The organism is Actinobacillus capsulatus DSM 19761 (assembly GCF_000374285.1).
Taxonomy (GTDB): domain Bacteria; phylum Pseudomonadota; class Gammaproteobacteria; order Enterobacterales; family Pasteurellaceae; genus Actinobacillus; species Actinobacillus capsulatus.
In genome coordinates this window covers 1-57671 of sequence record NZ_KB893935.1, presented here as the reverse complement: position 1 = coordinate 57671, position 57671 = coordinate 1, and the positions used below count along the sequence as shown (strand labels likewise).

Below are 57671 nucleotides of genomic sequence, written 5' to 3'. Positions count from 1 at the left end.
AGTTTGACATACGATTTGGCTAAATCGTCCAAAGCCAATCACCAATACGTTATTTTCCAGATCTTCGGCAATCTCAATATCCGTCATATTCGGTGCTTCTTGGGCGGATTTTCGCATCATTACACGTTGTACAAACAGCACAACCAACGGAGAAATCAGCATTGAAACAATTACCGCAGCGGTAAAAGTTGCCTGCTGATCTTGATTAAATAAACCGATTGCCGCCGCTGCCGAAAATAGTACAAACGCAAATTCACCGCCATGCGACATAATCGACATTCGCATCATTGATTCTCTATGGCTTAAACGGGTTAAGCGAGCGATAACATACACAACCAATGCTTTACCCAACACACATATCGCCACAATACTTAATAGCCATAGCAAATCATTAAAGACAAAATTTAAATCGAGCGACATGCCCACGCCCATAAAGAATAAACCGAGCAATAGACCACGAAACGGCTCAATATCCGCTTCTAATTGGTGGCGGAACGCCGATTCCGATAAAATCACACCGGCAACAAACGCCCCCATTGCCATCGAAAGCCCGCTAGCTTCCATCAACCAAGCCGCGCCTAATACTACTAGCAGTGCAGCGGCGGTCATCATCTCACGCACTTTAGCTTTCGAAATCATTCGAAACAGCGGATTCATCACCCATTTACTACCCACCACCAAAATAATAATGCCGACTATCGCGATACCAATCGAAGTGAAATTAAATGTCGGTTCAGCCTCCGCTTCCGGTGAGAGGAAAGCAATCGAAGCCAGCAATGGCACAATCGCTAAATCTTCAAACAATAGTGTTGAAACAATGCGCTGCCCTTTTAAGGTGCTGGCAATCCCTTTATCTTCCAAAACTTGCATTACGATAGCAGTAGAAGACAACGCAAAACCGGCACCGGCAATAAATGCCACCTCTGGTTTAAGCCCTAGAATGTGAATACCGGCGAAAGTAAGTAATGTCCCACAAGTTGCAACCTGCAAAAAGCCTCGTCCAAAAATGGCTTTGCGCATACTCCACAGCAACTCTGGGTGCATTTCCAAACCAATAATAAACAAGAACATAACCACACCAAGTTCGGCTAAATGCACAACCGCTTGGGGATCTTGGAATAAACCAAGTACGGACGGGCCAATGAGGCAGCCGGCGACTAAATAGCCTAATACGCTGCCTAAGCCGATACGTTTAAACAATGGAACAATCGTAATACTGGTTGCCAGTAAAACAACAATTTTCGCCAATTCTGGATTGGCAAGATGGGAAATACCTTCGGACATAATGATGTTGTGTATAAATTAAAATTATAATGTAAAAAGTTAGCCAATTTAGACCGCTTGTAACTGCGCTAAATAGTTTCTATGTTGTTTACTTTGGAACGGCACAATTTGCATTTCGCCGTTAACCCGAATAAGTTGATAGAACTGAGGGAAATTAAAACTGCTGGTTGCCAAGGCGGCATTTTCTTCTACCGAATGCAGTCGATTAATTTCTTTCACTTTTTCTTCTTTTGCACCGAAACAGTAGTAATAAGCTTCTAACATATTCTTTTCATCTAAAATATAAACGTTAAAGCTCTCATCCAGATTGTCTTCAAAAAAGAATTGTAAGAATCCTTCACTCGCAAATTCATCAATTTCACGTGGAAACGCCAAGTCATCACTTTCTGAGCTTGATTCGGCATTTGCAAAATTTTGGGTAAAATCGACCGCTTGCTCCTCTATCTGTTGAATAGCAACCTTTTGTTTTCCAAAAATAAATTGCCACGTTTTCCCCGCAACTTTCAACGTATTCAACGAATGTCGATGGGAAATCGTACCGGTTTGAATCGTAATACAATGATGTACAAGATCAGCGATAAACTCTCGCAACTCACTTCGAAAACGACGACTATAGCAAAATACATTGACCGATTGCGGTGGTGCCGAACTTCGATAGATCTTATTCGAAATGAGTTTTAACGCTTTTAAGATCGCATCATCCCCTTCAAATTGGAGCGTGCGAATTTCGTTCCACATATTACGATAAATAATACTGACGCTGCCGACCAAATTCTCTTGCGAAGAACCGAAATTGAATAAATCACTTGGCTGCACGCTACGGCGCATTTCCGCCAGTTTTTGGGTCGGATCATTCACCAAATTCACCGCCAAAATCAAACTACGAATCTCATTCGGGTGCAGCATATCCTGCTCGCTAATCACCGGCGCGGCCATAGGAAAAGAAAGTCTTAAATCCGTAATAAATTGACGCAGTTTTGGTAAATCTAAGCTACGGCTAACTAGGTGTAACTGAGTACTTGAAGTAATCACCCCGTTAAAATAGCCCCAAGCCACCGCCTTGATCAGATTCTTCGCATGGCGTACATAACGTAATTCCGAATTGTACGGGCTTCTTGGCGCTTGATTAATTAAATACCAACCGGACTGCAATGTAGAGCCTTCTCTTGCCTCAATAAAAGTGACAGCGCTTTCCGATAAATTTTTAGCAATATGCGGATTAATTAATGGCACTTTTCCCGGTAATACTTCAAACACCGAATACAACTTACGCATTAAAGTATCGACATCATTGGTTAAAATGCTTGGATCAATATGAAACTTGCGGGCAAAATGAATTAAATTACGATAGCTCTGTAACAACAAATCAACAATAATTTGTTGATGGCTAATCGCCTGTTTAATTTTCCAACTCTCACGATTATTCAGTAATTTAATTTCGTTCACATTCCATTGCCAACCATGTACCAGCTCTAGTAACGCTTGCTTACGCCAAGAATCTGACTTATCTCCTTCATTCGCTTTCATATAAAAGCACATTCTGACATGCCCTAAACGCACGAATTCTTTACGATTGGTTAAATAAACCGTGACTTGCTCCAGCATGGCTAAATAAGGGTCAAAATGATATTTTTCCGACGTTTGATTAAGCAACTTCTGCTTGAATACTTTTGAGATTAAAGCCGTTTCCGGATAAGTCTCCGCATAACTTTCCAATAGTAAAATTTTAAGTGCCGATTTATACGGGCAATCAATCCCTTTATATAATTGCCACAAGCTTGCACCGAAAAACTCCGCAGTCGAAAGCGAAGAAAAATCACCGAAATCAATCCATTCACCGTGATCAAAATCCGTTAGCTGCATACATTCTTGGTATTGTTTATCACTTAAGTGAAGCCATAACAAACGCTTACCGGATAAGCGAATTGCCGAACGATAAAATTCATCCAGCAAGAAAAAATGCTGTGCAGAGCCGCTATGTTCCGCATTCACATCATTACTGATTAAATTCGCTTTGAAATGGTTAGGATTCATTAAATAAAAATTGAGTTCCACCTCAAAGTGTTTTGCCCAATGTTTTATTTTAGTCAGTTTTTGTTCGATTAATTGGTATTCCACCGCGCTCAAGCGATCAGAATAACAAAGCCACAAGTCTAAATCAGATAGACTTGTTTGAGTAATGCTCCCAGTACTCCCCATTGAATATAAGGCATCAAATGCAGGATTCTGTGAAAAACATTCAATCGTCTCAGCATTCAGATTAACACTAGCTAAACACTGATTTTGAAAATCTGATAGCTGAAATTGCGCAATACCGTTCGGCGCATTTTTTACATAGGCGGGCAATTCAGGGCAATTGACATGAATTAAGAGGGGTAATAAAGAAAAAACGTACTGAAACTGCGGATTATTCGCAGCTAAAGCACGTTTAATTCGAAAATCATTTAAGGCATCAATACGAGGAATAGACCAACTTAATTGGTTAATGATTGAAGAAAAAGTATCCGACACACCAGACAATGGCTGATGTAAGTAAGCCGTCGATAGCCCCAACTCTTCCACGTTAAATCCCTTGTTATAAAAAATGTGATCAATTTAACATTTTGCTCAAAAAAGTAAAGTCAGTCGCCTTGTTTCGCAAAAATTCGCAAAAAACAGCTCGGATCAGACCGCTATCTTTTGCGAAAAGAGTTCAGACCAGTCCTAAAATCATGTAAAATACATAAGTTTTAGTAGCTTACTTTAGCGAACAAGTGTAAGCTGAACCTAATATCTTATACGAAATCAATTATGATGAAGGAAGCAAAATGAAAAGAGTCGTTATCACTGGTTTAGGCGTAATTTCTAGTATCGGTAACAATAAAAAAGAAGTTTTAGCCTCATTAAAAGAAGGTAAATCCGGCATTGAATTCGTTCCTGAATTTGCTGAAGTAGGCATGCGTAGCCAAGTTGCCGGAACAATCAAATTAAATCCGGCAGAATTAATTGACCGTAAAATTTACCGTTTTATGGGTGATGCTGCTGCTTACGCTTATCTTTCAATGAAAGAAGCGATCGAAGATTCAGGTTTAACTGAAGATCAAGTATCAAACGATCGTACCGGTTTAGTAATCGGTGCGGGTACTGGTTCAGCACACAGCCAATTAGTGGCTTGTGATGCGGTACGTGGTCCACGTGGCGTAAAAGCGGTTGGTCCTTATGCGGTAACTAAAACAATGGCATCAAGCGTGTCAGCATGTTTAGCAACACCATACAAAATCCGTGGTGTTAACTACTCAATTAGTTCTGCATGTGCAACTTCAGCTCACTGTATCGGTCATGCAATGGAATTAATCCAATTAGGTAAACAAGACGTTGTGTTTGCCGGCGGTGCGGAAGAACTTTCTTGGGAATGTGCAACTGAATTCGATGCGATGGGTGCGGTGTCAACCAAATATAACGATAACCCAACTAAAGCAAGCCGTGCTTACGACGCAAACCGCGACGGTTTCGTTATCGCAGGTGGCGGCGCGGTTGTTGTGGTTGAAGAATTAGAACACGCACTTGCTCGTGGCGCAAAAATCTACGCTGAAATCGTAGGTTACGGTGCGACTTCTGACGGTTATGATATGGTTGCGCCAAGCGGTGAAGGTGCGGAACGTTGTATGAAACAAGCGTTAGCAACAGTAAACGGTGAAGTGGAATACATTAACGTACACGGTACTTCTACACCGGTTGGTGATGTGAAAGAATTAGGTGCAATTAAAAACGTATTCGGTGATAAAAAACCTGCGATTTCATCAACAAAATCAATGACAGGTCACTCTTTAGGTGCAGCAGGCGCACACGAAGCAATCTACTCATTATTAATGTTAGATAACGGCTTTATCGCACCAAGCATTAATATCGAAACATTAGACGAACAAGCGGAAGGTTTAAATATCGTAACTGAGCGTCAAGACAAAGCGTTAACAACTGTAATGTCTAACAGCTTCGGTTTCGGTGGTACGAATGCTTGCTTAGTATTCCAAAAATACAACGGCTAATCACCTAACTATATAAAGTAAAAAAGTGCGTTTATACGCACTTTTTTCTTATCACAAGCGGTCAAATTCTTCAGATTTTTTGCAAAATTTTTAGGGAATTTGACCGCTTGTTTTATTTAGCTTTAGAAGATTTTTTTATGTTCTTCTTAGACTTTGCGCTTTCTACTTTTTTAGGTTCTGCACTATCATAAGCTTCTGGAGATACATTTAGTTCCTTAGCTTGTGGCGGAATCCCCCAACGGAAGCCATCACCAATCATACAAGCTTCAATAAGCGTACTTTCCTTTGGAGCGTCAACTTTATTCATTCCCACTTTATACACACATTGCGCATAAAATGATTTAGCTTCATCTTCACTTACCCCATTTTTATACCAACGAGGTTCTTGATGAGGCTGAACAACACAACCAGCTAAAGCACTAGAAATACCAACCATTAATAGAAGAGAAAATACTTTTTTCATACTGTACTCTATTATTGTTTTTTACCACCAAAACTCACACCTAAATTACTGTTATTCTCGAACTGAACAATGCCCGCAGCTTCTTTTGCGCCATCACCAAATAATGCCCCCTCATAACGACCTTGATCATTGCCAATCACACTTGCTTGGCCTGCAAATTTTGCACCTGATAAATCCCCTTTATGTAAGGTAATATCACGTCTTAGCTCATCGCCTTTAAATACAGAAAATTCTACTTTTCCATCTACAGTTTTATTGCTGAAATCTACATTCAGAGTTGTTTCACCGCCTTTTGCAAAGCCTTTATCATATCCACTGATCCAAACTGCATCACCTTTATAAGTTGCAATACCTGAGGTTGGAATATTTGTCGCTTCAGTACCTTGATAACGCAATTCTTTCCACGTTTGTGCATCATTACGCCATACACCATAAAATGAATCTGCATTATTAACACCAAGTAAAATTCCATCTGCTGTTTTAGCTCCAACTGTACCTTCCGGGCTTAATGTTAGGTTAATTTTGTCACCATCTGGTGTTTTAGCAGTACCTGCTCCACCACCACCGCTGCCACATGCTGTGATCGCTAATACCAAAGAAGCTAAAAAAGAAATTTTCAATGTTTGCATAAGAAATCCTTAACTTAAGTTAACCAAAAATATTGTCTACTACAATACCCCAAATACTCAATCAATGAGTATTTGTGAGAATATACAATTTTAATGATAGGCAAACAAGAGTAAAAATCTAAAAAAATATCGCTCATTGAGTAAAATTTGATGAGAAACAAAAATGAATAGATTCGTTGCAGCAGAAGTAGATCTTGCCATTGGGAAAAAGATCCAACAACGTAGAAAAGAACTCGGGTTTACTGCTGAAAACTTAGCGGAACAAATCGGTGTTTCACAGCAACAATTTTCACGCTATGAAAGAGGGGTAACCAAAATCAATGTTTCACATTTAGTGAATATTGCGGTGATCTTAGATACACCTATTAGTTGGTTTTTTAGTAATAGTAAGGCAGAAAATTTAACATTTTCAGATAAAGAACAATATGTCCCTATTCGACAAGATGCTTTAAAGCAACGTTTAGACTTTCATTGGGCAAGGCTTTCTAATGATCAAAAAAGAAATTTAATCAATTTCCTTGATTCAATTAATAATCCTTCAACCTCACAATCTTACTTTGCAAAAAAGCGGCAAAATTAAGCCGCTTGTTAAACAAAAAAGGCTCCAGATCGGAGCCTTTTTTACCACCTTAAATCAATTTACGCTTTGGTTAAATCTAGGTCTTTGGTTTCTTTTGATACGAATAACGCAATTAAGGTTAATACTGCATTTGCCGCAAGATAAATTCCTACGCCTAGAATGCCGTAAGTTGCGTTAATTTTAATTGCAAATGTCGCTGCGACAGTTGCACCGACAATTGATGCAAAGTTATAAGCAAGTGATGCGCCTGAATAACGAACTTCAGTCGGGAAAAGCTCCGGTAACAATGCTGCCATCGGACCGAAGGTGAATCCCATTAACGCCATACCTACAACAAGGAAAGCAAACACCGAATACGGTGTGCCGTTTGAAAGGAATAACGGCATTGCTAAGCCGAAAATAGCCATCACAAAGGTTACCCATAATAGGAAGTTACGGCGACCGACTTTATCGGCTAAAAGACCTGAAATACTGGTAAACGCACCAAAAACGATCGCACTTAATAGCAACAAACCGGTAAAGGTATTCGGCTCAATACCGAGTCCCATCGGGTGACCTGCTTCAGAAAGTTTTGCCGGTGTTCTTGAATAAACTTGCGCAAAGGCGGTCATAATGTAGAACAACACATAAGTTGCCGTCATAATGAAAGTCCCTAGAATAAGCGGTTTCATATGATATTTAAACACTGCTCTCACCGGTGCTTTTTGGGTTTTACCTTTTTCTTCCACTTCACGGAATACGTGGCTTTCGTGTAAAGTTAAACGCATCCATAATCCCACCATAACTAACACGACTGATGAAATAAACGGAATACGCCATGCCCATTCAACAAGCCCTTCTTTACCCCAGATATAACTGACAAGAAAGAACGCTCCGTTTGCTAAAAATAAACCGATTGGCGCACCTAATTGTGGAAAAGTACCGTACCAAGCTCGTTTACCATCCGGCGCATTTTCAGTTGCAACTAATGCTGCACCACCCCATTCTCCGCCAAGACCTAAACCTTGTCCGACACGGCATAAACAAAGCAACACGGTTGCCCAAATGCCAATATCTGCATACGTCGGTAATAGACCGATACAAACGGTTGAACCGCCCATTAATAGCAATGAAGCGACTAACGTCCTCTTACGACCGATTTTGTCACCAAAGTGACCAAAAAGCGCTGAGCCGATAGGACGAGCGAAAAAAGCGAGTGCTAAAGTGGAAAGAGAAAGTAACTCATCCGAAACCGGATCACCACTTTTAAAAAATTGCGTATTAAAAACTAATACCGCAGCTGCAGCATAAATATAGTAGTCAAAGAATTCGATTGCCGTTCCCACCATGGAAGCAATCGCCACTTTTTTAGGATCATTCCTTAAATTTTGTGCTGTGTTAGACATAAATATAAATCTCATTTAATTGTTATAAAATGGCAGGAATCCTAACAGTTTCAATATACTAGAGCAATAACTCAGCAACCGATTAAAATTAACTAAAATTTATAAAAAACTAGTAAACTAATAAAATTCAGCATAATCCACTAATTCCATATCAAGCTTATATAATTATGCTTTAGCCAGCGCATTTCGGCTTACAAAATTTTTATCATTTTTTTTACAAAATTAATTAATCATAAAAAAGCGATTGTTTCTCTTAAGAATTTAGGCATACAATGCCTAAAAACGTATTAAATTTTTTACAATAAAAGGAAAGAAAACATGACACAAACACAACAACTAGAACCTGTTTCAAACTGGCAGTCAAAACTAAAAGCAATAGGACCAGGAATTTTAATGGCATCCGCAGCGGTAGGCGGTTCACATATTGTTGCTTCAACCCAAGCCGGCGCAATTTACGGTTGGCAATTAGCATTAATTATTATTTTAGCGAATTTATTTAAATACCCGTTTTTCCGCTTTGGCGTGCAATATACGTTAAGTTCGAATAAAACCTTATTAGAAGGTTATCAAGAAAAAGACAAAATCTACTTATGGATTTTCTTTATCTTGAATGTGATTGCAGCAATGATCAATACGGCGGCGGTGGGTATCGTTACTGCGGCAATTTTAAAATTCTTATTCTCTGCCGTTGGTGTACAGTTCGATCTGAGTATTCCGGTTGCCAGTACGATTATTATCACTATCATTTGGGGAATCTTATTATTAGGCAAGTATCGCTTTTTAGATTCACTTTCTAAATGGATTATGATTGCACTGACCGTTTCCACGGTTACAGCGGTAATTGTGGCGGCATCAAAAGGCGGTATACAAGTTGCGCCTGATTTTATTGAACCAAACCCTTGGAATCTAGCTTCACTCGGTTTTATTGTGGCATTAATGGGATGGATGCCGGCACCGATTGAGATTTCTGCGATCAACTCAATGTGGGTAGTGGCGAAACGCCGTTTAAATAAAGTGAGCTATGACGACGGTATTTTTGATTTTAATGTCGGTTTTATCGGTACTGCAATTCTTGCCTTAGTATTCTTAGCGTTAGGCGCATTAGTTCAGTATGGTTCGGGCGAAACGGTTGAACAGGCAGGTGTAAAATATATTGCACAATTAATTAAAATGTACGCTTTCGCTATCGGTGATTGGTCTAAATTATTGATCGCATTAATTGCTTTTATGTGTATGTTCGGCACAACCATTACCGTAATTGACGGTTATTCACGAGCTAATAATGAAGCGTTACGTTTATTGCTAAACAAAAAAGAAAGCTCTACAGCGAGTTTAAGTATTTGGATGACAATTACAGCAGCGATCGGGGTACTTATTATTTCGGTATTTATGAGCGATGTCGCTAAAATGCTTTCTTTTGCGATGATCTGTTCATTCGTTTCAACACCGATTTTTGCTGCACTGAATCTCTCGCTTGTATTAAAAGGAGAACATAAAGTGAAAGGTGGGTTATTTTGGTTATCAATTGCAGGTTTAATCTATCTCTCAGCATTCACCTTACTCTTTATCGCTTATGAGTTAGGTATGCTGTCTTAATTTTCAAAAAGAGAAATATACAAGCGGTCTATTTTCCGACTTTTTTTGCAAAAAATAAGGAAAATAGACCGCTTATTTTTACTCGTATTATGCGTCTGATTCGCTATCACTCATTAGCGGAAAGCCACCGAGATCTTTTAAACGATTCACCATTGCGCAGAATAACTCTGTGGTTTTTTCCGTATCATACAAAGCTGAATGCGCCTGTTTACCGTCAAACGGAATTTTTGCCATCTGACAAGCTTTGACCAGCACGGTTTGTCCATACATAAATCCAGCAAGTGTTGCGGTATCAAACATTGCAAATGGATGAAACGGATCACGCTTCGCATTGATACGTTTAACCGCCGCTTGCACAAATGCCTGATCAAAGGTAGCGTTATGCGCCACAATTACCGCACGCTGACAGCCTTGATCTTTCATTGCACGGCGTACCATTTTAAACATTTCAGGAATCGCAATATTTTCCGGCACCGCACCACGCAACGGATTATCAATATCAATGCCGTTAAATTTCAGTGAGTCGGGATTGATATTCGCACCTTCAAACGGCTGAATATGAAAATGGCATTTTTGATCCGGCACTAAATAGCCGTTCTCATCCATTTTTACCGTGATAGCTGCCAGTTCTAACAAAGCGTCTGTTTGTGCATCCAATCCGGCGGTTTCCACATCAATAATTACCGGTAAATAACCACGAAAACGATTTTTTAATAAATTATAGTCCGTTACTTGTTCTGTCATTGTCTATTCACTACAGGTGTTTTACACCTATTTAAAGAAAAAGCGGTCGGATTTTAAAGAGAATTTGCAAATATCTCTTAAAATTTGACCGCTTGCACTATGAATAGCCGAAGGCTATTTATAGCAAATAAAATTAATTACCTAATGCAGCCTGTGCATTTTTATTTTCAATAAACTCAATTTTATAACCGTCTGGATCTTCGGCAAAAGCAATTACTGTTTTACCACCTAATACCGGGCCCGGCTCACGCGTAATTTTACCGCCTGCCGCACGCACGCTTTCAATCGTTGCATAAATATCGTCAACACCTAATGCGATATGACCGTACGCCGTACCTAATTCATAGCTTTCTACGCCCCAGTTATAAGTTAATTCAATAACCGCACTTTCGCTTTCGTCCGCATAGCCTAAAAATGCTAATGAATATTTATATTCAGGGTTTTCGCTGGTACGAAGTAAGCGCATACCTAACACTTCGGTATAGAATTTAATTGAACGCTCTAAATCACCTACGCGCAACATGGTATGTAAAATTCGCATAATTCATTCCTTATTTAAGTTAAAAAACTACATATATTATGGCATAATTTTACATTAAAATCATTTTTCAATTTTACTTATCTATCAATTTTAAGTTATGTCGCACAATCACGATTCTAAAAAAAAATATGATATTGCCACACACGCACTACTACCAATGATACTAATGCTGTTTGTACAAATGTTACTTAATCACTATTTTGCGCCACAAAATGCGATTTTTATCTCGCCGTATTTACTCGCCTTTTTCGTTGCAAATCTCATTGCATTTTTTGTATTATGGAAAGGAGAAATTTGCCCAGGACAAACGGGTAGATTGTTATTCGTACTAAAATTCTTCATCGTATTTGCGCTTGGCAATTTCGTTTATTCCATCGGCTTCACACCAAAACACAATCCGATGGCACTTGCCGGAGTGGCGTCATTGATGATCGGTATTTTTTATTGGTTATTTAGCGCACATGAAAAACCGATGAACACCTTAATTTACTGCGCTTTTGGTATTCTTGCGGTGGGAATGATTCAGTATTTGGCGATTTATTGGGTTGAACTGCCGTCTTTATTTAACGGTGTGCGCGCCAATAATTTTGCTCAGCTGTTACTTGGTATTCTGCTTGCCGGTTGGTATTTAATGCTGGCAAAAAGTCGCCTTGATGTTTTCTTTAAATTATTAATACAGCTTGCGCTAATCGTGTTGGTGCTAAATTATTTATGGAGTGCATTTGTGCTTTACCAGCAATTGCAAATGATACCGGATATGGCGTTATTGCCTTATGTGCTTTACTTTATCGTACAATTTGTCATTTTTGCTTTACTCGCTTGGTTATTACTTGGCAAAGGCGAAAAACAGATTAAAAACCCACTCGGTTGGACATTAGCTACCTTATTAGCGATGCTCTATCCATTTACCAATATGATCTAATGCTGAAACGTAGCTTACTTGTTATCGGTACTTTTGTTGCACTGCTGATTGTCGGCGGTGCGACACTGCTTTCAGGTAAGCAACTTGCTACGGTAACTAATTGGTTGCTACCGGACGGCTGGCAAATTCAAATGTCCACCGGCGGTATTCAAGCTAATTTGGAAAATGCAAATATAGCGAAATTTTCTCTCACTTATCAAAATTGTCCTTTAATTACGGTTGATAACCTTGCTGTACATTGGCACAACCAGCATAGTATCTCAATCAATAAAGCGATTCTTGATTATCAATGTTTAACTCAATTACCGGCCTCGGATGAATCATCATCTACGTTCTCTCTTACACCAATTCTAGCTTTGCTCCCCGATGGCGAAGCGGAAATTAAAGCGTTACATTGGCTAAATTTACCTAATGATTTGCATCCTCGTTTAGCGCAATTACTAACCACGCCGAGTTACAGCAAATTTGCATTTTTTCAGCAAAAATTGACCGCTTTAATCCGCCAACAAGCGGTCGAATTAACGACAGAATTTACCAATCAAACACTTTCCGGCAATTTAAGCTATCAACCGAGCGAACAGGAAAAACACAATTTACTGTTTTCCGCCCACGTGAATCCGAAAAATTTGTTCGCCATTCCATCACAATTTGAAGGCGATTATCACTGGATTCTACCGAAAGAAATCGTCGCAAATGAAGTAATTCGAGAAGGCAGCTCTCTACTCAGTTGGCAAACCGATGAACAAAATCAGTTAGTCGGCGATTGGGCTTTCGCTTCTGAAACCGCCCCGAAAAATCGCTTAAATTTTCCATTCCGTTTTGATTCACAAACCCTTGAAATTAAACAGGGTAAATTCTATTGGGATTGGCTGGAAGATTTTCCGCTACAAGGCTTTATTAATGCAAAACTCACGCCGAACAGTTTTGCGAATGGCGATTATTATCCGATTAAAACCTACTTACGTTTTAACTTGCTATCGCAAAGTAAAAATGCCGGTAAAGGAAATATTGTATTGGAAAGCCGTGACGGTGAATTACAAGCTGACAGTTTAAATATGCCATTTCAAATTACCGGTAATGTGAAATATGACAATTTCATTCTGTACAGTTCTTTACCGGTAGCATTTAGCGGTAAATTTGATCATCTGAGTTTTAAATTTCAGCCAAAATCGCTGTTACGTTTGGTGGGGAAACAACGATTACTGGCAATTCATGAATTACGTTTTCCGCTTGCCGGGATTCAGATTAATAAGCATGGTGTAAATGGTCGCTTACATGCAGTATTCAAAGGTGAAAGCCCTGATTTTAAAAACATCAATCTGCATTTAGACGGTTTTGCCAAAAACTTCAAAATGGGACAATTAGACTTTTTTGAAGACATTGTGGATAAAAATGCAGTACAAGATTTGTGGCAATGGCGAGTTTGGGGCGATACTAATATCCACACAATAGCCAGCAAACTTAACATCAGCGGGCAAGGAAATTGGCACAAAAATTTAGTACAACTCAACAAATTAAGTGGTGAATTAGGCAAAATTCACCAGCAAGGCGTGTATATTCCTAAAACCGGATTACGTTTACTAGAGCCAATTAAATTTGCTTATGAAACATGGCAACTTAACGGCGGACTTCAAATCCAATCGCCTGAAATTAGTTTTGATTACGGCGGGAAAATTCCATCGCCGTCCGCAAAATTACAAGTGAACGGTGAAATTGAAAACTTGAACCTAAAAGGCGAACTGCAAGCAGAACAAATTAAACCGCTTCAATTATTCGCCCGCCGTAAACTGACCAAAACCGCGAGCGAACTGATTGGGCGATTATACTGGAAAGAACAACCGGCAAAAGTGTTCCAACCGTTAATTCCGTTTCGTCAACATTGGCTAATCACCAGCGGCACTGTTCGAGGCGAAACCGCTTTCAGCGCCAGTGCAGAAAAAGGTATTATTGCCGGTGGGTATTTTGCCATTCGTAACGCTGCGCTTTCCATGCCGAACGGTGAAGCGAAAGCGATTGAATTTAACCTGCCCTACCGCTTACAGAACAACGAGTTTGACTTCGGTTTGAAACAGCCTATCGACTTAAAAATCGGGCAACTGAATATTGGCTTACCGATTGAGAATATTCGGGTAAAAGTATTCGGGCATTATCCTTATAGCCGTAAAAAACCGTTAATGCTCAAACAGCTTTCAATGAATTTATTAGATGGTGCGTTGAGTGTTGAGCAATTTGCTTTGCCACAGACTCAAATTGCTTATTTAAAGCTGGCAAATATCAATTTTGAACGTATCCTTGAATTGGTGCAATATCAGCAAATTGAGCTCAAAGGAAAAGCCAATGCTACCTTGCCGTTTTGGTTGGAAGGTAAACCTTGCTATGTATGTGACGGCTTACTGACCCAAGCTGTAGAATCCAATTTAAAAATTCAGCCCGAATTAATGAAAGCAATTTCACAAACCAGTGGCTATTCCGAGCGACTATTACTCTATTTACTCAATGATACGAAAATTACCGATTTACGTAGCCTGATTAATGTTGGACCGAATGGTGAAATGGCGCTAGATGCCAAATTAAAAATGCAACTTAATCAGCAAGAAAAAGCCAAAATTAACTTTAATTATCGTCATAAAGAGAATATCTTTAGCCTTTGGCATATGATCAATTCAGGTTCTTATGTCGAACAGAATCTTGAAAATGCTATTTACCAGCAACTAGATAAAAGAAAATGAGAAAAAGCCTACTTTTTGCAATTTTTTGCCTAAATTTGACCGCTTGCACCCCCAAAGTACAGCTTGAAACGCCGGCGGAAGGGATCACGATTAATATGAATGTGGTGGTGGATCACCGTATTGATGTGAAATTTGATGAAAAGTCTCGTGCCGTATTGCAAACCTCAGATAACAAAGCGGCTAAATCAGAAGCAGTGGTAGCAACACCGGCAGAATAACCCTCATAAAAAAATGCACGGAACATTCCGTGCATTGGTAATTAGAACGTCACCATTTGATGATGTTTAAATTGTTGGTAAATTTCCGCTAATTTTTGACCGCTTGGCAGCACTAAATCAGGGGTAAGATCATACATCGGCACAATTACAAACTCTCGATTTTTCATTTCAATATGTGGTACGGTTAAACGTTCGTTTTGAATCTGTTCATCGCCGTATAAGATAATATCCAAATCCAGCGTACGCTCGCCCCAGCGGCGAATTCGTACTCGTCCTTGAGCGTTTTCAATACTTTGTAATTTATCCAACAATTCAAGCGCCGTTAAATCGGTATCGAATTTTGCCACCGCATTCACATAATCCGGTTGATCTTGCGGCCCGACCGGCTTACTGCCGTAGAATGGACTAATTTCAAAATTAATTGCAAATGTTTTTAAAGATTCGACCGCTTGTTTAACCTGTGCAAGCGGGTTATCCAAATTAGAACCTAATGCGATATAAACCGTTTTCATCATAATGTCCGTTTCTGTCAATCTAGCTAAAAGAAAAGGCACAAGTTCTCACTTGCGCCATACTTTAGTTTATTCAGCCATGGCTTTCTTCGCCGGCTTTTTCTTTCTAAATGTCTTACGACGACGTTTTTTCTTTTCTTCGCCTGCAAAATTCGGCAAATTTCTGACCGCTTTAAGCATTTCCGCACGTTGTGCGTCATTGCTAAATTGATATTCATGCCACCACGCTGAAAGCTCAACAAGGTCACCACCTTCAATCTCAGCACGCATCACTAATAAATCAAAACCTGCACGGAATTTTACGTGTTCTAAGGTCTGTTGCGGACGTTTACCCGAACGTTTGGTCATTTGGAATTGTAACGCCCAAATATCACGAATCACAGACGTATGACGGCGATGTAATGCAATCGCTTTACAACTTTCAGCTAAGACATCGTTAGCTGCCAACATCATCGCATCATGGCTATTTAAACCGCCTTCGTTTTTAAGCACTTCCATTTTCTCACGTAATGGATACCAAAGAAGAGCTGCGAATAAAAATGCCGGATTCACACGTAAATTATCACGAATACGATTATCAGTTGAGCTAAGCGCTTTGCTTAACATTCGCTCCGCATTCGAGTCATTATGTTCGGTAAAAAACGGCACTAGCACAGGGAATAACTGCTCAAACAAGCCGTATTCACGCATTAATTGATAAGTTTTAAAGCCTTGTCCCGATTGCAGTAATTTTAATGATTCATCAAATAAACGTGCAGCCGGAATATTCTTCAATAAATGGGCTAATTCACGAATCGGCGCATCGGTCGGTTTGTCCAAGAACATATCCAATTTCGCCATAAAGCGAACTGCACGTAACATACGCACCGGATCTTCTTGATAGCGCACAACCGGATCACCGATTAAACGTAATTTCCCTGCTTTCAGATCCGCAATACCGTTAAAGAAATCAAAAACCAGGTTATGTTTCGGATCGTAATAGAGCGAGTTAACGGTAAAATCGCGACGTTGTGCGTCTTCACGTAGCGTGCCGTACACATTGTCACGTAACAGCATACCTTCTTCACTGACTTTTGAGATTTTATCGCTGCTATGATTGCTATGATCCGCTCGGAAAGTCGCCACTTCATAAATATCACGCCCGAATACAATATGTGCTAAACGAAAACGGCGACCGATTAAACGACATTGGCGACCAAAGACTTTCTGAATTTCTTCCGGTTTCGCATTGGTTGCAACGTCAAAATCTTTCGGCTTATGCCCTAACAATAAATCTCGAATACAGCCGCCGACTACGTAAGCTTCAAAACCCGCACGCTGTAATTTTTCAACGATAGCTAGTACATTTTTCGGAAAATCTTTCGGCGTAATATCATAATGACCGGCACTTATTGTAAATTTTTTGTGCAACAGATGAGAAGACACATTTGAATTACTTGATTTCTTTGCTTTTTTAAACTTATGCGGCTTGCTGTCATTCGCTTTCGAGTCAGAACATTTTGTTCGTGATTCTGCCGTTTTAACTGTCTTGCCCTGCTTACGTTCTTCCGATTCAAACTCTACAAGTGATTGCTTTTTAACGTTTTTTCGACGAGTAAATAACAATTTGATATAGTTAAAAATGATACACCTCTGAAATTAACAATCAAGAACGGATTAAATAAAAATAATGGACAATGTGAGATTGCCCATTATCAATTTCGATTATCCATTTCTAATTAAGCTTATAAGCCCATTTGCTTTTCACGGATTTCTGCAAGCGTTTTACAGTCAATACACATATCTGCTGTCGGGCGAGCTTCTAAACGGCGTAGACCAATTTCCACACCACAAGTTTCACAGTAACCGTACTCATCTTCAGCAATGCTATTTAGCGTTTGCTCAATTTTTTTAAGCAATTTACGCTCGCGGTCACGGTTTCTTAATTCAAGACTAAATTCTTCTTCCTGTGTTGCGCGATCCGCTGGATCGGCAAAGTTTGCAACTTCCTCTTGCATTTGGCTTTTGGTGCGCTCAGCTTCTTCCATAATTTGAACATGCCACGCACGAAGAATTTTTCGGAAATGCTCTTTTTGAGCATCGCTCATGTATTCTTCGTCTTTTTTAGGTTGGTAAGGTGTAACGCCTGCTAGAGCTAATAAACCTAATGAAGTGGTACCTGCCACTTGAGCCATAATTTCACTCCTTGTTGGATAGTGTTGCCCCTGTTTAGAATAATTTGATATAAAAAATTTTAGGGGATAATTCAAAAGGGCGTATAAATAACAAATGTAATCCCTTTTGGCAATCAGATTTTGTAAAAATTTTTATAATTTTTACCGCTTAGCAGACAATAAAAACGGCTAAAGATTCCTTAGCCATTTAAATAAGCCAGTTATTTCCGTTACCAGCTTTGCTGCCAAATTGCGATCCATTGTTTTACCGTTTCCAGAGACGGCTGAGTAAATGTAAGTTGTTTATATTCAGGTAACGCCTTAAATGCTGGGTCTACTTCTGTACTTACCACCGGTTTCATCACATTATGGTAAGAAATCACATTTTGCGCTTGAGCTTGGTGTAAAAATTGCAAAAATTGTTTGGCTAATGCTTTTTGTTTACTCACTTTGATAATTGCCGCAACTTCCGTTTGAATCAAATGCCCTTCTTCAAATTGCGCCGCAACATATTTATCAGCTTTCTCGTGCCATTGATGATAAAGCGGTGAAGTCGCATAGCTCATCACCAAATCAGACTCGCCTTTCAAAAAAGCGCCATAAGTTTCAGACCAACCCTTGCCTACGGTTACCGTATGTTTGGCTAACATTTTCCAAGCTTGCTCAGCTTTATCGCCATACACGCTGTTTAGCCAAAATAATAAACCTCGACCGACTGTACTGGTACGAGGATCTTGATAAATCACTTTTAAGTCTTGGCGTTCGACTAATTCTTTTAATGATTTCGGCGGCTGCACTAATTTCTCTTTATCATAGATAAAAGCATATTCGCTGTAATCATACGGAAAAAAGACTTTATTTTGCCAAGGAAAATCATTAATCGTTAATTCGTGTTCAGTGAAGAAACCTGACTTTTGCGCGTCTTCCATCGTAAAATTATCCAACCCGAGCATCACATCCGCTTTGGTTTTTTTGCCCTCTAAACGAATTCGATTGAACATTGTAATACCGTCTTCAAAGGGTAAAAATCTCACGTCACACTGACATTGTTTTTCGAATAATACTTCAAGTTTAGGTGCGGGTCCCCACTTTGAAGTGAAAGAATCATAAGTGTAAACCGTCAATACAGGTGTTTGCGCTACAGATTGTGCCGCAAAACAGCAAGCCGATAATGCCAAAAGTTTTTTCATTGTCGTGTATTCCTTCTAAAAATAAACTAGAAGGATTTGAGTAAACCAGCTACCTTTCTGCTCAGTCAGCCATTTTATCTATGGTAAACATAGCAAACGTCTCAAATCCCTACGCTGATACTAATCAGATCAGGTTCTATGGGTAGTTTCTCAGCTTTGTAAAGCACCCCAATGAGAACGAGGCAAATTGTAAGGTATGCATAAATATAATGCAAATCCAAAAAGCAAACGTTTGCCTTTTGTTATTTTAGAAGATACACTACAGTCCTAGTGCCAAGAAAGGAACTAGATAGATGCATATGCAAAACCTTACAACATACTTAAACACTCATTTAGCCAAACATCATTTCATTATGGTGCTTGGCTCTTTTTTTTGGCACTTCAACTCATTTGTAGATCTCTTTTTTAGAGATCTTTTTTTACCTAAAATTCAGCAAAATAAGTAGAGAGGAAAAGATTAATATGAGCCAATTAATTCGTACGCTCAAAAGTCATATTCGTGACGAAATCATTAAAAAAGGCGGTTGGGTGAATGCTCACGCCCATGCAGACCGAGCATTTACGATGACGCCGGAAAAAATTGCCATTTACCAAAATGCCAATCTACAACAAAAATGGGATTTAGTTGATGAAGTAAAACGCAATTCAACGGTTGATGATTACTACCGCCGTTTTTCACAAGCGATTGAATTAATGATTTCACAAGGGGTTACCGCATTCGGGACTTTTGTGGATATTGACGGCGTATGTGAAGATCGTGCAATTATTGCCGCTCACAAAGCACGTGAAGTGTATAAAAGCGATATTACCTTAAAATTTGCCAACCAAACCTTAAAAGGCGTAATTGAGCCAACTGCAAAAAAATGGTTTGATATCGGCTCTGAAATGGTAGATATGATTGGTGGCTTGCCATACCGTGACGAATTAGATTTCGGCAAAGGCTTGGAAGCAATGGATATTTTGATGGATAAAGCTAAATCACTCGGCAAGATGTTGCATGTACACGTGGACCAATTTAATACCCCGAAAGAAAAAGAAACCGAACAATTATGCGATAAAGCAATTGAGCACAATATGCAAGGTCGAGTGGTGGCAATCCACGGTATTTCAATCGGCGCACACCCGAAAGAATATCGTAAAATGCTTTACCAAAAAATGCGTGACTCACAAATGATGGTGATCGCTTGCCCAATGGCGTGGATTGACAGTGGTCGTAAAGAAGACTTACAGCCGTTCCACAATGCACTGACACCAGCGGATGAATTAATTCCGGAAGGTATTACCGTTGCAATCGGTACCGATAATATCTGTGACTATATGGTACCGTTATGTGAAGGCGATATGTGGCAAGAACTTAGCTTACTCTCTGCCGGCTGCCGTTTTACCAACTTAGAAGAAATGGCGAATATCGCTTCAATTAATGGTAGAAAAGTATTGGGCCTACTCTAATTTCCGACTATTCACTCATTTTTATACTTTTAAATACCAACAAGCGGTCAAATTTGCAAAAAAATCTGTAAATTCGACCGCTTGTTTCTTTTCCTCTCTCCAATTCTCGGCAATTTTCCGCTATAATTCCGAAGATTTTGTCTCCGCAATTTATCACAGCGGAAAACCTATTTTATAAATCTTAAGGATATTTTATGATGCGTTCTCATTATTGTGGTGTTTTAAACCGCTCGCACGTTGGTCAAACCGTAACATTAAGCGGTTGGGTTCACCGTGTGCGTAACCTCGGTCGTTTTATTTTTATGCAAATTCGTGACCGTGAAGGTATCGTGCAAGTTTTCTTTGACGAGAAAGACGAAGCGCTTTTCAAAATCGCTTCAAGCCTACGTTCGGAAGCGTGTGTGCAAATTCAAGGTGAGGTGATTGCACGCGATGAATCACAAATCAACAAAGAGATGGCGACCGGCGAAATCGAAGTGTTAGTTAAAAATGTGATTGTATATAACAATGCTGAAGTATTACCGCTTGATTTCAACCAAAACAACACAGAAGAGCAACGTTTAAAATATCGTTATCTTGATTTACGCCGTCCGGAAATGGCGGAGAAACTTAAAACCCGTGCGAAAATCACCAGCTTTGTACGCCGCTATATGGATGACAACGGCTTCCTTGATATCGAAACACCAATGTTAACCAAAGCGACACCTGAAGGTGCGCGTGACTACTTAGTGCCAAGCCGTGTGCACAACGGTAAATTCTATGCCTTACCGCAATCACCGCAGCTTTTCAAACAGTTGCTAATGATGTCAGGTTTTGACCGTTACTACCAAATCGTAAAATGTTTCCGTGATGAAGATTTACGTGCTGATCGTCAGCCGGAATTTACCCAAATCGATGTGGAAACCTCATTCTTAACCGCTGAAGAAGTGCGTGAATTAATGGAAAAAATGATCCACGGCTTATGGTTGGATCGCTTAAACGTAGATTTAGGTAAATTCCCAATCATGACATGGCAGGAAGCAATGCAACGTTTCGGTTCGGACAAACCGGATTTACGTAACCCATTAGAATTAGTGGACGTGGCGGACATTTTAAAAGACGTGGAATTTAAAGTATTTAACGAACCGGCAAATTCAGCAGACGGTCGTGTAACCGTACTTCGTGTACCAAATGGTGCAAGCCTTACTCGTAAACAAATTGACGAATATACGCAATTTGTCGGTATTTACGGTGCAAAAGGCTTAGCGTGGGCGAAAATCAATGATGTAAATGCCGGTATGGAAGGCATCCAAAGCCCGGTAGCAAAATTCTTAAACGAAGAGGTTTTCAAAGCATTAATTGAGCGTACTAACGCAACTAGCGGCGATATCCTATTCTTTGGCGCAGATAAATGGCAAGTGGTTACCGATTCAATGGGGGCTTTACGTCTGAAAGTTGGTCGTGATTTAGCATTAACCGATCTTTCAGCATGGAAACCGCTTTGGGTGATTGACTTCCCAATGTTTGAAAAAGATGATGAGGGTAACCTTTCAGCAATGCACCACCCGTTTACATCTCCAAAAAATTTAACGCCGGAAGAGTTAGCGACAAATCCGGTGAATGCGGTTGCAAATGCTTATGATATGGTTATCAACGGCTACGAAGTGGGCGGTGGTTCAGTACGTATTTACGATCCGAAAATGCAACAAACCGTATTCGGTATCTTAGGTATTAACGAAGAAGAGCAACAAGAAAAATTCGGCTTCTTATTAGACGCATTAAAATTCGGTACGCCACCGCACGCGGGGCTTGCATTCGGTTTAGACCGTTTAACCATGCTTATCACCGGTACGGAAAATATCCGTGATGTCATCGCATTCCCGAAAACAACGGCTGCTGCGTGTTTAATGACTGAAGCGCCAAGTTTTGCAAATCCGCAAGCATTGGAAGAGCTTGGTATTGAGGTCGTGAAAAAAGAGAAAGCGGAATAAGACAAGCGGTCAAAAATCGCTTATTTTTGCGAATGAAATATAAAAATCCTAACTCCATTTTAGTTGTGATTTATGCGCAAAATTCGGGTAGAGTCTTAATGCTGCAACGCCAAGACGATCCCGAATTTTGGCAATCGGTGACCGGTTCACTCGAACCGAATGAACAGCCGTTTGATACGGCGATTCGTGAAGTGAAAGAAGAAATCGGTATCGATATTTTAGCGGAAAAACTTGCGCTAACGGACTGCAACGAATCGGTGGAATTTGAGATTTTTCCACATTTTCGGTATAAATACGCGCCTGATGTGACACATTGCTCGGAACATTGGTTTTTACTTGCCTTAACGCAAGAACAACAACCGATATTAAGTGAACATTTAGCATTTAAATGGGTAAGCGTTGAGGAAGCCATCCGGCTAACAAAATCACCGAATAATGCGGCAGCAATTGCGAAATATTTAACTCCCCTCTTTAGAAAAGAAGGGGACTTTTTCAAAACATAAATTTAAAAGAAGGAAACAACAGAATGGCAGGTCATAGTAAGTGGGCTAACATTAAACACCGTAAGGCAGCACAAGATGCACAACGCGGTAAGATCTTTACTAAATTAATCCGTGAATTAGTTACTGCAGCTAAATTAGGCGGTGGTGATGTTTCTGCAAACCCTCGTTTACGTTCTGCAGTAGATAAAGCATTATCAAACAATATGACTCGTGATACGATCAATCGTGCAATTGAGCGTGGTGTAGGCGGCGGCGATGACACCAATATGGAAACCAAAATCTACGAAGGTTACGGCCCGGGTGGTACGGCGGTGATGGTTGAATGTTTAAGTGATAATGCAAACCGTACTATTTCACAAGTTCGTCCAAGCTTCACTAAATGTGGCGGCAACTTAGGTACAGAAGGTTCTGTTGGTTACTTATTCAGCAAAAAAGGTTTAATTTTAATTGCTTCCGGCGATGAAGACGCTTTAACCGAAGCGGCGATTGAAGCAGGTGCTGACGATATTCAACCACAAGAAGACGGCTCATTTGAAATCTATACCACTTGGGAAGATTTAGGTGATGTACGTGATGGCATTGAAAAAGCAGGTTTCAAAATTGAAAATGCGGAAGTTACGATGATTCCATCAACCACCGTTGAACTTGATGCAGAAACTGCACCGAAATTACTTGATTTGATTAACCGTCTCGAAGATTGTGATGATGTACAAAACGTATATCACAACGGTGAAATCAGTGATGAAGTTGCTGCATTACTATAAAGTATAATATATAAGTCAACCATTTAAGTTGGCTTCTTTTTTACTTAAATTGAACTAACTTCAATAAGTTGGTATCTAACGGATGCGTTTAAAACGTGTGTGTTTATCCCTAACATAAGGAATATAAAAATGAAATTAATCAAATTTGCTTCGGCGTTATCTTTAGCGACTCTTTTAGCAGCTTGTTCAGCAGCAGGCGATGTGGCTTCAACTGTAAGCGAAGGCGTATCAAACGCTGCTTCAGCAACAACTAATGCAGTAAAAGAAGGTGCAACAGCCGTATCTAACGGCGTTTCAAACACAGTAAATACTGTAAAAAATAAATTAACTGCGTCTTCTAAAACCGTGGTTTATCAATGCCAAAACAGCAAAACTGTGGTTGCAACTTATGATTTTGAAGGTGAAAAAGCAACCGGTTTAACTTTAACTGTGAATGATGTGGCGGTAAAAGAGTTAATGCGTGATGAGAAAAATAAAGACTTCGCTTCATTCGCCTCAAAAACGCACGTATGGAACTTAGATGAAACCTTCTCACTTTCAACCTTTAATAAAACCGAAGCGGGAATGTTATTCAAAAAAGGTAAAAATGCAGATGAAATCCTTGCAAAAAACTGCGAAGTTAATCAAACTGCAACTGCAAAGTTAAATAAATAACAGATTGATTCGTTTAGATAAGCGGGCGGATTTGTAAAATTTTTTGCAAATCTGCCCGCTTGTTTTCATTCATTGGACAAGTTATGCCGATTATTTTAGGAATTGACCCCGGTTCACGGGTTACCGGTTATGGTGTGATTCGTCAAACCGGACGCCATTTAGAATATTTAGGAAGCGGCGCAATTCGCACTTCCGTCGATGATCTACCGACTCGCTTAAAACGCATCTATGCAGGCGTGACCGAAATCATCACCCAATTCCAACCTGATATGTTTGCAATTGAACAAGTGTTTATGGCGAAAAATGCCGATTCCGCACTCAAACTCGGGCAAGCTCGTGGTACAGCGATTGTCGCAGCGGTAAATCACGATTTACCTGTGTTTGAATATGCCGCCCGTTTAGTCAAACAAACCGTAACCGGTATCGGCTCGGCGGATAAAATCCAAGTACAAGATATGGTCACCCGTATGCTTCAACTTTCGTCCAAACCACAAGCCGATGCTGCCGATGCCCTTGCGATTGCGATCACTCACGCTCACTCGATTCAACATTCTTTAGTGGTCGCAAAACAAAGTAATCAGAAAGTGAGTAGTGACAAGGAACAAATTCTCGCCTTGATGAAAACCCGTTACAGTCGTGGACGATTCCGCCTAAAAGGCTAATTGCAAAATTTTTGCCATTTTTGACCGCTTGTTGTCCCCATAAAAAAGCCTCTCTTTTCATTGAAAGAGCGGCTTTGTATTATTGCATTAAGCTTTATATAACGTTAAATCAATTTCTTGATCCGCAAAATGCGCTAATTCTTGTTGGTGAGTAATAAAAATTACCGAAGCACTCGGAAGCTGCTGCTTAATTAATTTAAACATTTGCGCCGCAGATTCCGCATCTAAGCTACTAGTTGCTTCATCTAAATAAATCACTTCCGGCTTATTCAATAAGATGCGCGCAAAAGCGATACGCTGCTGTTCTCCACCTGAAAACACATTATGCCAAGCATGAATTTCCGTTAAGCGGTTTAACCACGTACTCAGCCCGACTTGCTCCAATACGCTATTAATTTCCGTATTACTATAACAATTTTTATTCGGATAGCTTAATACGTCCGCTAATGTACCTTCGTTTAAATAACTGCGTTGCGGCACAAGCAAACTTTGTTTATTCGGTTGTTTATACTCTCCCTCATAATAATCCCAAATACCACTTAATACTCGCAATAAAGTCGATTTACCTAAACCACTCTTGCCCTTTAAGCGAATCCATTGGTTATGATCAATTGCCAGAGATAAATCACTAAACAAGCGGTTATTTTCCGGTGTGTAAACGGCAAGCTTTTGCGTATCCAATGCTTTATCACTGACAGCAATTTCCGTTTTAACACGCTTTTCCAATTCATCCATTTCTTGCTTTAATTGGGTTAAACGTTTAATCGCCGAACTCCATTCGGGTAAGCGAGAATAAGCAAAAATAAACCAGCTAAACGCATTAATCACTACACTAAAAGCACTGCGGATTTGCATAATGCCGCCAAAAGTGATCACTTTCATGACTAATAATGGAATGGAGAAAACCACCGGTAATAAATTCGACACACGATCGTAGCCGACGGTAAATAACCCTAACTGTAACTCTTTAGTCATCAGGCTACGCCAGTTGGTAACGATCGCTTTAAACTCATTGGCAAGCGTGATTTTTTCCGCTTCTTCCCCTTGGTAAAGTGCAATCTGTTCCGCATTATCTTGCTTGCGGATTAAGCTGGTACGGAAATTCGCCTCAAATATCTGTTGCTGATAATTTAAATCGTGCAGCTTACGACCGATTAAATGGGTAAATAACGTACCGAATATTGAATACACAACCGCAACCCAGACTAAATAGCCTTTCACCACAAACGTATGCCCGAATAGTGTAAATTCAGGGCTACCGGATAAATTCCATAACACCATAAAGAAGGCATATAATTGAATGATATTGAAGATAAACGATATCGTTAATTCAATGGTTAATTCGATAAATAAGCGAATATCTTCCGCAATACGTTGATCCGGATTATCCATTTTTTTACGATGTACCAAACGATAATAAATTTGCTTAGAAAACCACTGATTCAAAAACTGTTCCGTCATTGCCTGACGCCAACGAATAATCAGCAATTTACGTAACCAAGTACGATAGACATTCGCCAAGACAAAAACGGCAACATAAATAAAATATTCACCTAAAAGTGAATAAGCCTTTTCCACCTCAAGCCCTGCAAGCGTATCGTAGAACACTTTTGACCACTCGGTGATTTTAACGTTGATATAAGTAAAACCGGAACCAATACCGATGATAACAATCGCCATTAACCAGGCTTGCCCATTCGATCGGTTAACCCAATACGGCTGACATAATGCGTATAAATTTTTAAAAAATTGCGTCATGAAAATTCCTGAAAATTCCGAGAAAATACAAAAAAATAGGCGACGCCGCCCCGCCTATTCTAATTGGTACACAGCTATTTCTTCGGCGTCGTCACAAATAGCTTTTCACTATTTGGGTTATAAATATTTCCCGCCATTACTTTCACTTTTTCTAAGCTAATCTCATCAGTAAGCTGCTGCATATCCGAGAGATATTGCGGATTACCGAATTGCTCATCGCTTAAAATTAAACGTGAAAGCCATGTTCTTGGTTCATTCAAGCGACCTTTTTCCGCTTGTACGAACATCGCTTTAGCTTGTTTTACGTCATCTTCGCTAATTTGGCTCGGTAAATCGCTTAATACCAAGCGAGCTTGTTCCACCAATTTATCCGTGAGATCCGGATTTGCGACAAAACTTAATTCCGATTCAACTCGCTGCGTTTCAGGATTGAGTGTACTGTCGAAGCGTAAGCTATACACACCAAGTTGTTGATCACGTAACGTATTCTTCAACTTAGTGGTTGCAATATTGCGTACCAACGAAACTAACATCGCATCTTTACCTTGCCATTGATGCGGGGTAAAACTCCATAAACGGACATCGTCTTTCGGCTCTAGATTCATCGCAAATTCTGCTTGTGCTTTGCCGTCAACCGGTAAAGTTTGGGTCGAATTCAACCGCTTGTCACGAGGAAGATCCGCCAACAATTCAGCGACTAATTTCTTCACATCCGCTTCATTCATATCATTCATTAAATAGAATGTAGTCGGCGCACTCACCATTTTCGCCCATTGCTCATTCAGCTCTTTTTCGGTTAGTTGTGCTAATGAAGCCTTATTCGGCAAAGTATCGTCCACTTTTTCAAGATTAAAGCGTAATTTCGAGATCGCTTTTAAACGTTCGGTTTCATCGCTTTTCTCATTCTGCACATCAATCGTTCTGGCAATAGATTCTTTGGTTTCGTCTAAACCTTCTTTAACCTTAGTTTCCTTTTGGTAAGCGTAATAGAGACGAAGTAATTCCGCTAATTTGCCATTTTCCGCCGAACCGTCAAAACTTAGTTTAGTTGCGGTTTGCTTAATCGACAGATTAATTTTGTTAAGCTCTTTCCAACGTACCAGTTGCTCAATTTCCCAATCAAGCGGTGCGTTTTGCTCAATTAATTGCGAAGCGATTTGGCTTTGCCAAATACCTAAACCTTGCGCTTTAAAGCCGGCTGAACTTTGCGCCATAAATAAGGTGCGATCTTTAGCAAGAGGTGATTTAAGCCACACCACTTTATCACCATTTGAAAGCATCCAATATTTTACTTGTTGCGCATCAAAGCTTTGCTCACTGATGATTGTGCCTTTACCGGCTACTGTCTCTAATGACATTGGCACAATTTCTTTCTCTTTTTGCGGAGTGGCAATTTCCGATTTCTCTACTTGTGCTTGTAACTCATTCACGATCGCTTCCGTAATCGGGGCAATTTGTGTTTTACGAGGTGGTTGATAATTCACCAAGCGATCTTTCGCATTAAACCAATCTTGAATACGTTGGTTCACTTCTTCTACCGAGATTTTTTTTAACATCGGTTCGGTTAAATTGGCAATTTCCGGCTGAGTCAAAAACGGCTTATCAACTAACACCGTATCGACCATAACTTGCATCCATTTTTGGAAATCACGATCACCGTCATGCTTTTTCGCATTTTCGATTTGCGCAAAGATCGGTGCTTTTTGCTTATCCAATTCTTCCTGAGAAAGCGGGAAACGCTTAATGCGCTCAATCTCTTCGAAAATTTGTTTTAAACCAAGCTGATGTGCGGTCGGCTCAACGCTGGCGAAAATCGCAAGTGCAACACTGTTTCTACCGATATCCGATTTACGAGGAACCACTGCCGATACCCCTTGCGGCAATACATCCGCTTGATTACGTAAACGTTGAATTAACGAAGAAAGCGCAAGGCGATCTAATAAGCGTTGGTAACGGCCGTCTTCCGTCTGAGCTCGGCTCTTACTTTCATCAAAACGGAAAATATACGCAATTTGGCTTACCCCACTGCGAGGGTCTTGAATTTTGTTAATTAATAAACGCTCTTTTAAAGCCGGCTCAAGATAATCACGCTTAGGTAACGCTTTCGCTTTTACCTCGCCAAAATAGCGCTGAATCTCCGCTTTGGCTTTTTCCGGCTCAACATCGCCTACCACCAATAAGTTCATATTATTTGGCACATACCAGGTTTGATAGAACTGCTGTAACTGCGTTGCTGGCATTGATTGAATACTTTTTTGTGTACCAATAACTCGATGGCGAGCATAGCGAGAATCCGCTCTCACCGCAGCAGTACGTTGCTCGTTCATTGTTGCGCCAACGCCTAAACCTTGGCGCCATTCTTCCATAATGATTTTGCGCTCGTCATCCAGATCTTCTTGGGTGAAATTTGCGTGAAACACCATTTGGGATAACGCATCAAAACTTTGATCTAATCCTGAAGTTGCTGGAGGGGTTAATAAATAGGTTGTACTGTCAGTAGTTGTCACCGCATTATAGTTTTTGGCACGTACCCATTTTTGCTCATGTAAATAAGGCATTAAGCCGCTCGGGTGAGCATGCGTCCCTCTAAATACCAAATGTTCTACCATATGCGCCACACCAGCTTGATCATCATTTTCATCTACTCCGCCAGCATTTACACGTAAGCGAATTTCTAGATGCCCTTTTTCATCATGTAAAGGGAGAATCGTATATTTCAAACCGTTTTCTAATTGACCTTGAATCGGTTCACTTTTTTCCGCATAGCTTGCGCTTGATACCATAAATAGGACGAGCGCCGTTAAAATCACACGCATTTTTTTAACCTTCTAAAAATAAAAATCCTCTCGCTTAGAAAGCAAGAGGGCAAATAGGTTGCAAGCGGTCAAATTTTAGCAAAAATTTGCAAAATTTTCTGAAAATTTAACCGCTTGTTCACTACCAATTGTAGCTTACCCCAGCCCAGAAGTTACGCCCTTGTTTATAAACCGAACTTTTCTTACTGGATTTCGATAAAGATTTACGGTTTAACACATTATTCACATCAAGGGTAAATTCAAGGAATTGGGTTTGTGTGAGCGGCTGTTTATAGATAAAACGCCAATCGAGATTAAATTCATTCCCCATTTCTAAATCTTCATAAATATCTGCATTACCGACATAATCGCCACAAATCGCACGATTAGCACCCACTGTATATTGTCCATTACAGAGGAACGTTGTATCCACTTCACGTGTTTTACGACCTTTAGCAAAGCTAAAACGTTGATTCCAATTCAGATTAAGCGTTGGAAATTCGGTATTAACATTAAAGAAAGCACTCCACGGTGTGTTAAAGTCATTTGGTGGTAAGTCATCCGCATCAATTAATTTGCCATTGTAGATCGCTTTAGTTTTTAAACTTACATCCTTATCGTAAGTGCTGCTATTTGATTTGCTACGGCTAATTCGCACACCAAAATCCCAATGCAGTTTTGCATATTGCCATTCATAGCCTTTAATTGGCGCAACGCTTAATGTGAAAGTATCATTTTTACTTCTGCCGTTATTATTCATTACCCGATACATTGCACCGGAGAAATAACGGTTTGCGCTGGCAAATTGGTTTTTACTTTGACGATTTACCCATTTAAATGTCCAACGAGTATCCCAAACACGTTGCGCTAAACCAAGCACTTTTTCATCGCTGTAAGGTGTTTTTAATTTACGTGGTTGTAAATAGCGATTTGGCGCAGTACTTTGGCTATCCAATGTCCAATCACCCATTGTACCGTCATCATGAAGCTCTCTTACTTCTTTCTCGGCGGTTTCTAATCCCTGCCTTAAACGAGATGAAAGCAATGAGCCATTGTAATAACGGTTTGCACCTGCAAAAACAATCGTGCTCTGATCGTCAAATAAATCGTAAGAACCTGATAAGCGATAATCAATATTGGTATTATCTAAGAATCGGTTATAACTTAAACGAGAGCCCAGAGAGAGCTCTAATTGTTTCCATTTGAGCTGATCTTGCAAATAAAGCGCAAAATCATCATCTCTTACTTTTACTGTATGCTGATTATAATTTAAACGTTGGTATGCAAACTGATCACCATCAAAACAAGTCTCAGCGCCATTACAAATCACATTCGGTGCTTTGCGATAATAATAAGAATGATAACTGGTATCTCGACCTGACTTAGCTTTAGCAATTTCGGCAATCCAACCGAAACTTAATTTATGCTCCATTCCTGCAAAATCGAACGCATTGCCTTCATAATCTTGCTTGAGAGTATAAATTTCTTTTTCTAATGAACGTTTGCCATAACCGCCGTATTGTGAGTAGGTGCCATTACTTGTCCAGTAGAAATTATCGGATGACATATAACGGTGGTAGTCATTGACATCATATTCCGTGCGGTTACCGGTCTTTTTATAGCCGATGTAGGATTTTACTTTCGCCCAATCTAACGTTTTTTCCCATTCGAGATTAGCTTGTACACCGCCACCGATATTTTCAAACGCACCGTTTTCCGTGTTAGATTTAAACTGCTTCGCATAATTTGGCGAATACATCACAGTTGCACGCCATAAATCACCATTTTCAGGCAAATAAACCGCACGCAAAATATAGTTTTCATTAATACGGGATTGTTTTTTCTCAATCGGCGTATTCGGGCTCGCTAGATAACGCATATTCGCATGCGCATTTTTCATTGTGGATTGCAAACGATCATAAGAGAACATAATGGAAAAATTATCGCTTAGCTTTTCACTAGCATTTAGACCGAATTGATGCTTTACAAAGCGAGGCTGATAATCTAAACGACTTGCTCGTTCAAATGCATCTTCCTTACCTTCTTGAATATAAAATTTAGTCCAATCATCACGAGTAGTACGGTAATAAATTTTCCCTGTACGTCTTTCAAAACTTGGATCTTTTAATCTAGCATCAATCACACCGCCGGTAAAATTGCCGTATTTCGCAGAAACATTGCTATCAAAGACTTCAAGCGATTCTAATAAACTGGAATCAATCCACATTGACTGAGAAGAACCGTTTGGTAAATCGTAAGGGTTTGCACCCACGGCTTCGCCGTTACGCATCTTATTACCGATTGGGTTCATATTGTCATTGTTGGACATTCCGTCCAAAATGAAGTTATTGTTGTAATATTTTTCGCCGTGGAAAGAAACTTCATTTGGGCGGATTTCGCCTGCGTTAGTGGATAAATCTGCTTCATTTGAAAAACGAACATTTGGGTTTGATTTAAGCAAATCGGTAATGCCACCGTTTTTTGCAGCTTGGCGTTTAATTTGTTCAGCGGTAATTTTTTGTGTACCAACTTGCTGGCTGAATGATTGTCCAACAACAACCACTTCATCCAATTCAGCAACATCTTCTGCATAGGAGGAATGAGTTAATGCCAGCAAAATACTGGAATACAGTAAAGAATGTGAAAAATGTTTCATCATGTGTTCTCTAAAAAAAGCCAAAATTCGTGATTATTTTTTTCCTGCAAAAGCACCTTGCGCCGAAGAGGCTTTTTCTGTGCTATTTGTTTCAAAAGTACCGATCACTTCTTCCGCATTTTTGCCTACGAATACGCCTTTATAAGAACCTTCGGCATTGCTTGCAATCGCCCCGAATTTTGCTGAGCCACTAAAGCCTACTACGCCGTTCTCAACCCTGATCTTTCCTTCATTTAACGCTACATTTTCCGTTACTTTTTCTATACCTTTCGAATTAATCGTTTTTTGGAAAACCGAGCCGCTGACCTTGTCATTTTCCACTTTTAAGGTGAAGTCTCGTGTCATTACAGCAGGCACATTTTTCGCACTATAAGACGCTTTACCCGTATAGGTCGCATTTACAACCGCCGCACGCTCTGTAGTTAAATCACTCTCCTTCGCTAATACAATAAAAGCATTACTCGGCTGTAAGTTTTCATTATTGTAAGTCTCACGAATAACCGCATAACTTGAGTAAGCTTGGTTGTAATTGACTATGACACTACCTCTTGCCACTTCTTTATAGCAAGTTGACGTTTTTGCATTACTACAAGATGCCGGCGCATTTGAACCTTGTTTTTGTAATTTTGCTAATAATACTTCTCGTGCTTCACTATTACTATAATCATGCACAATCGAATCAAGGTTGTTATAAGATATTGCAGTAGTAATCGCTTTATTTGTCGCAATTTGCTTTTCTTGTGCGATTTTTTTCGTCTGCTCTTCGGCTTTTGTCACCTCTTTTTGAGTTAAATCAGCAAGCACCGACTGAATTTGATTAAAGGTGTTAGTTGCCTCTAATAACACGCTATTTGCCTGATTCGCAATGTTCATTACATTATTCGCTTCATCTACAGCAGTAGATAGTTGCGCACTTGCATTTGAGACCCGTGAAGCGGCATTTTTAGCTTCATTTTTAGCATTTTCGGCTGCCAATTTCGCTTTTTCTAATAAGCTATTGGCATCTTTTAATACTTGTTGTGCATCTGATGTCGAATTAGCCGATTGTGCTTTAACTAAAGCTAATTGAAGATCAACCAATGCCTTTTTTATTACTTCAAGGTGTTCTTGAGCTTGTAATTTATCTTCTAATAAATTTTGTACCGCCACTTGGCTTAAGCGTGTACTTTGATCAATTCCGGGCTGATCACTTCCTCCTGATGAACACGCCGTTACTACGATAGATAACAAAATTGTTGCTGCCGTATTTAATACTTGTTTATTTAAAATATTTTTCATTGAAAGTCCTTATATAAAATAAAGCTGTTAATTAAAAAGTTTTTTCCAGTATTATGTTGATACTTTTATCCGAGTAAGAATAAAGGCTTACAAAATTGCTACGTTGTTTTTTCCAGTGATAATTGAGCTTTGGGGTAATCCCCCATAAATGCCAATCTCTTTTCCAAACGGTTGCATTGATATGATAGATTCGGTCTTCACGCCGCCTGTCGAAATGAAAAACCGAACCGAGCGAAAGATTATCCTTATACTCTCGCTTAGAGGCTGAAAAGCTTAAACGAGAAGATATTCCCCAATGCCATTCTTGTCCCCAACCGATACGGGCTATTTTTAAGTCATAGCTGTAATGACGAACTTTAGTGCGTTCTTGAGCGTAATCCGCACCTAAATAAAAATAAGTACGAGGACTAGCGCGCCATAACATCGTTAGTGAAGCTAACTTACTCTTACCGTTTAAACTTGGGCTATTTGAATAGAAATTCCGAGCATACTCTGCAGCCGTTGAAAATTGCCAATTTGACGTTAGCCAACGATTAAATTCTATTCTGCTGCCATTACTGCGCTTATATCGATGACCACCATACCATTGCTGTTCATAAAACGGCAAAATCGCAAAGCGTTGCTGTGAGCCTTTATGTACATAGCCTAACGATAAGCGATTGGTAATATCATCGTAATCATGCTGATCCCAGTAACTTTTGCCGTATAAACTATTTTCGATATGCAAATAATGGGCATTCCATAAATTGATATCACGCTCTAAACCAAAGTAATAACCGATCCCCTGTGCTTTTTGCGGCAACATACTCTCGCCTTTTATAAAGGCGGTATTTTCAATATATCGTTCGCCTGAAACATTATTTACATTGTCTTCTCGCAAATAATTAGCGCTTAATGAAAGCTGCCACGTATTACGTTGTTCCAGCGCTTGTAAATAAAGATGAATCAATTGTTCAATATCAATGGGAAGTTGCGGCTCGCTCAAAGCTTTTTCAAACTGCTCTTTAGCCGCCTTGTCCTGTTGAGATTGAAATAACACGATGGCAAGCTGTATGCGAACGGGCGTAAGTTCCGGTTTTAGTGCCAATATGTCACGGTATAACTTGCTTGCCTTCGTATATTGTTGCTGTATTTTGGCAATTTGTGCCTGTGCAAAAAGAATTAAAACAGGATCGGTATCGGGAAATTGACGATAAATCGCCAATAAGTATTCAATAGAAGAAAGGTTACCTGTTTCTATTGCATGATTGAGTAATTGTTCGCTCAATACTTTATTACTGAATAAACCTTGAACGGAAAATTGAATATTTTCTGCCGTATCTATAACTAATTCAGGTAATTTTTTGGATTCTTTAAGTAATTTAGCAATTTCCATATTCTTTTCAGGTGTATTAATTTGCTGCTCTGCATAAGCAACACCAACGCGCGCTAAATAGAATAAAACTGCACATAAAAACGCTAATTTTTTAAGCATAGATTAAAGTCATTAAACGCATCATTCTGCGTTTATATTTACATTACAATGAAAACCTTACAATTTTTTGATACTAGCAATTTTGCAATCCCTATTCAATAAGAATTATTCGTAAATGCATTTAAATTTGATCCTTTTAAATAACTGTATAATTTACAACCCCCAAAATATATACATAAAAAATAAAAGGCTTATTATTTTTATTGATTAAATGCAATTCAAAGTTATTGAGTCATTAATAGAAAGCGGTGTAATTTGCAAAAATTTTTACAAATTACACCGCTTGTTTTTATTAAGAATTAAACTTTATGTCCCCCCAGTTATTCCGCTAATTCCGCACGTAATTTTTTCGTTACTTCAACCATAACTTGCAATTGTTCGATAGTTTCTTTCCAACCACGAGTTTTTAATCCGCAATCCGGATTCACCCATAAACGTTCTTTCGGAATGACCTTTAATGCTTTTCGTAATAAATGCTCGATTTCGCCGGCTGTCGGCACACGAGGGCTATGAATATCATAAACGCCTGGGCCGATATCATTCGGATATTTAAAATCAGAAAACGCCGTGAGTAATTCCATATCCGAGCGTGAGGTTTCAATCGTGATCACATCCGCATCAAGTCCTACAATCGCCGGTAAAATATCGTTAAATTCTGAATAACACATGTGAGTGTGAATCTGAGTATCGTCTTTTACGCCCATATAACTTAAACGGAACGCTTCTCCCGCCCATTGTAAATAGGCATCCCAATCTGCACGTTTAAGCGGTAAGCCTTCTCGAATTGCAGGTTCGTCAATCTGAATCACTTTAATACCGGCTTTTTCCAAATCTAATACTTCGTCAGAAAGTGCCACACCAATTTGCTTACATACGGTAGAACGAGGGATATCATTACGTACAAACGACCATTGTAAAATCGTCACCGGTCCGGTTAGCATCCCTTTCATCACTTTATCCGTCAAGCTTTGAGCATATTTCGACCAACGCACCGTCATCGGCTCAGGACGAGTGACGTCCCCATAAATTACCGGCGGTTTTACACAACGAGAACCGTAGCTTTGTACCCAACCGAATTTGGTGAAAACAAAGCCATCCAGTAACTCACCGAAATACTCCACCATATCGTTACGTTCCGCTTCGCCGTGAACCAGTACGTCTAAATCAAGTTCTTCCTGCTTACGTACCACAAATTCAATTTCTTTTTTCATTGCCGCTTCATAATCGGCAAGCGATAGTTCCCCTTTTTTGAATGCAGCACGGGCGTGACGAATTTCCAATGTTTGCGGGAAAGAACCGATATTAGTGGTTGGAAGAAGCGGTAAATTTAGCCATTTATTTTGCAATTTAATTCGCTCGGCAAACGGTGACTGGCGCTTATCCGCATTTGCAGGTAAATTCGCTAAACGTTGTGCCACTTCCGCTTTATGAATCATTTTACTGTTCACTCGTGCATCTGCCGCTATTTGGCTGTCATTGAGTTGCTCTGTAACCGCATCTCGCCCTGAATTTAACGCCTGTTTTAAAACCTGCAGCTCTGCCACTTTTTGTAAGGTAAAAGCTAACCAGCGATATAATTCAGGATTATTTTGCTGTAATTGCGTTTCTACCGCTAAATCATAAGGTGTATGCAATAGCGAACAGCTCGGTGCAATCCATAAACGCTGATTAAATTTCGCTTTTAACGGCTCCAACACATCCAATACACGATTTAAATTCGCTCGCCAAATATTACGCCCGTCAATCACACCGGCAGAAAGCACTTTCGGATAATCTTCAAATGCACTGAGTTGTTCCGGCGCACGTACCAGGTCAAAGTGTAAGCCGTCTACCGGCAACGCTTTTAATAAAGCAGCGTGTTCTGCCACCGAGCCAAAATAAGTTGCCAATAATAGCTTCGCATTCACTTTAGCTAACTGAGCATAAACTTCTTGATAAGCTGCAAGCCATTCTTGGGGTAAATCTAATGCCAATGCCGGTTCATCAATTTGAATCCACTCCACACCTTCAGCTGCGAGAGCGGTTAAAATCTCGAAATAAACCGGCACAAGCTGCTTGAGTAAATCAAAGCGATTAAAGGCTTCACCTTTTTCTTTACCCAACCATAAAAATGTTAATGGACCGACAATCACCGGTTTAACTTGATGTCCAGCAGCTTTCGCTTCACGAATTTGATTCACATAATGCGCTGGATTCGCCTTAAATTGAGTGTTTTTCTGAAATTCCGGCACAAGATAGTGGTAGTTAGTATCAAACCATTTGGTCATTTCAATTGCAAACTGCTCTTTATTACCACGTGCTAATTGGAAATATTGATCAAGGGTCAAATTTTGGCTATCAAAACCAAAACGAGCCGGTATCGCGCCGGTTGCTACTTGTAGATCTAAAATGTGGTCATAAAACGTAAAATCACCTACAGTAACAAAATCCGCATCAGCTTGTGCCTGGTGCTGCCAATTTTTTTCACGTAACGCTTTTGCCAGATCTAATAAATCTTGTTCGGCTAATTCTTTACGCCAGTAGCGTTCTTGTGCAAATTTTAATTCACGTTTTGCCCCTACACGTGGGAAACCTAAGATATGTAATGTTGTCATACTGCACTCCTGCGATTTATCTATTATTCGGCTAACTTAGCGATTAAATCAGCTAAGCTTGATGTTAAAAATAATGCAAGAATCGCAAACATTATGCAACTTCATAATTTTCAATTTAATCATGAATATTTTTAATAATTAGCCAAGTTATAGATTACGCATAAGGTATACCCTTTATGGTATGCTTAATTATACTCAAGACATTTTTTAGGGAGGAAAAATGAAACAATGGCTAGGACTTTTCGCCCTTTTAGCACTTAATACCGTTTATGCTGATGAATGCTTATATTCATTAATAGGGAAGAAACTAAAAAGCGTACAATATGATGTGGAACGACTTGAACAAGGAATCGTAAATGGTAATCAATATTTCAATCAAATTACCATCAATTATAATTGATTCTATGTTTCCGCCTATGAGTTAACATACGAAATTACTAGTGCGGAATACTGGCTAATTAGTAAAAAAATGCCAGATAAAACGAAAACCGTCTTCTTTTCTTTAGATGAAAATATGCAATGGGCAGATCATTACAGCTATTGGAGCTACTGGCAAAAAGAGATCGGCAAAGAAACAGTTTGTGCAAAAAACACTCAGTAAAAATAAAGCGGTCTAATTTATTCAATTATTTGCAAGACATCTTTGTTGCAAAAAAAGAATAAAATTAGACCGCTTATACATTTAATTAGCTATTATTGGCTAGCGCCGAATACTGCCCCCCAAGAAGTACCGCTGCCAATGTTAGACACATCTCTAATCATACCGCCAAGCTCTTTAGCATTTTCACCGTAGAATTTACCTTCTACATTTGCTTTCGTTGGGAAACTATTTGAATTTGCGGCACCGGCAAAGCTATCACCAGAAATATCTGCCGTAATATTCACTGCTTCAAGCGTATCAATATTTAAAGAACCATTTAGTTTTTTCGCACCGAAATCAACATTAAATTGTGACGTTCCTTTTAACCAATCATGCTCATCAAATTGCGCTGTATTACCGGCAATAATTGCATGACCATTATAAGTCGCTGTGCCGCTAGTTGGCATTGACGCTGTTGGAGAACCATTATAGAACATATAACTATCTACTTTAGGCCCATCACTATCAAGAACTCCAAAACGCACTGCGCTATATTTATCACAGCAAGCACTTAAAAGTCCCATATTTAACCAAGTACCAGCATAAATACCCGAACTTTTATAGCCAACGCGAATTTCTTTACCTTCTACATTTAAAAGCTCAGTATTTGAGTCATGTAATTCAACTCGTTTTTCAAAAACATCATCGCCTTGATTAGAGATAACAAGAACAGACCCTGTTGCAGAATTTGAAGGCATATTTCCTAATACCGGTGTATAGGTTCGATTATTATCATTAGAAGGATTGTTTGGCTGAGAAGGGGTATTTGGCTGAGGCATATTATCAGCTACCGGTGCATTTACAGCAGTATTTGATGAATCATTATTATCGCCGCCACCACTACTTCCACAAGCGCTTAATACAAACCCAGATAATATGGTTAAACTTAGTTTTGCAATTTTTTGCATATATACACTCCTAATATATCCTTATAAAGAAACTCATTAAAGCATATATAAGTTAAAATAAATAATCTAGAGTTATGTAAATTATTATTTTAATTTATTCAATATGGATTTCCTGCTCTACACAATAATAAAAAACACCATCCAAATAATAAAAAAACCATATAGGCAAATATAATTTTATTTAGTTCTATAAATTAAATCATTTATCTTTCAATTATAATGAAAAAAATTTACTTATTTAAAACAATAATTTATATTATACTCATCCTACTACTTAATTTTCTGAAGACTTTATTAATTGTAAATGAAACCCATCTTTCTTGAACTTCGCCATCTCAAAACATTACTCGCTTTAAAAGAAAGCGGCAGTGTTTCTCTTGCTGCAAAGCGTGTCCACTTGACACAATCAGCCCTTTCTCATCAAATAAAATTATTAGAAGATCAATATGAGCTCACATTATTTGAACGTAAAACACAACCTTTACGTTTTACGCCAGCTGGAGATCGTTTAGTAAAATTAGCCCATGAAATTTTACCTAAAGTTGCAGAAGCAGAGCTCGATCTTGCACGAGTAAAGCAAGGCGAAGTTGGGGAATTAAGAATTGCGGTCGAATGCCATACTTGTTTTGACTGGTTAATGCCAGCCATGGATACTTTCCGTCAAAGCTGGCCATTAGTCGAATTAGATATCGTATCTGGTTTCCATACTGATACCGTCGGTTTATTATTAACACATCGTGCAGATTGGGCAGTAGTTGCAGAGGCAGAACAAACGGAAGGGATCATTTATCGCCCACTCTTTTCGTATGAAATGGTAGGTATTTGTGCTAAAGATCATCCTTTAGCTCAAAAAGATATTTGGGAAGCAGAAGACTTTATTGATGAGACTTGGATTACTTATCCGGTTCCGGACGATATGTTAGATTTACTACGCAAAGTCTTACGTCCAGTAGGAATCAATCCAACCCGTAGAACTAGCGAATTGACCATTGCGATTATTCAATTAGTGGCAAGTAAGCGAGGAGTTGCAACCTTACCTTACTGGGCAGTCAAACCTTATTTAGATAGAGGTTATGTTGTCGCCAAGAAGATCACTCAGAAAGGCTTATACAGTAATCTTTACGGTGCATACCGAGAAACGGAGCAGAACTACGCTTATCTAAACGATTTCCATAATACGGTAAAATCTCAAAGTTTTGCGACGTTACCGGGATTAATGGTTTTAGAAGATTAAACGTTAATTGCACTGAATATGAAAACGGCCTGATTCTTATCAATCTGGCCGTTTCTTTTATTGCTAATTTATTATACTTTCACACGATATTTAGAATGCTGTTTTACCGCTTTACGAATTTGACGGATGTTAGTGCGACGGCGATTTTTCGTCACATCTACTTTGGTTTCGGTTTCCGCCGGTAGACCAACAAGCTCACGCAAATAGTTTACTTGCTCCAAGCCCATTTCTTCCCAACCACCGCGAGGTAAACCTTTTTCTAATTTGATATTACCGTAACGGATACGAATCAAACGGCTGACTTCAACACCTTGCGATTCCCATAAACGACGTACTTCACGGTTACGCCCTTCGGTTAAAGTTACATCAAACCATTGGTTTAAACCTGTGCCACCAACCGTTTTAATTTGCTTAAAGTTTGCCGGCCCGTCTTCTAACTGAACACCTTTACGTAAACGTTGCAACATTGCTTCATCAATAATATTACCAAACACACGCACGGAATATTCACGCTCTACTTCACGGCTCGGGTGCATTAAACGATTCGCTAATTCACCGTCTGTGGTAAACAGTAATAAACCTGAAGTATTGATATCCAAACGACCAACCGCAATCCAACGCGCACCAGTTAAACGAGGTAAGCGATCAAACACCGTTGCTCGACCTTCCGGATCAGAACGGGTACATAATTCGCCTTCCGGTTTGTAGTACATCAACACACGACAAATTTCTTTTTGTGCCGGAATTAGGCTGATTAAATTACCGTCAATCCGAATTTTAGTTGCACTGCTTACTTGCACACGATCGCCTAAGCTTGCGATTTTACCGTTAACGCTCACACGCCCTGCTGCAATAATCTCTTCCAACTCACGGCGAGATCCCTGACCTGCACGCGCTAGAATTTTCTGTAGCTTTTCACCGACTACTTTGGCTTTTTTCTCTGTAACTTCTACACTAGAAGCGGTCGGTTTTACTGATTTTTTTACTAATGGTTTAGACATTGGACGAGCACGTCTTTCCGATTGTTCATCAAATTTTTTAGATGATGAACGCTTATCTCCGCTACGTTTATCAAAACGCTTTTCGCCTTGCGAATGTTTAAAAGACGCTGAACGTTTATCAGTTTGTTTTTTTTGAAATACTGTCATTAAAATTCCTTAAATTGTCGCTCTCACGAGCGTCTGAAATATGGATTTCTCCACTTTTCCTATACACAATAGGAGAAAATGCGATTAGTTAAAAGGCGTGATATCGCCCGATCCTTCACGAATAATTCTAGGACTATCTTCGGTTAAATCAATCACAGTTGTCGGCTCTTGACCTAAATAACCGCCGTGGATAATTAAATCCACACGATGCTCCAAATGTTCTCGAATTTCATCCGGATCCGATTCGGTAATTTCCGTATCAGGTAACATTAGCGAGCAAGATAAAATCGGCTCGCCCAGCGCTGCAATTAAAGCCAAAGCAATTGCGTTATCCGGCACACGAATCCCAATTGTCTTACGCTTGGTCATTAATCTACGCGGTACATCTTTGGTTGCCGGTAAAATAAAGGTGTAAGGATTTGGGGTGTTATTTTTGATTAAACGATAAGATTGATTAGTGACTAATGCATAAGTAGAAAGCTCTGACAAATCACTACATACCAAGGTAAAATTGTGATTTTCAGGCAATTTCCGAATCGCAACAATGCGATCCATTGCGTGTTTTTCACCGATTGCACAGCCTAAAGCATAACCTGAATCTGTCGGATAAATAATAACGCCACCATTTTTAATAATTTCTACCGCTTGATTAATCAAACGCGCCTGAGGGTTATCAGGATGAATATAAAAAAATTGGCTCATAGCGTAATATCCTTCGAAAAAAATGTTGGTACATTATACACCAACATTCTTATATTCTCTAAAGAATTATACCGTTCTTATAATGCTGCTAATTGTTCTAACGATGGCGCAAAATAGTAACTACCTGAAACCGGCTTAGTAAAGCCTAACAAGCGGTCGGTTTTGCCATCTAATTCACCAAACATACTTTTAAGCTGTTGGTCGATATTGTATAAACGTTTCGCAAAAGCAATAAAATACAAACCATGCTCGCCACTTGCTAAACCATACGGCAAACTGTGGCGTAAAATTTTTAAACCTTTGCCATTTTCTTTTAAATCCACACGTCCTACGTGAGAATTTTCCGGCACATCATCAAGCTCAACGCTATCCGCTTTTGTTCTGCCGATCACTTGTTCTTGACGCTCCGTGTTCATCTTATGCCATTTTGCTAATTGATGAACATAACGTTGGCTCAATACATAACTACCGCCAGCATCTTCACCGTCTTCAATTAAAGCAACTTCACGCAATTTTTCATCGGTTTGCGGATTCTCAGTGCCATCAATAAAACCGGTTAGATCACGCTCTTCCATCCAACGAAAACCATGGGTTTCCTCCACAATTTCCGCCACCTCTTTTAATTGTTCCACTACCATCAACGCGATAGAAAAATTAATATCCGGACGATTTGATTGAATATGCACTAAAAAATCACGTTGGGTTGCCGGCGCATACTCTCGTTCCGCTTTACCTAGCGCAACAAAATTCTTTAATTCGGCAGCGGAATTAGTCTTTAGCTGGTTCCAAAGCGCTTTACCAAAAGCAAGGGTAAGCCCTAGCGCCTCCGCAGGAAACTGCTGTTGAAGTTCTTGAAACTTATGCAGAATGGTATGAATTCCAGGGCGAAACGTTTCAATATTTAAAATATTCGCTTCAATAAAAATGCCCGATTTACGATGCGTTAGTGTAATGCCGGATTGTGGAGTTGCCATAATGTATCCCATAGATAAGAAAATAGGTAAAAAATAATGGTTATTGTACAAAAGCGAGTAAATAAAATCAGCCGTTTTAGTCAAATTCCCAGTATTAAAAAATTACTTGACTTATTATTTTCACACTAGTTTAATAGTGCAAAAAAACTGAAGGATTAAACAAGGAATCGTGAAATGAATCTAAATACTCAGCAAACACAACTTCCCTACTATGCAGATACCACGGTCGCTTTTTACCACTTATGCGATAATAAGCCACATACACTTTTATTAGACTCAGCAGAAATTCACAGTAAAAACAGCCTAAAAAGTTTATTGTTCACCCAATCTGCATTACATATTTATTGCGATGCTCAAACCGTCACTTTTGAAGCGTTAACTGAAAACGGTAAAGCCGTACTTCCTCATATTCAAACTGCGCTTACGCAATTATCTCCTGCACCCAATTGCAAAGTTTCAGCGGAATTTAACCGCTTGTCGGCAACCTTTCCGCCAATTTCACAGAATTTGGATGAAGACAGCAAATTGAAAACTGCTACTATTTTTGATGGTTTACGTTGCGTGAGCCAACTTTTTGCGAATGAAGCGGATCCGATCTATTTAGGCGGTTTATTTAGCTACGATTTAGTCGCCCATTTTATTCCGATGGACGGTATTCAATTACAAGATGACGGCTTACGTTGCCACGATTACAGCTTCTATCTTGCCGAACAATTAGTATTTATTGATCACCAAAAACAAGAATCGGTGCTACATACTTTCTGTTTCGATAAAACCCAACAAAGCCGTTTACAGCAACAAGCGGTCGAATTTAGCCAAATTCTTGCAAAATATCAGCCTTGCGAATTACGCCTTCCGATTCAAACCGACAGCAGCGAAGTAAAAACTAATATTGAAGATGAAGACTTTAAGCAAATCGTTCAAAAGCTAAAACATCATATTCATATCGGTGATGTGTTCCAAATTGTGCCTTCACGCCGTTTTAGTTTGCCTTGTCCAAATATTTTAGCGGCTTATCGCCAGCTTAAAATTAATAATCCAAGCCCGTATATGTTCTTTATGCAAGGTGAAAACTTTACTTTATTCGGTGCTTCGCCCGAAAGTGCCTTGAAATATTCGCAAGCGACTCGTCAATTAGAAATCTATCCGATTGCCGGCTCTCGTCCGCGTGGTTTTGATGCCAACGGCAATATCGATCCGGAATTAGATTCACGCTTAGAATTGGAATTGCGTTTAGATCAAAAAGAATTAGCCGAGCATTTAATGCTAGTGGACCTGGCTCGCAATGATGTCGCCCGTGTCTGCCAAGCCGGTTCACGCCGAGTGGTGGATCTGATGCAAATCGATCGCTATTCACAAATTATGCACCTTGTTTCTCGTGTAGTCGGTACATTACGTAGCGATTTGGATGCGTTACACGCTTATCAGGCGTGTATGAATATGGGTACTCTAACCGGTGCACCTAAAATTAAAGCAATGCAGTTAATCTATCAAGTGGAACAACAAAAGCGTCACAGCTACGGAGGTGCGGTCGGTTACTTAACCTCACAAGGCGATTTAGATACCTGTATTGTGATCCGCTCTGCTTTCGTGCAAAACGGTATCGCTTATGTACAAGCCGGTTGCGGTGAAGTGCTAGATTCGGACCCTCAATCGGAAGCGGATGAAACGCGTCATAAAGCGAAAGCCGTATTAAAAGCAATCGCACAAGTGAATACCAAATAAGGACGAATAAGCTATGGCACATATTCTTTTTGTTGATAATTTTGATTCGTTTACCTACAACTTAGTTGATCAATTTCGTGAATTAGGTCATCAAGTGACGATTTTCCGTAATGATTACCCGTTAGAAGATTTTCTGAAAAAAGCGCACACCACCGAAAATTGTATCGTAGCACTGTCGCCCGGCCCCGGCACACCGGCAGAAGCCGGCAATATGTTAGCTATCATTAAACGACTCAAAGGCGTTGTACCGATGATTGGTATTTGTTTGGGACATCAAGCGATTATCGAAGCGTTAGGCGGACGTATCGTACATACCGGTACCGTTTTACACGGCAAAGTATCTAAAATTGAACACGATAACCAAGCAATGTTCCACGGCATCAATAACTTGATGCCGGTTGCCCGCTACCATTCATTGATGGGGGATAATCTGCCGGATGAATTAGAAATCAATGCTCGCTTTAATAATATCGTGATGGCAGTGCGCCACAAACAATTACCGATTTGCGGCTTTCAATTTCACCCAGAATCGATCCTGACCGTAGAAGGCACCAAATTATTAAAACAATCGGTCGAATGGCTGCTTTCCACACAACATTAAGCAAAAAAATTTAGAAAAATAACCGCTTATCGGCATACGAAAACAGGATAACACTATGCAACTCGACAACATTCTTAGCCAATTATTTGAGAACCAAGCACTCACAAAAGCAGAATCACAATACTTTTTTGAACAAGTGATTCAAGGTAACCTTTCTAACGAACAACTCGCCGGCGCATTAATTGCCTTAAAAGTACGAGGCGAGACAATCGAGGAAATCGCCGGAGCAGTTGAAGCGGCATTCGCAAACGCAACCGAATTTCCGACACCTGATTACGCCTTTGCCGATATTGTCGGAACTGGCGGTGACGGACAAAATACGATTAATATTTCCACCGCCAGTGCGATTGTGGCGGCAACCTTAGGTTACAAAGTCGCAAAACACGGCAGTCGCAGTGTGTCCAGTAAAACCGGTGCCAGTGATGTGCTCTCCGCATTAGGAATTAATGTCACGATTTCACCTCAAACCGCACGTCAAGCGTTAGATGAAACCAATCTCTGTTTCTTATTTGCACCGATTTATCACGCCGGTTTTAAACACGCCGTACCGGTACGCCAAGCACTTAAAACCCGTACCCTATTTAATATTTTAGGGCCGTTAGTTAATCCAGCACACGCTAAACGCCAATTACTCGGTGTTTATTCGCCGGAAGTATTAAAAATTTATGCGGAAACGGTACGAACCTTAAATCATAAACATTCAATTGTGGTACATGGTTCCGGGTTAGATGAGGTGGCGGTACACGGCGAAACGTTAGTCGCTGAAATTGAACAAGGCGAGATCCATTATTTCAAACTGACACCAGAAAATTTCGGTATTCAACGCCATTCAATTGGGGCATTAAAAGGTGGAGAGCCTGCAGAAAATGCCGAAAAAATTACCGCTTTGTTACAAGGCAAAGGCGAAGCCGCACATATTGATGCAGTTGCCGTAAATACTGCTATGCTTATGCGTACTTTCGGTGAACGAGATTTAAAGACCAACGTACAACGTGTCAAAGATTTGCTCAGAACAGATAAAGCCTATCAGACCTTGCAAAAACTTACTCAATACCAGTAACATATCGCCCATATTTGTGGGCTTTTTTATAGGAAAATTTATGTATCAGCTTTATATCAATCCGCCTAAATCGTCTTGGTCACTTCGTCCTTGGATTCTACTGAAAATACTGGATATTCCTTTCGAACCTAAGATTGTCCGCTACCTCGCAAATATAAATGAACAACGACAACAATTTTCCACCTTTTCAGCAACAGCAAAAATTCCTGTTTTATATGACAATGAGCTACAAATTTGGGACAGCTTAGCTATTTTCGAATATATTGCTGAAGATCATCCGCAAGTTTGGCCAAAGGATAAAAAAGCTCGAGCATGGGCTCGTTCTGTTTGTGCCGAGATGCATTCCGGTTTTGAGTATTTGCGAAATATTTGTGATTTTCGACCGCTTGAAAAAATTACGCTTACGGAAATTCCTCAACAATTAGAAGATGAGCTCAAACGCTTAAACACGATTTTTGCACAGGGCTTACAACAATTTTGATCCATAGTGAGATAAATAATACAGTCTAAGTGAGATAAATGGGACTTAACGAAACTTTAGCCCACTTGTTGGGACAGGAAAAATGAAAAGGTGTTACAAAATATGAAAAAGAAAGGCGGCAGATAAAATAATAAAGACAGCTCCATTTTTAGAACAGCGGAGCTGTTTTTTTAACCGAATAAATCGGGCTGCTGATGTTTAGCAACACGTTTACGAACCCGATTAATCACCTTACGAATACCTGATTCGGTCATATTATATTTTTTCACCAAGAAGAACCAATTATTACCCGTAAATTCATTGTAGATATCTAGGTCACGTTGAGCAATTTTATAATGAAAATCTTTCGGAAATGAAATCACCATACCGGCATAATGTTCAGCCAGAAAATCAGCAACGTTTACAGCAATCTGCTCGCAAATATCCGAATCTAAGTTATAATTTTTACACAGCGCACTCACTTGGTCTTCAATATCCCGTAAGAGCTCATGTCGTGCCAGTTCCATTTGTGTGCGCATTATATGCCTCCCAATTCACGTTGCTGCCATTTCTTCAGTGTCTCTAAAACCCTTATAGCCTGGACGTTGTCAAGCTGGGTAACAAAAGGAATCGGCTGTCCGTCTTTATTCTTTGCAATCTTTGCAATGTAAGCATTTAATGAAGCTTCACTGCTATTTTTAATTATACCCTGATAATGCATTTCAAGCCATTTTGACCGAATTTTTTTAACGATATTACTGCTTTCAGAGGTAAAACTTTGCGGAGGCTTGTGGTTTGCATATTTAAAACGCCCGCTGGTAACTTGAAAACCTCGTTTTTTCATGGCTTCAAGCACTTTATTTAACTCAGCCAAATTCATCTGCGTACAGCTATCTTTGTCCACTATATTAATCAGGAAAATACGATATACTTCTTTATCCATTTGTAACTTGCTTTTGCCAATATGAATGAGCTGAATTAGCTGTTTTCTTCTTGCTTCCTGTTCCATTTTTGTCTTCTCCGTAATATGACTAAGCCTTCTCTGACGAGAAGGCTGGATAATATGTTGGGATTTTTAGGTATGACTACAGATTTAACACTTTACTATAATAGTTAAAAGCCTCTCTAAACTTTTCTTTGCTATTGATATAATCTCGTGCCGAAATCGGCAAAAGTGGCAGTTTATTCAAAAACTTCCAGTATTCCTCGTGCGTAGGCAAAGTATCAAAAAACACTTGCTTTTCAGCTTTTAAAGCTAATAAATCTGCAGTTTTCACTGCTGTTTCGGCTTCGGGGCTGATGTTGATTTTAAATTTGGTGCGAATAACCACCTCAAATGCATGCTCTATCGCTTTGTAGTCAGGTAATAGACTTTTTAACGGAGTGGTAACGTCTCCCAAATAAGCTTCTTGCGCATCATGCATTAACACCGCAAATACTGCCTCGTCCTCCATTTTCATAAAAGTTTTGGCAATCGTCGCCGCGAAAACACTGTGGTCTAATACTGAATAGTGCACATCTAATTTCCCACCGAAGCGTGGAATCATGGATAAATGGTGAATAATATCGTCAATGTGAATATCGCTGTTTTGCGGATTGGCAAAATCTATTAAGCGATTACCGTGTGTAATAAATATGTTCATTTTTATTCCTTATCACGTTCAACACTTACAATATATCCAAGCCATAGCAACTCACTTATTGCGTCGTAAAACATCTTGCTAATCCCAAACATGGATGTAGGAGATTTGATGTAGCCCTTATCTTGCCAATCCATCAAAATTCGGCGTTCTTTGTTGTTAACTGATCTTGGGTCTATGTTCTTGTCATTTATTGCGCAATATTGTAAATATGGCATTAAACGTAGTTCATCTTGTGTGAGCTCGTATCCCAACAGCTCTTGGGATTTTTGTTTAATCTCTTCAGATAATATTCCTCTCATATTTTATTTCCCCTGTAACATTAAAAATTCACTCTGTTTGATTTCAGTTAAATATTCAGGAATTAACGGAAACTCATCACCACCATAACCTTCGGATTTAACCGGTATAGACGCAATAAAGTGATTACTTGTTATGCCGCATGCAGATAAATAGGCCATACGCTGCCCAAGTACCAAACAATTCAGTTTTAAATTTCTAAGCATAAAATCATTAAAGCTCGGGTATTTTTGCAATATCCCTCTGATTTCCTGAATCTTAGCATTAAATGCTTTACCAGCTTTAGTTCGCTTGTTCCCAGTAATGCAAACTTTGCCATTATTAAGCTTTTCAACTTTGTAAGTATTGTCCGTTTTGAGTTTCTCAAATTCCGAGTTGTCCGCATTACACATAATGCCAAAAATACGGTTTTCATCACCATGCCAATATTCATAAAACGGGATGGTATCAAAGATGGCGTTTAATTCTTCATTCCGCTTTTTACGCTTATGACGCCATTGTGCATATAATGATTTAATTGGTTCAACGTCAATCAAACATTTAAAATAACGAAATTCTGGTCTCATATTTCCTCCTAAATTTCTTCAACTTCAAAAATGTCAGAACTAACCTCATCTGCGAAAAAAATCTACTAATTTGATTCCGACATATTGACCATAAGCGAATCCTTCCTCTTCATTCCACAGATACTTATCCATGCTTTCAGCATCAGATAATCTCCAGCTATTTTGACTTGCGTGATATAACGAGCTTGCTGCGATTGGTAGTATAAATTCAAGATGTTCTTTAATTGAGCTGTTTATATTAGGACTCCCGGACCAGAACGTTGACATTTCGATGATTTTGTCTTTCACATTCGGAAAATCGAAATCAATTTCAAATACTGCGGAAATCTGAATACTTTCAAAAATACCGTTGCTTACTTTAAATTCTTTCTTGCCTGTAAATTCCATACTTACTCCTTAATTCTCAATCAATTCAACATCTTCAAATTTTAAAACATAGCCTCCTTGTCTTTCCGATTTACCTTGACTCTCCATCTTTTTGTTATATTCCATCTGTTTTTCAGTTAATACACAGTATCTGGCTGGATCGTATTCATAAACTCGATTGATAATACCGATAGCCTCGTCATAATGCGCGGGCAGGTGCACATTTGCCCCTATCGGGAAAGGTGGTTTGATGTCATTATCCTTAACCCATTGCAGCTCTTTTTCTTTTAGTCTATCTCTAACAAAAAAGCTAAAATGCTGAATTTTATCCCAGTCGTCAGAAGTAAACTCCCAATCATAATCCCTGATTAAAATGTTCATTAAAACTTGTGGGCCATCATATAAATAGAACTCCTCAATTAATGCTTCATAGATACCATCTTGAAATTCTTCTGCAACTAAAGCATCTTCATGATAAGAATCCGGATAATATTGTTTAATAAAATCATGTACGGTTTGCTCGGCAAAACCTTCATCTTGATAAGTGGGTCTTGGTGGGTTAAATGTCACTTTCATTTTATTCTCCTTAATTCCCCGCTAATTTCATTCTTGCTACCGGTAAGATATTCTGTGCATTACCAACAAAGATACTTGCACCAACAAATCGCTCTTGATGTATATATTTCAGGGCTTGTTGCAGTTGGACAATCGCTTCGTTAAGCTGTAACTTAATCGTTTCTTTTTCGCCTTTGGTCATCTCATACCCCCGCAATATCAAGCGAAATTGGTTTATATTGGTCGGTATTGCCAACACGCTCATATAACCTTACATATGCTTTAGAGTTGACTATTTGCACACTTTCGCTAATGGCTTTCATCGCATTTAACCAGCGCGGGTCAGTAATCTCCACGCGGCGTAAGCCAAGAATGCGTGAAGTGTTTAAGTTACCTTCTTTATCTACATTGAATGCACGCTCAATCAACGCTTTTAATTCAGGACGAGAGCCTTCAGACCACTCATTTAAACATTCGTCAATTAGCACTTTGGCGGCTTGAATACGCTCGTCAAATTGCAGGTGGTCATTAATGGCACGCTGGATTTTATACTTACCATCGTAAGAAAATAGCGTCACATTGCCCTTAGCCCCGCCCAGTTTGGCATCGTATTTTTCCGCAGATAGCTCAATAAACGCCTGAATATCATTAAAAATACCGGTCTTAAATCTATCTAACTCGCCACGTAATGCTTTACCTTTCGCAATCCATTCTTGTACCAAAGCATCACGCTCTTTATCAATTTCTTTGACTAATTCATCGGCGGTCAGGCTGCCTTTTGCATCCTGCCAGTAGATTTTGCCGTCAATCGTTACTTTGCTCATTTGTTACTCCTTAATGTATGAATTGTGTTGGTTGATAACGCGGAAAAGAAAATATTACCCGGCAACCACATAACCGACGTTGTGCCGTAGATATCATCTGATTATTGGCATTATTGCTATGCATATAAATAATGGCTTTATGGTTATCCAACCATTTTTGCGTAATTAGGTTATATTGCACTTCTAAGGTCGGCATAGCGCCGTTAAAACGAAGCCCGATAACGGTTAAGCCATATCTGGCGCATGCCATTACCGCCTTATGTGCCGAATCTAATTGTGCAAGCAGAGACATATTGGCTAAATTTAAAGCCACTTGGCGTTTTTGATTATTATTTTTCATCATCACACTCCTTTAACCACATCTGCCGTCACTAACGGTGCGCCAAGTTCAGCGGCTAAGTTCATTGCGGCAGTCAGCAGATTACCGACCGCAAGCGGATATAACAGGCTGGTCTGGGTTTTATTACGGTTATTCATCATCACTAGACGAGTACGCACCGCTTCCAGCGCATCACGGTCAAAAATATCGCTAACCTTGCGGTTAACCGCTTTCAAGCGCCATTCCACATACGGTTCCAAGCAACTATCTAATGGGGCAAGCTCAACCACTTCACAACGTTGCACTACCTCACGCACCTCAAAATTACGTTCGGATAACTTTAATTTCAGTTCAGGCTGACCGACTAACACAATAGAAAGCAGTTTTTTAAAGCCGTCTTCAAGTTCAAAAAAGCGTTTTAAGTGTTTCAGCGTTGGTACTGGCAGGCTGTGCGCTTCTTCGATAATCAAAATGTGCTGATTGCCGGCCCGTGCGCTGTCCTTCAACACTCGATGCAACTGGCGAAAACGGGCTTCCGGCGAGCGTTTTACATTTTCTAGTGGAGCAATGGTATTAATAATTGCTTCGGCAATATGGGAAGCTTTCAGCGTTTTGCCCTTAAGGTCATTGTCTTCCATCGCGATAATGTAGGGTTCAATCGCTATAACCGGCAGGTTCTCGCTGTGAATACGGTCAATTAAATCACGGCGCAGTGTCGATTTACCGGCGCCGGATTCACCGACGACCGCAACAAAACCGCCGAATTTAGCCGTCTGAAACAGTGCTTCACGCACATAACGCACGTCCGGTGAACTGAAAACTTCATCGGCAGACCGCACTTCATCAGTAAACGGATTAGAAAAAAGTGAAAAATGTTGTTTTGTGGCTGGAAATAAAGCCTGTTTTGCGAGTAACATAGTATCGTCCTCTATTAATGTTGGTGGTTCTTCATTAGTGGTTGACACCTCCGTCACTGTTGGCGCAGTGGCGGAGACTTGTTTGAGCAGCTCGGAAAGTGCGGTCGAAATTCCCAGATTTTTCAGCACTTCCTCAAGCCGGAATTTAAATTGCTCCGTATCCGTTTTAATCAATAAGCCGTGATTAACCAGATTGGCAATCACTGCAGGCGATACGGATAACCAGCCTGCCAGCTTGCGTTGAGAGATATTATTCTCTTCCAATACCTGTTTTAGCTTTAGCATTGTTATGCTCCTTTAACTTCATTCATTTAAGCGGCGATTAACCGTAAATGTGATTTTGTGGTAGGTTCCGGCGCCACAAACTCCGCTTTAAAATCATCAAATCCAAGACTTAATAAACGTTCAGCTTCCTCACTTGGCACACCTTGCGGATATCTGCCGCTTACCCATTGATAACAATCCGCCGTCCATAAATCGCCCCATTGCGCTTTGCCACTTTTGGCAAATTCCACAACCGACATCGGCAGCAACTCTACGCGGCGGGCGTTGATAGTCAGTTCGTGTTCTTGACCTCTTTTCGGGATAAACATCACATCAGGACGTTCATCAATGGTTTTAAATGGATCAATACGACCATCAAATAACGGTTTGCTGGCTTTCTTCGCTGCTTTCACGCCGTTATCATCCGTTGCACTGTATGCCAAGCGTTCCACCGTTTCACGGTTGCGTTCAAGCTCAGTTTTAGCGTGTGATTTAAAGGCTTCACCAATCACAGCCGCATTCACATCCAACCCAAATTTATCCTTTTCAATCGGTTCAACCACAAACCAGTAAGGTTTCAAGCTCATCTCGTTATGTTCATCAAACACCTGTTCAAAGCATTCCACCTGTATGCAGTTCGGACGATATGGGTTTTTGCCCAGCCGTAGTTTGTCGCCCACATTCAGGTTTGGTACATGGCTCACATCATAAGTCAGCCCTTCAAACTTCACTTGCAACTGACCGTCCACTGTACGTTCCACCAATTTCGACACCATCAACTCTCGGCATAAGGCAAGTGGTGGGGCAAGTACCAACTGTTCAGCAGTAATATGTAACCACGCTTTATAGCGTGACATCTTATGTCGTGAATGAATTTTACTCGCGTTGAAATCTCGCATCCATTCATGAGCACGTTCGTTTAGTTCATCAATATTGGCTACCGATTTAAACCGTAAGCGGCTCTCAAATTGACGTTCAACAATATCATTCGCCTTTTCTACTTGGCCTTTCGCTCGTGGATTGCCAGGCTCGTTGATTTGTAGCTTAACCCCTAGCTGATAGCACAAATGTTTCATCATATCTGACTTATTTGCCGAGCCAGGGTCAAGCATTACCAGCTTTGGCACACCGCAAAATGGTTCGTCATTGCGTGGTTTACGTTGCATGGCATTGATAAAGGTATTACACAAGTTTTCTGAGGTTTCACCGCCGTAAACATATTCCACATAAATCGTACCACTGGTATGATCGGTCACCACATAACGCCACACACGATCACTTTCTATCTTTGCTACATTCTCAGGTTTATTTTTATAAAACCGCTTTTCTTCCATTACCTGCAAACCATTTTCATTTTCTGCGTGTGTACGTTTTAAGTAATACAATACACATAAAGAAGGGTCGATTTGCCAAACGTGATTGGGGTGCAGGCTACGCATCTGAATAGCAGGTGTTGGTTTTAATAATTGGTCAGGGTGCAATTTCGCATTCACTAACGCCCGATTGACCGCACTTTCCGAATAAGGTCGCACTTCACCTGTTGTCTTATCCACAAATTCCGCTTTAATCTCACCATTCGCTCGTAACATTTTTAATACCTCCTGTAATGGCAACATTTCTTTCTTATATTGATTACGCCGATTTTCTAACCAGGCCGCCGAAATCGTTTTTAACTCAGCAAGCGTTAGCTGCGTGGAGTTTTTATCCGATCGCACTTTGCGACCAGTCTGCGGTAAATAAGGCTTTAATTGCCGAATTAACGTCGAGCGCGCTAATTTTGTTGTTTCCACCCATTTCTGATAAATCGGCTCAATTTTTTCACCGCTGGCTTTGGCGCACTTGATTTCCAGGGCGATACTCATCAACACTTCGGGTAAAATCGCCATATGTGATCCTCAAGCCTGTTTCTGTGCAATAATCGCATCTAACGCATCGCCTAAACTCTCATCGCCTTTCCCTGACCAATCCACCGAAGCCGATGGCACATCATTTAGCCCATAGGTATCTTTCAGTTCAATCAAAGCCAGCTCAATTTCTGCCACAACACCACTCATAAATTGCGTATGGTCCATGCCGCTTTCTTCACTATGTTCAAGCAAGGCATCAAAAGCAGGGCGAACCTGTCCGCGTAAAATAGCTTCCGCACCGTAGGCAATTTGCGACACTTCTTTGCGTAAGTCGCCACCTTTGCGGTCAGGGCTTCGGGTTTCGATATCTTTTTTCTTTTTCGCCAATTCCATATCTAATTCATTAATTTTATTATCTTTATTAGCTAACACTTTGCCCATGGCTTCTTTTTCGGCTTTCGCATTGCGTAATGCCTTGCGAAGTTCCTGTACGCTCATGCGATCAACTTCATCAAGAGTTAAGTTGGCAATGGTGCCACCTTCGGCAAGTTCTTTTAAGTCATCGTCATCTTGAGCCATCAATTCGAGCAATTTGGATTTACCTAACTGCACTAGTTTCGGGGTGGTATCTTGTAAGCCATCACCACAAAATTTAATGGTTGCTTGCATAAAGCGTGAGGCAGTTGAGCGGGTAATACCAAATTCAGTTTGAACGGTTTCCGTAAATTCACCATGGGCTAAATGTTCTTTTAAAATAATTAACACCCGCCCGAATTCCAGCATTTGTCCGGTCATAGCTTGCTGACAATGTTTGCCACGATCAACAAACAGCTTTTTATCAAATACCTCGCCGTTACCCCATTTCTGCATTATTGCCATACTGTGGCGCACATAATTCTCGGTCGAAAGTGCGGTGGAATTTTCAGTTAATTCGGTCATTTTCTGATTCCTTTTAATTTTGTGTTTTTTATTCAAATGTTGCGATGTCGCAACATTTGCTTGTTTCTTAAGCAAATGTGCCAGCTCGCACACGTTGATCGATTTCGGTCATACGCTGCTGCATTTTTTCCCATTCTTGACGATATGCCTCGGCTACCTGTAATACACGCACACTCAACGTAAATCGCCCTGTTGGTAGTTTTTCCGCAAAGCCTTCATCAACCAAAATTGCCAGTGCACGGGTGATATTAACCGGCGTATCATTGAGTCGTTCGGCGATTTCGCTGTTACTTAACCCATTAATAGAATGCCCTTTGAGGGCGTAAATAACATTTAATACGCGACGGGTCGCTTTGTTATTAGTGCCTTTTAATTCAGTCATATTCACACCTCATTAATTAATCTTGGTTTGTAAACTTTTAACTTGATTAACTGGAATATTGTGTTTATCGGCGATTTGTTGTGTATTTTGTTCACGAAACTTATTCAAAATCGCCTGATTTTTAATGTCTTTGCGTTCGCGTCGTCTATATTCACGCGCTAAATACCAAGTACAGAATTTAATCAGTAATCTTTTCATGACTGTCTCCTATGCAGCTACTTTAAGTCCAAGCTTTACAGCAATTTCGTGGCTTTTTCCGTAACTGGCTTTAATAGTGCCGTTAAGCACGCGTGATACATGTGTAACGTTATAACCATGGCATTTAGCCCAATGGGAAAACGTCTCACCTCGTGCACGAAATTCCGCTTTTATTTCATCGGCGGTTTTTGCAGGTTTCTGCATTTTTGTTCCTCCTGTGTTAAAATTGGATTAAAAATTTAATCAATTACAATAATGCTTATTTTGCTCAATTGAGCAATTTAAGTCAAGGAGAAATTTCACCAAATGGGCATAAATTTAAGACTTAGATCAATTATTGAACAATTAAACCTTAATTTAACAAAATTTTCTGAACAATCAGGCATACCATATCGTTCACTGCATAACTATTTAAGAAATGAAAGGGAGCCTAACTCTGAAAGCTATATGAAGCTTGCACAAATGGGCATAAATATAAATTGGTTACTGACTGGGGAAGGAGATATGTTTGTTGAGGGTGTTTCTAAATTACCAAATGCTGAGGCAGATACCCTGACAACAGAAGAAGCAAGCCTAATAGACGATTTCCGGAACATGAATAATCAGGGCAAGGTAGCAGTTAAAACCACCGCTCGGGCAATGGCGCAGCAAGAGCTGTTTAAAAATAGTAAAGTAGGCTAATCAATGGAGAACACCATGCAACCCCTAACCGACCAAGAACAATTGTTAATTGATGTGGCATCCGAGGCGTTACTGCTGGATATTTTCGCCCGAGCGCTTGCCTTTTCCACGCTCCCTGTCGAAACCCGTCGCGAAAAAATGCAGCAAATCCGCGACATGCCTTTTGCTGAAAGATGCGAGTATTTAACCGACCTATTAAAAGACGTCTATTCTATGGGGTTTGATACGGCAAGAATGGGAAAATGTAATTAAAAATATTGATTAAGCAATAACGAAGTGTTGATGATAATTGTGAGCTCTTAGAACCGCAAAGCAATAAGTCAATAAGGAGAAAATATACTATGTTAAAGGAAACTATTGAAACAGCTAAATTAATAAAAAACGCTTTTGATACGGTCGGTAAACTTAATGATGATATTACCAAATTAAAAGAATTGGGAGAATCAAATGTAAAAACAGTAGAGCTCACCCAAATTGCAATTAATTTACAACAACTTATTATCTCACTACAAAAAGATTTATGGGCATTACAAATAGAGAACAAAGAGCTTGAAGAGCAAATTAATAAAGCTCACGAATTTGAAGTAGAAAAAAGCCAATATGTGCCATTTCAGTTTCCTACTGGAGCTTTTGTATATCGTAGTAGCGAAGGTATAACTAATGAAAATAGTGAAACTGCATTTCATTATCTATGTGCAAATTGTTACAGCCAGCAGAAGAAATCTATACTTCAACCTGCAGGGATCACAAATGGACACCACTCAATGAAATGTAACAATTGTCCATCAGTTATATTATATAAACCGGTTAAATCAAGCTATTGGTCTATTTAATGATTAATTATATTTATTAAAAAGGAGAAAACCATGACAGATCTAGAAGAAATTATTATT

59 protein-coding genes and 1 riboswitch (1 of these 60 running past the window's edge) are annotated in these 57671 nt (G+C 39.7%); of the genes, 22 read left to right on the top strand and 37 right to left on the bottom strand.

Annotation, left to right across the window (positions count from 1 at the left end):
- On the bottom strand, positions 1–1284 hold the 5' portion of the coding sequence (locus C228_RS0105210; RefSeq protein ID WP_018651626.1) for a monovalent cation:proton antiporter-2 (CPA2) family protein. It extends 579 nt beyond the left edge of the window; the window shows 1284 of its 1863 coding nt (coding positions 1–1284); it begins with the start codon at positions 1282–1284; the stop codon falls past the left edge of the window.
- A gap of 48 nt (positions 1285–1332) precedes the next feature.
- Entirely contained in the window at positions 1333–3846 is a 2514-nt protein-coding gene (locus C228_RS0105205) for a class I adenylate cyclase (RefSeq protein WP_018651625.1), read from the bottom strand.
- Positions 3847–4091: 245 nt separating this feature from the next.
- Here C228_RS0105205 and fabB point away from each other — a divergent pair, with 245 nt between their 5' ends.
- Entirely contained in the window at positions 4092–5309 is a 1218-nt protein-coding gene (fabB, locus tag C228_RS0105200; protein ID WP_018651624.1) for a beta-ketoacyl-ACP synthase I, read from the top strand.
- 112 nt (positions 5310–5421) lie between these two features.
- On the opposite strand, the gene C228_RS0105195 is transcribed toward fabB, so the two are convergent.
- Positions 5422–5772 (bottom strand): hypothetical protein, encoded by a 351-nt coding sequence (locus tag C228_RS0105195; RefSeq protein ID WP_018651623.1) that lies wholly within the window; start codon positions 5770–5772, stop codon positions 5422–5424.
- A gap of 11 nt (positions 5773–5783) precedes the next feature.
- Positions 5784–6401 (bottom strand): transferrin-binding protein-like solute binding protein, encoded by a 618-nt coding sequence (locus tag C228_RS0105190; protein WP_018651622.1) that lies wholly within the window; start codon positions 6399–6401, stop codon positions 5784–5786.
- 163 nt (positions 6402–6564) lie between these two features.
- On the opposite strand from C228_RS0105190, the gene C228_RS0105185 reads away from it, so the two are divergent.
- The gene (locus C228_RS0105185; RefSeq protein ID WP_018651621.1) at positions 6565–6981 is read left to right on the top strand and encodes a helix-turn-helix domain-containing protein; all 417 of its coding nucleotides are present in this window, start codon (positions 6565–6567) and stop codon (positions 6979–6981) included.
- Positions 6982–7040: 59 nt separating this feature from the next.
- Here C228_RS0105185 and C228_RS0105180 read toward each other — a convergent pair whose 3' ends face one another.
- Positions 7041–8366, bottom strand: a complete 1326-nt coding sequence (locus C228_RS0105180; protein ID WP_026313198.1) for an MFS transporter — start codon at positions 8364–8366, stop codon at positions 7041–7043.
- A gap of 318 nt (positions 8367–8684) precedes the next feature.
- Here C228_RS0105180 and C228_RS0105175 point away from each other — a divergent pair, with 318 nt between their 5' ends.
- The gene (locus C228_RS0105175; protein ID WP_018651619.1) at positions 8685–9962 is read left to right on the top strand and encodes an NRAMP family divalent metal transporter; all 1278 of its coding nucleotides are present in this window, start codon (positions 8685–8687) and stop codon (positions 9960–9962) included.
- Positions 9963–10049: 87 nt separating this feature from the next.
- On the opposite strand, the gene rnt is transcribed toward C228_RS0105175, so the two are convergent.
- Positions 10050–10706, bottom strand: a complete 657-nt coding sequence (gene rnt / locus C228_RS0105170; protein WP_018651618.1) for a ribonuclease T — start codon at positions 10704–10706, stop codon at positions 10050–10052.
- 133 nt (positions 10707–10839) lie between these two features.
- Positions 10840–11247: a lactoylglutathione lyase gene (gloA, locus tag C228_RS0105165; RefSeq protein ID WP_014991017.1), complete on the bottom strand. Its 408-nt coding sequence runs from the start codon at positions 11245–11247 to the stop codon at positions 10840–10842.
- A gap of 97 nt (positions 11248–11344) precedes the next feature.
- Between gloA and C228_RS0105160 the strand changes: the two genes are divergently transcribed.
- The 3 genes from C228_RS0105160 to C228_RS0105150 are packed head-to-tail and all read left to right on the top strand — an operon-like array spanning position 11345 to position 15116.
- A complete protein-coding gene (locus tag C228_RS0105160; protein ID WP_026313197.1) occupies positions 11345–12169 on the top strand; it encodes a hypothetical protein in 825 nt (274 codons plus the stop codon).
- Positions 12169–14898, top strand: a complete 2730-nt coding sequence (locus tag C228_RS0105155) for a YdbH family protein (protein ID WP_018651616.1) — start codon at positions 12169–12171, stop codon at positions 14896–14898. Before C228_RS0105160 ends, C228_RS0105155 begins: the two co-directional genes overlap by 1 nt.
- Entirely contained in the window at positions 14895–15116 is a 222-nt protein-coding gene (locus C228_RS0105150) for a YnbE family lipoprotein (protein WP_014991014.1), read from the top strand. Before C228_RS0105155 ends, C228_RS0105150 begins: the two co-directional genes overlap by 4 nt.
- A gap of 41 nt (positions 15117–15157) precedes the next feature.
- Here the strand turns inward: C228_RS0105150 and folK are convergent, their stop codons facing one another.
- The 4 genes from folK to thiB all read right to left on the bottom strand — a co-directional run bounded on the left by folK (position 15158) and on the right by thiB (position 18971).
- On the bottom strand, positions 15158–15628 hold the full coding sequence (gene folK, locus C228_RS0105145; RefSeq protein WP_018651615.1) for a 2-amino-4-hydroxy-6-hydroxymethyldihydropteridine diphosphokinase: 471 nt from the start codon (positions 15626–15628) through the stop codon (positions 15158–15160).
- A 69-nt stretch (positions 15629–15697) separates the two neighbouring features.
- Complete coding sequence (gene pcnB, locus C228_RS0105140; protein WP_018651614.1) at positions 15698–17233, bottom strand: polynucleotide adenylyltransferase PcnB; 1536 nt, start codon at positions 17231–17233, stop codon at positions 15698–15700.
- Between the two features lie 119 nt (positions 17234–17352).
- Positions 17353–17802 carry an RNA polymerase-binding protein DksA gene (gene dksA / locus C228_RS0105135; RefSeq protein ID WP_005624430.1) on the bottom strand — a complete coding sequence of 150 codons (450 nt, stop codon included), beginning with the start codon at positions 17800–17802 and terminating at the stop codon, positions 17353–17355.
- Positions 17803–18011: 209 nt separating this feature from the next.
- A complete protein-coding gene (gene thiB / locus C228_RS0105130; RefSeq protein ID WP_018651613.1) occupies positions 18012–18971 on the bottom strand; it encodes a thiamine ABC transporter substrate binding subunit in 960 nt (319 codons plus the stop codon).
- Between the two features lie 88 nt (positions 18972–19059).
- Positions 19060–19152, bottom strand: a riboswitch (TPP riboswitch).
- Between the two features lie 281 nt (positions 19153–19433).
- Here thiB and C228_RS0105120 point away from each other — a divergent pair.
- From C228_RS0105120 to ruvC, 6 genes are all read left to right on the top strand, one after another.
- Positions 19434–20420, top strand: coding sequence for an amidohydrolase family protein (locus C228_RS0105120; RefSeq protein WP_018651611.1), 987 nt, complete (start codon positions 19434–19436; stop codon positions 20418–20420).
- A 194-nt stretch (positions 20421–20614) separates the two neighbouring features.
- Positions 20615–22390 carry an aspartate--tRNA ligase gene (aspS, locus tag C228_RS0105115; RefSeq protein WP_018651610.1) on the top strand — a complete coding sequence of 592 codons (1776 nt, stop codon included), beginning with the start codon at positions 20615–20617 and terminating at the stop codon, positions 22388–22390.
- A 32-nt stretch (positions 22391–22422) separates the two neighbouring features.
- On the top strand, positions 22423–22893 hold the full coding sequence (gene nudB / locus C228_RS0105110; RefSeq protein ID WP_018651609.1) for a dihydroneopterin triphosphate diphosphatase: 471 nt from the start codon (positions 22423–22425) through the stop codon (positions 22891–22893).
- A 23-nt stretch (positions 22894–22916) separates the two neighbouring features.
- Positions 22917–23657, top strand: a complete 741-nt coding sequence (locus C228_RS0105105; RefSeq protein WP_018651608.1) for a YebC/PmpR family DNA-binding transcriptional regulator — start codon at positions 22917–22919, stop codon at positions 23655–23657.
- Between the two features lie 129 nt (positions 23658–23786).
- On the top strand, positions 23787–24311 hold the full coding sequence (locus C228_RS0105100; RefSeq protein ID WP_018651607.1) for a hypothetical protein: 525 nt from the start codon (positions 23787–23789) through the stop codon (positions 24309–24311).
- Between the two features lie 83 nt (positions 24312–24394).
- A complete protein-coding gene (ruvC, locus tag C228_RS0105095; protein ID WP_014991005.1) occupies positions 24395–24973 on the top strand; it encodes a crossover junction endodeoxyribonuclease RuvC in 579 nt (192 codons plus the stop codon).
- An 87-nt stretch (positions 24974–25060) separates the two neighbouring features.
- Here ruvC and C228_RS0105090 read toward each other — a convergent pair whose 3' ends face one another.
- The 6 genes from C228_RS0105090 to metE all read right to left on the bottom strand — a co-directional run bounded on the left by C228_RS0105090 (position 25061) and on the right by metE (position 37528).
- Positions 25061–26731: an ABC transporter ATP-binding protein/permease gene (locus tag C228_RS0105090; RefSeq protein ID WP_018651606.1), complete on the bottom strand. Its 1671-nt coding sequence runs from the start codon at positions 26729–26731 to the stop codon at positions 25061–25063.
- Between the two features lie 74 nt (positions 26732–26805).
- The gene (locus C228_RS0105085; protein ID WP_018651605.1) at positions 26806–29547 is read right to left on the bottom strand and encodes a M16 family metallopeptidase; all 2742 of its coding nucleotides are present in this window, start codon (positions 29545–29547) and stop codon (positions 26806–26808) included.
- A gap of 121 nt (positions 29548–29668) precedes the next feature.
- Entirely contained in the window at positions 29669–32185 is a 2517-nt protein-coding gene (locus tag C228_RS0105080) for a TonB-dependent receptor plug domain-containing protein (protein ID WP_245552748.1), read from the bottom strand.
- A gap of 30 nt (positions 32186–32215) precedes the next feature.
- Positions 32216–33460: a transferrin-binding protein-like solute binding protein gene (locus tag C228_RS0105075; protein WP_018651603.1), complete on the bottom strand. Its 1245-nt coding sequence runs from the start codon at positions 33458–33460 to the stop codon at positions 32216–32218.
- A 31-nt stretch (positions 33461–33491) separates the two neighbouring features.
- Positions 33492–34934 (bottom strand): surface lipoprotein assembly modifier, encoded by a 1443-nt coding sequence (locus C228_RS0105070; protein ID WP_018651602.1) that lies wholly within the window; start codon positions 34932–34934, stop codon positions 33492–33494.
- A gap of 320 nt (positions 34935–35254) precedes the next feature.
- On the bottom strand, positions 35255–37528 hold the full coding sequence (gene metE / locus C228_RS0105065) for a 5-methyltetrahydropteroyltriglutamate--homocysteine S-methyltransferase (RefSeq protein ID WP_018651601.1): 2274 nt from the start codon (positions 37526–37528) through the stop codon (positions 35255–35257).
- 220 nt (positions 37529–37748) lie between these two features.
- On the opposite strand from metE, the gene C228_RS14780 reads away from it, so the two are divergent.
- Together C228_RS14780 and C228_RS14995 are read left to right on the top strand one after the other, a co-directional pair.
- Entirely contained in the window at positions 37749–37928 is a 180-nt protein-coding gene (locus C228_RS14780; RefSeq protein WP_018651600.1) for a hypothetical protein, read from the top strand.
- A gap of 69 nt (positions 37929–37997) precedes the next feature.
- On the top strand, positions 37998–38129 hold the full coding sequence (locus C228_RS14995; protein WP_018651599.1) for a hypothetical protein: 132 nt from the start codon (positions 37998–38000) through the stop codon (positions 38127–38129).
- A gap of 92 nt (positions 38130–38221) precedes the next feature.
- On the opposite strand, the gene C228_RS0105055 is transcribed toward C228_RS14995, so the two are convergent.
- Positions 38222–39076, bottom strand: coding sequence for a Slam-dependent surface lipoprotein (locus C228_RS0105055; protein WP_018651598.1), 855 nt, complete (start codon positions 39074–39076; stop codon positions 38222–38224).
- A 304-nt stretch (positions 39077–39380) separates the two neighbouring features.
- Here C228_RS0105055 and C228_RS0105050 point away from each other — a divergent pair, with 304 nt between their 5' ends.
- On the top strand, positions 39381–40310 hold the full coding sequence (locus tag C228_RS0105050) for a LysR family transcriptional regulator (RefSeq protein WP_018651597.1): 930 nt from the start codon (positions 39381–39383) through the stop codon (positions 40308–40310).
- 71 nt (positions 40311–40381) lie between these two features.
- On the opposite strand, the gene rluB is transcribed toward C228_RS0105050, so the two are convergent.
- The 3 genes from rluB to C228_RS0105035 form a co-directional block, all read right to left on the bottom strand.
- Positions 40382–41458 carry a 23S rRNA pseudouridine(2605) synthase RluB gene (rluB, locus tag C228_RS13330; protein WP_018651596.1) on the bottom strand — a complete coding sequence of 359 codons (1077 nt, stop codon included), beginning with the start codon at positions 41456–41458 and terminating at the stop codon, positions 40382–40384.
- 84 nt (positions 41459–41542) lie between these two features.
- Positions 41543–42160: an L-threonylcarbamoyladenylate synthase gene (locus tag C228_RS0105040; protein WP_014990994.1), complete on the bottom strand. Its 618-nt coding sequence runs from the start codon at positions 42158–42160 to the stop codon at positions 41543–41545.
- Positions 42161–42237: 77 nt separating this feature from the next.
- A complete protein-coding gene (locus C228_RS0105035) occupies positions 42238–43134 on the bottom strand; it encodes a Dyp-type peroxidase (protein ID WP_018651595.1) in 897 nt (298 codons plus the stop codon).
- 174 nt (positions 43135–43308) lie between these two features.
- Here C228_RS0105035 and C228_RS0105025 point away from each other — a divergent pair, with 174 nt between their 5' ends.
- From C228_RS0105025 to C228_RS13325, 4 genes are read left to right on the top strand one after another with little or no spacing between them, the layout of a single operon-like run.
- Positions 43309–44859, top strand: a complete 1551-nt coding sequence (locus tag C228_RS0105025) for an anthranilate synthase component 1 (protein WP_018651593.1) — start codon at positions 43309–43311, stop codon at positions 44857–44859.
- Positions 44860–44872: 13 nt separating this feature from the next.
- The gene (locus tag C228_RS0105020; RefSeq protein WP_018651592.1) at positions 44873–45460 is read left to right on the top strand and encodes an aminodeoxychorismate/anthranilate synthase component II; all 588 of its coding nucleotides are present in this window, start codon (positions 44873–44875) and stop codon (positions 45458–45460) included.
- Between the two features lie 55 nt (positions 45461–45515).
- Positions 45516–46520, top strand: coding sequence for an anthranilate phosphoribosyltransferase (trpD, locus tag C228_RS0105015; protein WP_018651591.1), 1005 nt, complete (start codon positions 45516–45518; stop codon positions 46518–46520).
- 40 nt (positions 46521–46560) lie between these two features.
- Positions 46561–47001 carry a glutathione S-transferase N-terminal domain-containing protein gene (locus C228_RS13325; protein WP_018651590.1) on the top strand — a complete coding sequence of 147 codons (441 nt, stop codon included), beginning with the start codon at positions 46561–46563 and terminating at the stop codon, positions 46999–47001.
- 170 nt (positions 47002–47171) lie between these two features.
- Here the strand turns inward: C228_RS13325 and C228_RS0105005 are convergent, their stop codons facing one another.
- The 16 genes from C228_RS0105005 to C228_RS0104930 all read right to left on the bottom strand — a co-directional run bounded on the left by C228_RS0105005 (position 47172) and on the right by C228_RS0104930 (position 56301).
- Positions 47172–47519, bottom strand: a complete 348-nt coding sequence (locus tag C228_RS0105005; protein ID WP_018651589.1) for a Mor transcription activator family protein — start codon at positions 47517–47519, stop codon at positions 47172–47174.
- Positions 47519–47989, bottom strand: a complete 471-nt coding sequence (locus C228_RS0105000; protein WP_018651588.1) for a gp16 family protein — start codon at positions 47987–47989, stop codon at positions 47519–47521. Before C228_RS0105000 ends, C228_RS0105005 begins: the two co-directional genes overlap by 1 nt.
- A 76-nt stretch (positions 47990–48065) precedes the next feature.
- On the bottom strand, positions 48066–48623 hold the full coding sequence (locus C228_RS0104995) for a hypothetical protein (RefSeq protein ID WP_018651587.1): 558 nt from the start codon (positions 48621–48623) through the stop codon (positions 48066–48068).
- A 2-nt stretch (positions 48624–48625) separates the two neighbouring features.
- Entirely contained in the window at positions 48626–48922 is a 297-nt protein-coding gene (locus tag C228_RS0104990; RefSeq protein WP_018651586.1) for a hypothetical protein, read from the bottom strand.
- 3 nt (positions 48923–48925) lie between these two features.
- The gene (locus C228_RS0104985; RefSeq protein WP_018651585.1) at positions 48926–49486 is read right to left on the bottom strand and encodes a DUF5420 family protein; all 561 of its coding nucleotides are present in this window, start codon (positions 49484–49486) and stop codon (positions 48926–48928) included.
- Positions 49487–49531: 45 nt separating this feature from the next.
- On the bottom strand, positions 49532–49873 hold the full coding sequence (locus C228_RS13320) for a hypothetical protein (protein ID WP_018651584.1): 342 nt from the start codon (positions 49871–49873) through the stop codon (positions 49532–49534).
- A gap of 9 nt (positions 49874–49882) precedes the next feature.
- Positions 49883–50428, bottom strand: a complete 546-nt coding sequence (locus C228_RS0104975; RefSeq protein ID WP_018651583.1) for a hypothetical protein — start codon at positions 50426–50428, stop codon at positions 49883–49885.
- A 10-nt stretch (positions 50429–50438) separates the two neighbouring features.
- Positions 50439–50609, bottom strand: coding sequence for a hypothetical protein (locus tag C228_RS14450; protein WP_018651582.1), 171 nt, complete (start codon positions 50607–50609; stop codon positions 50439–50441).
- Position 50610: 1 nt separating this feature from the next.
- Positions 50611–51231 (bottom strand): DUF3164 family protein, encoded by a 621-nt coding sequence (locus tag C228_RS0104965; RefSeq protein ID WP_018651581.1) that lies wholly within the window; start codon positions 51229–51231, stop codon positions 50611–50613.
- 10 nt (positions 51232–51241) lie between these two features.
- Entirely contained in the window at positions 51242–51574 is a 333-nt protein-coding gene (locus C228_RS0104960) for a hypothetical protein (protein ID WP_018651580.1), read from the bottom strand.
- Positions 51574–52752, bottom strand: coding sequence for an ExeA family protein (locus C228_RS0104955; RefSeq protein ID WP_018651579.1), 1179 nt, complete (start codon positions 52750–52752; stop codon positions 51574–51576). Before C228_RS0104955 ends, C228_RS0104960 begins: the two co-directional genes overlap by 1 nt.
- 26 nt (positions 52753–52778) lie before the next feature.
- Positions 52779–54617: a DDE-type integrase/transposase/recombinase gene (locus C228_RS0104950; protein WP_018651578.1), complete on the bottom strand. Its 1839-nt coding sequence runs from the start codon at positions 54615–54617 to the stop codon at positions 52779–52781.
- A 9-nt stretch (positions 54618–54626) separates the two neighbouring features.
- On the bottom strand, positions 54627–55517 hold the full coding sequence (locus C228_RS13315; protein WP_018651577.1) for a DUF3102 domain-containing protein: 891 nt from the start codon (positions 55515–55517) through the stop codon (positions 54627–54629).
- 67 nt (positions 55518–55584) lie between these two features.
- Positions 55585–55899: an IclR family transcriptional regulator gene (locus C228_RS0104940; RefSeq protein WP_018651576.1), complete on the bottom strand. Its 315-nt coding sequence runs from the start codon at positions 55897–55899 to the stop codon at positions 55585–55587.
- A 12-nt stretch (positions 55900–55911) separates the two neighbouring features.
- Positions 55912–56097: a hypothetical protein gene (locus tag C228_RS0104935; RefSeq protein ID WP_018651575.1), complete on the bottom strand. Its 186-nt coding sequence runs from the start codon at positions 56095–56097 to the stop codon at positions 55912–55914.
- A 9-nt stretch (positions 56098–56106) separates the two neighbouring features.
- Positions 56107–56301, bottom strand: a complete 195-nt coding sequence (locus tag C228_RS0104930) for a DNA-binding protein (RefSeq protein WP_018651574.1) — start codon at positions 56299–56301, stop codon at positions 56107–56109.
- 102 nt (positions 56302–56403) lie between these two features.
- Between C228_RS0104930 and C228_RS0104925 the strand changes: the two genes are divergently transcribed.
- The 3 genes from C228_RS0104925 to C228_RS13310 all read left to right on the top strand — a co-directional run bounded on the left by C228_RS0104925 (position 56404) and on the right by C228_RS13310 (position 57611).
- Positions 56404–56778, top strand: coding sequence for a helix-turn-helix domain-containing protein (locus C228_RS0104925; protein ID WP_018651573.1), 375 nt, complete (start codon positions 56404–56406; stop codon positions 56776–56778).
- A gap of 3 nt (positions 56779–56781) precedes the next feature.
- Complete coding sequence (locus C228_RS0104920; RefSeq protein ID WP_155877779.1) at positions 56782–57030, top strand: hypothetical protein; 249 nt, start codon at positions 56782–56784, stop codon at positions 57028–57030.
- Between the two features lie 89 nt (positions 57031–57119).
- Entirely contained in the window at positions 57120–57611 is a 492-nt protein-coding gene (locus tag C228_RS13310; protein WP_018651571.1) for a hypothetical protein, read from the top strand.
- Positions 57612–57671 lie beyond the last annotated feature (60 nt).

Excerpts from the sequence above, each read along its gene's own strand:
- C228_RS0105035 (WP_018651595.1), bottom strand. The coding sequence starts at position 43,134 with ATGGCAACTCCACAATCCGGCATTACACTAACGCATCGTAAATCGGGC.
- C228_RS0105160 (WP_026313197.1), top strand. The coding sequence starts at position 11,345 with ATGTCGCACAATCACGATTCTAAAAAAAAATATGATATTGCCACACAC.
- C228_RS0104960 (WP_018651580.1), bottom strand. The coding sequence starts at position 51,574 with ATGATGAAAAATAATAATCAAAAACGCCAAGTGGCTTTAAATTTAGCC.
- metE (WP_018651601.1), bottom strand. The coding sequence starts at position 37,528 with ATGACAACATTACATATCTTAGGTTTCCCACGTGTAGGGGCAAAACGT.
- C228_RS13315 (WP_018651577.1), bottom strand. The coding sequence starts at position 55,517 with ATGACCGAATTAACTGAAAATTCCACCGCACTTTCGACCGAGAATTAT.
- C228_RS0104985 (WP_018651585.1), bottom strand. The coding sequence starts at position 49,486 with ATGAGACCAGAATTTCGTTATTTTAAATGTTTGATTGACGTTGAACCA.
- C228_RS0105000 (WP_018651588.1), bottom strand. The coding sequence starts at position 47,989 with ATGGAACAGGAAGCAAGAAGAAAACAGCTAATTCAGCTCATTCATATT.
- C228_RS0105050 (WP_018651597.1), top strand. The coding sequence starts at position 39,381 with ATGAAACCCATCTTTCTTGAACTTCGCCATCTCAAAACATTACTCGCT.
- C228_RS0104955 (WP_018651579.1), bottom strand. The coding sequence starts at position 52,752 with ATGCTAAAGCTAAAACAGGTATTGGAAGAGAATAATATCTCTCAACGC.
- C228_RS0104920 (WP_155877779.1), top strand. The coding sequence starts at position 56,782 with ATGGAGAACACCATGCAACCCCTAACCGACCAAGAACAATTGTTAATT.
- C228_RS0105150 (WP_014991014.1), top strand. The coding sequence starts at position 14,895 with ATGAGAAAAAGCCTACTTTTTGCAATTTTTTGCCTAAATTTGACCGCT.
- C228_RS0104975 (WP_018651583.1), bottom strand. The coding sequence starts at position 50,428 with ATGAAAGTGACATTTAACCCACCAAGACCCACTTATCAAGATGAAGGT.
- rluB (WP_018651596.1), bottom strand. The coding sequence starts at position 41,458 with ATGACAGTATTTCAAAAAAAACAAACTGATAAACGTTCAGCGTCTTTT.
- C228_RS0105155 (WP_018651616.1), top strand. The coding sequence starts at position 12,169 with ATGCTGAAACGTAGCTTACTTGTTATCGGTACTTTTGTTGCACTGCTG.
- C228_RS13325 (WP_018651590.1), top strand. The coding sequence starts at position 46,561 with ATGTATCAGCTTTATATCAATCCGCCTAAATCGTCTTGGTCACTTCGT.
- ruvC (WP_014991005.1), top strand. The coding sequence starts at position 24,395 with ATGCCGATTATTTTAGGAATTGACCCCGGTTCACGGGTTACCGGTTAT.
- C228_RS0105040 (WP_014990994.1), bottom strand. The coding sequence starts at position 42,160 with ATGAGCCAATTTTTTTATATTCATCCTGATAACCCTCAGGCGCGTTTG.
- gloA (WP_014991017.1), bottom strand. The coding sequence starts at position 11,247 with ATGCGAATTTTACATACCATGTTGCGCGTAGGTGATTTAGAGCGTTCA.
- C228_RS0105085 (WP_018651605.1), bottom strand. The coding sequence starts at position 29,547 with ATGCGTGTGATTTTAACGGCGCTCGTCCTATTTATGGTATCAAGCGCA.
- fabB (WP_018651624.1), top strand. The coding sequence starts at position 4,092 with ATGAAAAGAGTCGTTATCACTGGTTTAGGCGTAATTTCTAGTATCGGT.
- C228_RS0105100 (WP_018651607.1), top strand. The coding sequence starts at position 23,787 with ATGAAATTAATCAAATTTGCTTCGGCGTTATCTTTAGCGACTCTTTTA.
- trpD (WP_018651591.1), top strand. The coding sequence starts at position 45,516 with ATGCAACTCGACAACATTCTTAGCCAATTATTTGAGAACCAAGCACTC.
- C228_RS0105090 (WP_018651606.1), bottom strand. The coding sequence starts at position 26,731 with ATGACGCAATTTTTTAAAAATTTATACGCATTATGTCAGCCGTATTGG.
- C228_RS0104930 (WP_018651574.1), bottom strand. The coding sequence starts at position 56,301 with ATGCAGAAACCTGCAAAAACCGCCGATGAAATAAAAGCGGAATTTCGT.
- C228_RS0105120 (WP_018651611.1), top strand. The coding sequence starts at position 19,434 with ATGAGCCAATTAATTCGTACGCTCAAAAGTCATATTCGTGACGAAATC.
- C228_RS0105055 (WP_018651598.1), bottom strand. The coding sequence starts at position 39,076 with ATGCAAAAAATTGCAAAACTAAGTTTAACCATATTATCTGGGTTTGTA.
- thiB (WP_018651613.1), bottom strand. The coding sequence starts at position 18,971 with ATGAAAAAACTTTTGGCATTATCGGCTTGCTGTTTTGCGGCACAATCT.
- aspS (WP_018651610.1), top strand. The coding sequence starts at position 20,615 with ATGATGCGTTCTCATTATTGTGGTGTTTTAAACCGCTCGCACGTTGGT.
- C228_RS0105180 (WP_026313198.1), bottom strand. The coding sequence starts at position 8,366 with ATGTCTAACACAGCACAAAATTTAAGGAATGATCCTAAAAAAGTGGCG.
- C228_RS0105075 (WP_018651603.1), bottom strand. The coding sequence starts at position 33,460 with ATGAAAAATATTTTAAATAAACAAGTATTAAATACGGCAGCAACAATT.
- C228_RS0104950 (WP_018651578.1), bottom strand. The coding sequence starts at position 54,617 with ATGGCGATTTTACCCGAAGTGTTGATGAGTATCGCCCTGGAAATCAAG.
- dksA (WP_005624430.1), bottom strand. The coding sequence starts at position 17,802 with ATGGCTCAAGTGGCAGGTACCACTTCATTAGGTTTATTAGCTCTAGCA.
- C228_RS0104940 (WP_018651576.1), bottom strand. The coding sequence starts at position 55,899 with ATGACTGAATTAAAAGGCACTAATAACAAAGCGACCCGTCGCGTATTA.
- C228_RS0104925 (WP_018651573.1), top strand. The coding sequence starts at position 56,404 with ATGGGCATAAATTTAAGACTTAGATCAATTATTGAACAATTAAACCTT.
- folK (WP_018651615.1), bottom strand. The coding sequence starts at position 15,628 with ATGAAAACGGTTTATATCGCATTAGGTTCTAATTTGGATAACCCGCTT.
- C228_RS0105195 (WP_018651623.1), bottom strand. The coding sequence starts at position 5,772 with ATGAAAAAAGTATTTTCTCTTCTATTAATGGTTGGTATTTCTAGTGCT.
- C228_RS0104965 (WP_018651581.1), bottom strand. The coding sequence starts at position 51,231 with ATGAGCAAAGTAACGATTGACGGCAAAATCTACTGGCAGGATGCAAAA.
- C228_RS0105175 (WP_018651619.1), top strand. The coding sequence starts at position 8,685 with ATGACACAAACACAACAACTAGAACCTGTTTCAAACTGGCAGTCAAAA.
- C228_RS0104990 (WP_018651586.1), bottom strand. The coding sequence starts at position 48,922 with ATGAGAGGAATATTATCTGAAGAGATTAAACAAAAATCCCAAGAGCTG.
- C228_RS0105105 (WP_018651608.1), top strand. The coding sequence starts at position 22,917 with ATGGCAGGTCATAGTAAGTGGGCTAACATTAAACACCGTAAGGCAGCA.
- C228_RS0105005 (WP_018651589.1), bottom strand. The coding sequence starts at position 47,519 with ATGCGCACACAAATGGAACTGGCACGACATGAGCTCTTACGGGATATT.
- C228_RS0104935 (WP_018651575.1), bottom strand. The coding sequence starts at position 56,097 with ATGAAAAGATTACTGATTAAATTCTGTACTTGGTATTTAGCGCGTGAA.
- C228_RS0105185 (WP_018651621.1), top strand. The coding sequence starts at position 6,565 with ATGAATAGATTCGTTGCAGCAGAAGTAGATCTTGCCATTGGGAAAAAG.
- C228_RS0105025 (WP_018651593.1), top strand. The coding sequence starts at position 43,309 with ATGAATCTAAATACTCAGCAAACACAACTTCCCTACTATGCAGATACC.
- C228_RS13320 (WP_018651584.1), bottom strand. The coding sequence starts at position 49,873 with ATGGAATTTACAGGCAAGAAAGAATTTAAAGTAAGCAACGGTATTTTT.
- C228_RS0105190 (WP_018651622.1), bottom strand. The coding sequence starts at position 6,401 with ATGCAAACATTGAAAATTTCTTTTTTAGCTTCTTTGGTATTAGCGATC.
- C228_RS14780 (WP_018651600.1), top strand. The coding sequence starts at position 37,749 with ATGAAACAATGGCTAGGACTTTTCGCCCTTTTAGCACTTAATACCGTT.
- C228_RS0105020 (WP_018651592.1), top strand. The coding sequence starts at position 44,873 with ATGGCACATATTCTTTTTGTTGATAATTTTGATTCGTTTACCTACAAC.
- rnt (WP_018651618.1), bottom strand. The coding sequence starts at position 10,706 with ATGACAGAACAAGTAACGGACTATAATTTATTAAAAAATCGTTTTCGT.
- C228_RS14995 (WP_018651599.1), top strand. The coding sequence starts at position 37,998 with ATGCCAGATAAAACGAAAACCGTCTTCTTTTCTTTAGATGAAAATATG.
- nudB (WP_018651609.1), top strand. The coding sequence starts at position 22,423 with ATGAAATATAAAAATCCTAACTCCATTTTAGTTGTGATTTATGCGCAA.
- C228_RS0105070 (WP_018651602.1), bottom strand. The coding sequence starts at position 34,934 with ATGCTTAAAAAATTAGCGTTTTTATGTGCAGTTTTATTCTATTTAGCG.
- C228_RS0105080 (WP_245552748.1), bottom strand. The coding sequence starts at position 32,185 with ATGATGAAACATTTTTCACATTCTTTACTGTATTCCAGTATTTTGCTG.
- C228_RS14450 (WP_018651582.1), bottom strand. The coding sequence starts at position 50,609 with ATGACCAAAGGCGAAAAAGAAACGATTAAGTTACAGCTTAACGAAGCG.
- C228_RS0104995 (WP_018651587.1), bottom strand. The coding sequence starts at position 48,623 with ATGAACATATTTATTACACACGGTAATCGCTTAATAGATTTTGCCAAT.
- C228_RS13310 (WP_018651571.1), top strand. The coding sequence starts at position 57,120 with ATGTTAAAGGAAACTATTGAAACAGCTAAATTAATAAAAAACGCTTTT.